The following is a 57,671-nucleotide window of genomic DNA, read 5'->3' as shown; positions in this document are numbered from 1 at the left end:
ATTTGTAGAATTACTTTTTAATGAACCTGTAGAACAATTATTGTTTTTTGCCTCAAAGAAACTGGAACGATTTGAATTACCTAAGAAAAATGAAGATAGTTTTAATTTACTGAACAAAGCAATTAAGAGCAGCAATCTTATTGGTTTTAATGAATTGAACACACCTGAATTAGCTAAATCACTATATCCGCTAGATTGGTTATCGGCTAATATTTTGGTTAAAGCACTACAAAGATATGGACAAAATGAGCGTTCTTTATTTACTTTCTTAAGCGATAACACAAAATTTTCTATTAATTTGTTGGAGGGTAAATTTTACTCTATTTCAAATGTTTTCGATTATTTAGTTAATACACTAGGAAGCGAAATTTATAGCTTTAATAATCCGCATAGAGCGCAATGGCAAACTTGCTTTAGAGCTTTAGAACGCGCAGAATTGATAGAAGATGTTGATTATAAATTAGTCACTGAATTAATCAAGACTATTTGTTTAGTTAATATTTTTACTAAAGCTGGAGGTTTATTTGATAAAAAATTCATATCAAAATATATTCACCACACTGGTGAATATAGCGATGTGTCTATTGATAAAACTATTGATAAATTAGATAAGTCTGGCATAATTAGATTTTATAAACACAGTAATAAATTAAATTTTCTTGAAGGAACCGATTTAGATATAGAACAAGAATTAGCTGATGTTTCCAAAGAAATTAATCATGATTTTTCTGTTACGGAAGCGATATCTGATTTAGTAGATTTTCCTGTAATTTTAGTTAAAAAGAATTCATTTGAAAAAGGGACTCCTCGTTTTTTTGAATTTAGAATCTTAACAAATTTAAACAATATCACAAATGCAGAAGGAGCTTTAGATGGCTATATCAATTTACTTTTTGATGATTCAATTAAGGAAAAGGAAGTTAAAAAATCTTCCTTAAATACCGGTAGTAATCTTTTTGTTATCTATAAAAACTCTAAAGATATACACAATGAAATATTTACTATTAACAAACTTAAATTCTTAATAAAGAAGCATAAAGAGGATAGAAATGCTATACAACTTTTAAATAAAGAACTTGAATACCATAAACAACAATTAGAGAAATTTGTATTAGATAATTTGTTCGTTTCTAACGACCAAAATATTTGGTTTTACAATGGTAAAGTGGAAAATATAAAGTCAAAAAGAGCATTGAATGAAACCTTATCTAAAATTTGTGATATAGAATTTAGACTTGCTCCTCATTATAAAAATGAATTGGTTAATAAGGAGTTTTTAAGTTCACAGATTAGCACAGCAAGAAAATCTTTTATTCGCCATCTATTAAATAATGAGAGTGTTGATAATTTAGGTTTTCCAAATGATAAATTCCCACCCGAAAAGTCAATTTATATTACTTTGGTAAAGGACACAGGAATACATTCAAAAAACATTAAATTAAATCATTTTACTTTTTCTAGCCCAATTGATGAATCTTTTCAGCCACTCTGGAACGAGTGTGATGCTTTTGTAAAATCAGCTAATTCCTCCCGAAGAAATTTAGGAGAATTATATGAAATTTTGAGTAAAGCTCCTTTCAAATTAAAAAAGGGATTTACTGAATTTTGGGTTCCAATGTTTTTGATTATTAACAGAGAAGATTTTGCATTATTCCATGAAGCTAATGGTTTTATCCCTTACCTAACAGATGATGTTCTAGATTTAATACATAAATCACCTACCAACTATTCTATTAAAAGTTACGATGTTTCTGGATTAAAGGTAAATCTTTTAGAAAGTTATAAGGAACTTGTGCAAGTTGGAGATAAAGAATTAGGAACAAAAAGTACCTTCTTATCCATTTTTGGTAATTTCTTAAGATTCAATAGAGGCTTAAATGAGTATACCATCAATACCAAAAGACTTTCGCCAAAGGCAATTAGTTTGAGAGAAGCTATCAAAAGTGCTAGGGATCCAGAAGATGCCTTGTTCAATCAATTTCCAAATGCTTTAGGTTTTCATACTATCTCGATAAATGATGATGAAGAAATATTAAAATCATACACCTATCATGTTCAGGATGCAATTCGAGAAATTCGTTCTGCTTATGATGCTCTTCTTGACAGAATAGAAGAAAAAATTATACAGTCATTTGTTTGTGAAAATTCTGATTTTGAAAATTACAAGCTTGAAATCCAAAGCAGATTAAGCAGTATTAATTTAAGCCTTTTAGGTACTGAACAAGCTGTTTTTTATAAAAGATTAGTTTCTCCTTTGGATGATAGAGCTTCTTGGTTAAAATCGGTTGCAGATGCAGCTCTAGGGAAATCAATCGATAAAATGATTGACGAAGAAGAAGCCTTATTGGTTACTAATCTTGAAGAGTTTCTTATTGGATTAATAAGAGCTTCAGACCTTCATGAATTTTCAATAAAAGAAAATACTAAAATGGTGTCTATTCAATTATTTGGTAGCTCTGGAAAAATGATTAATGATAAAATCATAATTTCAAATGAATATAGTAAAGAGTTTGAAAATGTTAGAATGCAATTAAAAGAAAAATTAGTTACTTTAGATGTTCATAAGCGTAAGCAAATACTTATGGAGTTATTGTCAACAGAATTGAATGAAGATTTAGTGTTATGAGTGAGATAAAACATGTATTGGGTATTTCTGGAGGGAAAGATAGTGCCGCTTTGGCTATTTATATGAGTCAAAAGCATCCTGATGTTGATGTAGAATACTACACTTGTGATACAGGAAAAGAGCTGACAGAAACTTATGACTTAATAAATAAATTAAATTCAGTTTTAGGTAAGAACATTCGTCTATATAAATCTATTGATGAATTAAATTCTCCAGAAAAAAATCCCTTTGACCATTTTTTAGCTATGTATGGTGGTTATTTACCATCTGCAACAGCTCGCTGGTGTACTGGAAAAATGAAATTAGAGCCGTTTGAAAATGAGATTGGTACAACACCAACAATTTCTTACGTTGGTATTCGAGGTGATGAAAACAGAGAAGGGTATATTTCGAAAAAAGAAAACATTCAGTCTATTTTTCCATTTAGGAAAAATATTTGGAGTGAAGATGTAATGAAAAAATTCCTTGCTAATTCAAATATTGATTTTGTAAAAAGTCATTATAAATTATTTGCACCAAAAGGAAAATTAGAAATGATCTTACAATATGTAGAGCAGCCAATTTCTTTACGTTTCACTCAGAAACAAAAAGTAAACGCCTTACTTGATACTGATGTAAAACTTTTTAATAAAGTAGTTTTTGAATTTCTAAAAACCACAGATTATCCTGTTGGTAAACTTGAAAGTTTCTCTTTGATAGAAAATGATGAAGTTTTAGGTATCGATGATATTTTTAAAATATTAGATGATTCAGGAGTAGGAATTCCTGCTTATTATTTGCCACTTAACTATCAAGTAGAAATTAATGGAGAAATAAAAACAGGAACTTACTCACGTAGTCGTTCTGGATGTTTCTTTTGCTTCTTTCAGCAAAAAATAGAATGGGTTTGGTTGTTAGAACAACACCCGACACTATATGAAAAAGCAATTGAATATGAAAAAGAAGGTTACACATGGACTATTGAGCCCCTACAAGAACTTAAAAAACCCGAGCGTGTAAATTCAATAAAAAAAGAACACTATTTACGAATGCATAAAAACAAAACTAACGCAAAAACTACTACAAGTTGGCAAGATGAAATCTTAGCAGCTGAAGGGGAAGGTTGTGCTAGTTGCTTTATTTAAATATTAAAATATGGAGGATGCTTTAAAATCTGTTAAGGAGTTTATTTGGGACATTATTGGTTACCTTATTCCGGGATTTTTATTGATAATTGTTTTTAATTTAATAATAGAGCCAACACTAAGTATTCAAAATAATTTCTTTTTTGATTGGAAATTATTTCAAAGTTATCTAATAGTAGTTGTTTCTTATATTTTAGGTTATATTATATACAGTTTGACTATTTTTAAAATCAAATTTCAAAATTTTTTCATTGATCTTTTATTAAAAGTAACAATCTACTTATCAAACACTTTTTTCAAGTTTTTTGTAAAAAATAAATTGGCTGAATATTTAATTAATGACATTAAGTCTAAACACAGTAATTATTGGAAGTTGAAATTTATTAATTCTTCAACATATAAATCTGCAAAAGATTTTTTAAAATCTAATTCTTTATCTGAAGTAGATAACATGGAATTTAATGAAGTTAGAAATATATTGATGTCAAGGAATCCTGAAATGGACCAAAAGGTATATACTTTTATGTTTCGTTCATCACTATTTGATCACATTTCCACTATATCAATATTAATTTGTCTTTTAGTTTCAACTCAACTATTCATCGATTTAAAATTTATTAAGACAGATCTAATTTTTAAAGTATTCTATTGCTTATTAATTCCAACCATACCATTATTAGGAAATTCGAAAAGAATATTTTATTCGATTGCTCAAAGACTTCCTATTTCAAATTTAAAATAATATGAAAACAAAAATATATTTAGCTGGAGGATTTAAAGGAGGTTGGCATGATGAAGTAGTGAGTAAATTAGGCAATGATTTTATTTACTTTAACCCACAAAAACATGATTTAAATGATGTTGAGAAATATACATCATGGGATTTATATCATGTAGAAAAATGTGATATATTGTTAGGTTATATGTCTAAAGATAATCCTTCTGGATATGGCTTAGCTTTGGAAATAGGTTATGCAAAGGCAATGAATAAATTAATTATTTTAGTTGATGAGCGTTCGAAAATAGATGATAGCTTCAAAAGGTACTTTTCAATATGTCATGCTTCCTCTAATATTGTTTTAAATTCATTAGAAGAAGCTATAGATTATATTAAAACTTTTGAAATTTAATTATTTAGATTTTAAAGATTCAACTAAATCACTTGTAAATTTAGAAAGTGGCCGTTTACTTAAATCACCATGATTTGTGAAATTTCCATAAATAACTCGGTCAATAAAATTTTCATCAATACGAATGTCTTTGCCTAAAATATTTTCTAATTCTTTTCTTTTTGTTTCATTGTAATAAACTGAATTAAATACAACTTCTTGTGCTACATCTTTATGAAAATTAAATAGTTCTTTTGTTTTAAATGTTTCTATTGAATTTTTAATTATTCTTTTTTCATCTTCTGTAGACTCATCAACAAAATCACAAATTATTTCAAAATCTTCTAACTTTAATAATGGAGCTATTGAAACGTTCGGTTTGTATTCTATTTTAAATATTAACTTATTAAAATTCACATTTTCAAAAGGATGTAAATGTTCATTTTTGTAAAAATTGATGGAACCTTTTAAATTTGAATTACATATATGACAACTAGGTATTAAATTATATATTGATATAGAAAGAAATGGATAAATTGATTTTGGATAAAAATGGTCTAATTCTGGTCTTGTACTTCCTTTTTCAGTACGTAATGTATGAATATAATTTCTGTTACAATATGGACAAACATTAAAACCCAATTCATTTGTATATTCATACGCATTCCATTTATTTGTTTTTTCTATGAATTTAGAATAATTAAAAGCATCTTTTAATAAACTATTCCAATCAATGAGGTTTTTCTTAAGGTTATAATGAATTTTTAAATATCTATTTTTCAGGTTTTTAAGCAATAAGCTTTCTGAAGCTACTATTTTATAAATATCTTCTAATTCTTTAAATCTGTCATTGATGATTTTTTTTCTTTCATTAATTTCAGTTTTAGTAAAAGATTTACTTGCTTCCGTATTAATTGTATTCCATATAGAATTCTTCCATCCTCCAGTTACTATAAAATCAGAATAAAAATCAAATTCAATTTTAGAAAATATTCTACCTTTATTGACTATTTCATTATTATATAGATCTATCAAATTTCTCAACTCATTTGGTTTACCTATAATTATACTTTTTAGTAATTTTTCGCTTTTTAATAATTTGTAAAAAATTACACGTTTTCTTATTGACAAAGTAACGTCTTTTGCATATTCATTAATTTTTTTATAACCTTCTGAATTAATAAAATATTCCCAATGTTTATCAGTAATATCTTTTGATATGTCTCCTAAATAAATCATTCAATTTTCGATTTTAGTGCATCAATTTGGGCTTGATGCCATTCTATTAAAATTTCATTTTCCAGAAATTGAACTTTATTTTTTAGAACTTCCTCTAAACGAATTCTAATCACAGGTTCCCCGATCATCTTAATTAAGTTAGTTGTCTTATCTACATCTATTTTTTTAGTATCACTTATTTGTTCTAAAAGCTTAGAAATTTTATACTTTGCAAATTCACCAATTGCACCATTTTTTAAGAAAAATTGATTATTATACAATTGATGAATATTTGCGCCAAAAGAGGATTTTTCATTTAATTGTCTATCTGGTTTACCCTTCTTATCTATCAAAATTACATTCTCCTTTGGTAAATCGGATATCAAAAATGGAGAATGAGAAGTTAGAATTAATTGAACATTTTTTTCCTTAAATATTAACGAAATATACCAAATTAAATCATTTAAAAAATTCTTTTGCCACTCTGGATGGAGATATAAATCACCTTCATCAATACATATTAAAACATTTTTAGATTTAATTTTTTCACTTACATCAAATAATTGTGAAAACAAGTTGATATAAGCTTTTAAACCAGAACTTAACTCAGACCAATCGTGAGAGAAAAGTCCATCTATATTAAACAAATGAATATAATCATTTATCAATTCATTAAATACATCATTAAATTCTAAAACAATATTTTTCCCATATTTATCATCTTTTTTGCCTAAATCAATTTTATTAAATGAAATTTTCTTTATGAGATCTAAATATTTACTAAGGTCATTTTCATCAATTAACGAGCTACCCAATTTATGATCAGTTAGAAATTTAATTAATTTAGGGTTTAGATCAGCTATAGGTTCTGCTATATCATCTTCTAATTCAAATTCATCAAGAAAATCACTAAAAACCTTAGAATCTTCATAAAGGAAACTGAATAAATTTATAACTAAACTATAATGAAGTCTGTTAATATTTGATCCTGACTCATCAAAAATTGCTTTTCTATATCGCTTTAAAATCCCCCTTAATTTATAATCTATATTACTTTCCTTTTCAGTTCTAAAAAACGCAACTGGATTAAACCCAAACTTTACTTTTCTTTCTGGCGAATCTTCAGTATTAAGTCTATGCCATACCTCATGAAAATAATTCGATTGAACAAATGATATTTTATTTGACTGCAACTCACTCATTCTAGAAAACGAACAATTATGAACTGAACTACCTTCAAATATATATTCTTTATTATCCGCTACATTCGAATAAAACATAGATTCCCATAACTTATCTACATCTTCATTCTGTATTTTAGAATTATTATTATTAATAACAGATTTATTTAAACTATTACCTTTCGTTTTTCCAAAGAATTTTAATTGATTTTCCTGTTTAAAAATTAATAAATAATTATTTCTTAATCTATCCCTATTACCTTTACTTATAGCAGTTAAAATAAAGTCAATTAAATTACTTTTTCCAGAAGAATTTTGACCGATTATTGCATTGATCTGACTAATATTTGAATATTTTTTTTCTTCATCTTTAAAAAAATCATCCAAATAATAATCCTTTTCTTTGAAATAATGAATTTCATTTTTAACTTCTATAGCATTATTGCCATCAAGAAAAACAACATCTATCTCATTAGAATCATTCTTATATTCAATTTTGAACTTGTTTGAAAAATTGAATCCAACATTTTTAAGATTTCTAAATTCTTCGATCCAAACAAAAAGGAGTTGGTCCATATTTATTTTCTTCTATTATTTATTATTTAAACAAAAAACACCACCAAATAAGACAAACTATTCAAGTAATAAAAAGCTCTTCCCACTTTTTTAAATTCAATTTTCCCTTCTAAACGTAAGTGCATCACTTTACAATCACTTATTTTTAGAAGGGATTTTATTTCTTTAGAGGTTAACCATTTTTTAGAGTCTTGCAATTTAATTATTTTGAAATTCTACTAATTAAATATTCTTCTACTTTATTTGCCTTAAAAAGAGTTATTAAAATATCTTCAATTACTAGATTTGAAATTTTAGATTCAAGTTCTGAAAGATTTCTAAAATCATTTATCTCTTCACTGATTTGTATTGTTAAATATCCTTTATTTACAAAAGCTTTTAAAGGCATTCCTAGCTTATTATTAGTTGTTGGAAACTCATTTTTATAGATATTCCAAACTTTTTGAAATTCATTATTTAAAGTATAGATATCTGTTGAATTACTTTTAGTAACAAAATAAATATTAGATAAAGCTATCAATAAAATTATTTGATGCGGTGCAAGATTTCCTCTTGCTTTATCTCTTTTTAGATTATTTACAAACTCTTCTATATTCATAACTAAAAATTTTAATTATCTTTTTACTACTTCCAATAAAAAATCATCTGGGCTATCAAATTTACGTTCGTAACCTGGTGTTTGTCTAATTTCAAGTATGTGCTTTGCACCCCCTTCGGCATATTCACTTATGATCGTCAATAGTTTCCGTGAATTTAAAAAATCATCAGCTTTAGATGCCTCCACTTTTCCAATTGCCATCAATAGCAAAGCATGTGCGATTGATTCTGAACCATTACTAATCATTTGGTACTGAAATGAAGATTGATTAGGTAAATCAGCTCCTAATTCTCTTTTGTCATTAATAAAACCAATTATAGCTGACCAAGCATAAACTTGCCAGTATTTCGAAAAGAATTTATCATCTTTTTTACTTAATGACTCTTGTTTACGGGCGAACATATCTCTAATTTGCTCGACGTTATTACCGTAATGTACATTTCTTTTATTAATTTCTGTAAATAGCTTTTCCATTACTTGATTATATTGATATATGTTTTTTTATTACTTCGAGAGTCAGCCCCATCTTTATCAATAAGTTCGTTTTTTAATTCATAGTATTTACTTATTTTAGCCTTAGCAATAAAATTAGCTCTTTCTTCTCCCTTAATTTTATTGTAATCTTTTGACATTATTATAATTTGACCAAATGAGCCTGATAAGTTTTGGGTCAAAAATAATGTGTTTTCATCATCAAAGTCGGAGGTTGGTGCATCTGCTAATAATGGAAATGATCTATTCATTTTCTTTTCACTTAAAGATAAAAAAGCGTTCGCAACTGCTAATTTTTGTGCTGTTAACTCAGCAGTATTTAAATTTGATAAAGTTTTTTTAGTTAACTTATCAATAATTCTTACTCCTCTATCAATTTCAATTTCACCTTGAGTATTACCACCTAAATATTTAGAATATAGAATATTACTCTCTTGTGTAATCTCTTCAATCAAATTATTTAATGCTGTTTTCTTTAGATTAACCAAGGCAGAATTAATTACATCAATATATTTTTTTGCAGTAATTTCAGTAATTTCCACGGAATCATCAACTTGAATAATTTTAGCTTTACGGTCTAATAATTCTTGTAATTTTCTATCTTCGAAACTCTTATCACTTGTGTAATTTAATACTCTTCTATCAGTACTCGTTTTGCTTGCATTTAAGCTTCTGATCTTATTAATTATCTGTTCAGCATTTGTTGATCCAATTGATATTTCCGAAGCATTTTCAATACCCGAACCTGAAAACAAATTATCTCTTTGGGTTAATAATTTTTTCCTTTGTGCAATCAATTTTTCAATATCAGAATCGTTTTTCATTACTTCTTCTGAAATACCTGGTAATTCGGTCAATAAATTTCTTCTGAAACGATTAAGCTCTGTAAAGTTATCTGATAATGTTTTTTGAACTTGGTTGTTTTTAAAATCTTCCATACGTGATTTCAAAGCGTGATATGGAGCAGTGCCTTCTTCTACAGCTCTTTCACAGATGTAACAAATATTATCATCTAACATTTTTTGCACATATTCTGGGCCAGGTAATGTGATTGGAACTGGGTTTTCAGACTTTTGAAATGATTTGATTTCTTTGCTTAAAACATCCATATTATCTGATGATTTTTTGATTAAATCGTCACATTTATTTAGCATCCATTTTGAAATAAATTTTTCTTTACTCTGAACAGATAAATAATCAATTTTATCATTAACGGCTTTAATTTCATATTCAAATTTATTTAATTTCATTTTTAAATCCGAATATCTATCGAAACCTTTTAATTTTTCCTCTTCTTTAATTATGGAGTCTTCTAAATTTGTTAATTCATTTTTAGCCTCAATTATTTTATCATCATATGATGATGATTTTCTTTTAGCCTCTTCTACCTCTACTATAATTCTCTCTTGTTCGACAGTGAATTTTTTAACTTTTTTTAATTCATTATCAATCTTGTTGCTAATACTTGATTCTGCTTTTTTAGTGATTGCTACCAAATTTTCATAAATTGGAAAATATGAAATTTCTTTAATTGCATAATTTAAGGTTGATGTATTACTGAAATCATATAACTCATCAACAGTCTCCCCCTGAAACCACATAAATTTTCTTATTGTAACAGGGAAGATTTTATCTAAAAACCATTTATGTTCTCCTTTGTCTAAATATTTAGTTTCTCCGTTAATTACATACCAAATTTGCAATTCTGGTTTAGAAGTTGGAAAAACATCATCAATTCTTTTTTTAAAGAAAATTTCTTTTTCAAAATGATATTCTACTAAATCACCTTTTATTTCTTCATTTTCATGAAACTCAGCTGTAAGTGTTATTTTTATAGAGGTCTTGAAGACATCATCTATATCTGAATTTAAAACTATATAATCAGGCAAAGTATTGACTTTATCTGCTACTTTCCATTCCTTTTTTGTTGTATCTTCTTCTTTATCAACATATATATTATTGAAAAATGTCCAATGAAAAGCATTAAACAAATGTGATTTACCACCAGAGTTTTTTGCTGACACAATATTTAGACCTTTATCAAAGTCAAATTCATTGTGTCCTACATAACAAAAAAAGTTTTCTATTTCTACTTTATTAATAATCATCTTTAATTATTTTTAGTTCTAAGATAGTTGATTAAATAGTTTTCAAATTCACCTCTAGCCTTATCCGTTAAATCCGAATCCGATTTAAATTTCAATAAAACATCAAAGGCTTTATTTAGTACATTTATATCTAATTCTTCTTTTTGAATCTTCTCTAAGAATTCTTCTTTGGTAAGAATGGTACTGAATTCTTCACGTAATGAGTCATTTAATGATTTCATTTTATTTATAATTTTCAAGTTCTTTGTTAGCTAATTCGTATATATCGATATCAAGATCATAACATATCTGTTCAAGATTTTTTAAACAAGAGTCTTTATTTTCACTTAAAACAGAAAAATTAACTAGTCTTTTTAATTCTGATAAAAATATATTCTTTTCAATCTTGGATAGTTTTTCATCGGTATCTGTATGGTCTATTATTGGTTTTACGATTAAGTCGTAAATGATTGCATATTCTTTCCCTTTAAAATTTCTTAAAACCCTACCTCGACGTTGCACATATTGTCTAGGGTTTCCTGTTGATGAACAAAAAATTGCAAATTTTGTTTGCGGGATATCAACTCCTTCATCTAAACACTTCATTGCTAATAAAGCATCTAATTTTTCATTTTTGAATTGCTCAAATATCTGATCTCTATTTTTGGTTTCTCCTGTAAATTTTGCCATTCGCAATCCAAAATTATTATATAGAGTACTAAGGTATTGATCAATTAACTTGTTATTATCCGTTTCAACATCAAAAATGGCATCTTCATTTTCAGTATAATCAACCTCTATACCTTCAGGAACGTATATAAAGGCATTGTTGAAATTTTCTTTTCCAATTCCCTTAACTATAGATATTAATTCATTTATTTTTCTTGATGCTTTATGAATTATATTTTTTCTTTTAATTAATAGATTGTTGACATAATCAGATTCTCGATACCTTCCTGTTTCTGGATCAATATACTTAGACAATTCCTTTGAAATTTTTAAATATTCCTCTTGTTCGCTTTGCTCTAAATTTACAATTTTAGGATAATAGTAATATTTACATAGCACCCCATTTTCTATTGCCGTTTTCATATTATACTCGTATGTATATTCATCTTCAGATGTAGAAAAATATTGAGCCAATATTTGATTGCCCATATCATCAAATTGTCTTTCTGGAGTAGCCGATAATCCAATGCGTCTATTAAGGTAGTTCGGTAATACTTTTATAAACCCTTGTGACCCCATAGTATGGGCTTCATCGGCAATAATTGTAATTTTATCAAAATCATTTTCAAAATTATCTTTAAATATTGTTTGAAAATTGACTCCTTTAAAAGTAGCATACGTTGTTATTATTGCGTAATCTACCTCTCGTTTAAAAACTACATTTTTACCAATAGTTTTAAGTTCCTCTTTCCATCCACTATTGGTACTACAACATATAATTGTGTTCTGAAAGTTAAACTTACGTTTCACTTCGTCAACCCATTGTTTTGCTAAAGCAGTCGTAGGAACCAATACAATGAATTTATAATATTTGTTTTCATTAAAGTCATTTAAAACACAATTCAATGATGTAATAGTCTTTCCCGTTCCTGTTGCCATCGCAAAAAGACCTTTTCTATCATTTGAAATCCATTTGCGGTATGCTTCCATTTGATATTGACGAGGACCTTCTACAAAAGGGAATTTAGGATATCCTTCTTGTTTTTCAAACTCATCTATTTGTGCTAATGCTGAAATTACAGATTTTTTAATTTTAGGATTATTAAATATTTTATCTCGTTTGTTTAATAATTCTTTTTCTTGAATTATTAAATCATTTATGCTTTTATCACCAAATTTGTCTTTAATTGCAATCTTAATGTCTTCAATTTTGAGATAATCAACTAGTTCTGATTCTTCAGAAAAAATATTTTGAAATTCAATTTCTTGTTTCTTTATTTTTTTTAAGGACCTATCGTCCTCCCATGATAAACTACAATCTAAATGCTCTAAATTTTCAACAAAGCCAAAGTAACTAAAATTACAAGTTGAATTAAAACCTACTGAATTTTCTCCATCACTAAAAACTCCAGATTTGTAATGTGATATGCCTCTTCTATTTTTTGGTTTAATAATTTTAATTTCTATCCTATCATTGGCTATCAACCAAGCAAAACACTCAAAAAAGTGTCTGCCATATTGATCTAGAGAAGACTCTAATTCTTTGATGTTATTAAAGTCATATATAGTAGAAAAGTTTTCTTTATCTTGACCTTTCTGAATTGCTTTTTTATCTTCTTCCGAAAGCACATTATTAATAATAGCTTTCATTTTACCTCCTTTATGAATAAAATTAGCAAAGCCTAAAGACAGTATGTTTATTGCTGAAGAACTAAAATAGCCTAGTAATAAGTCAAAACTTGTACTATTACATAAAGCGTCTAAATAGAACTGTAATGGTTCGTCCGTACTACCCGTATTATAATCTCTGTCTTCTGACCAATTGACATCTTTTAACATCTTAATTAATATTTAGTTCGGCTTTTATAGAATTTATTAATTCGTCAATTTGAACTGTGGTTGTTGTTTTGTCAATAGAAATTCTAATGCTTTGATTACATTGTTCATCTGTCAAACCCATTGCTTTTAAAACATGTGAACTTTTAATAATTTGAGAAGTACAAGCCGATCCGTTACTCAGAGATAAATTAGAAGCTTTTGCTATAAATATTTCGGAGTTTAATCCTGGGATCAAAGCATCATTAATATGGGGAGTTTTGTGTTTTATATTACCTATTAAGACAAACCCTTTTATTTGAGACAATTCCTGTAATAAATAGTCGTTAATTTCACTTATTACTTTTGCATCCATTTCCATTTCTTGACTTGAAATCTCACAGGCTTTTCCTAAGCCTACAATCAACGGAGTATTGTAAGTTCCGGCCCTTAATCCACTTTCTTGGCCACCGCCATGCAATAATGGTGTTAATACAATGCCGTGTTTTTTATAAAGTAAACCAACCCCTTTTGGGCCGTTTAGTTTATGTCCACTAAAGCACAGCATATCAATATTGTCTTTTACAACATCTACTAAAATTTTCCCGACTGCCTGCGTGGCATCACAGAAAAAAGTAATGTTATTCTGTTTAGCAATCTCACCAATTTCATTTATTGGTTGAACGACACCTGTTTCATTGTTAACATACATAACGCTAATTAAAAAGGTATCAGGCCTTATTGCTTTTTTTAATAAATCTAAAGAAACTAATCCTTCACTATTAACATCTAAATAAGTTACTTCAACGCCTTTTTCTTCTAAATATTCACATGTAGCGATGATTGCTTTATGTTCCGTTTTTACTGTAATGATATGGTTCCCCTTTTCAAAGTTAGATTCAATAAAACCTTTTACAGCAAAATTTATTGATTCAGTAGCCCCTGATGTAAAGATAATATCGCTTTCACTAGCATTAATTAGAGATGCAACTTGTTTTCTGGATTTTTCAATTGCTGATTTTGCTATTGTTCCAAAATAATGACTACTTGATGCATTACCATACAATTCTGTGAAAAATGGCAGCATTTCATTGAATACTCTAGAGTCAACTTTGGTTGTTGACGCATTGTCAAGGTAAATAGGCAGATTTTTATTATTCATACAGGAAATAATATATTATGCGATTTGGATGTTCATTATATAATTCTTTAATTTTTGAAAGTGAAAATGATCTGTAAACTTATTAATTTTAAAAGAAATAACCTATATAAAATATGAAGAGGTTTTGAATGCTATTTATGGCCGTAACTCTCTAATAACTGCAAAATTATAGTTTTGATTCTGAATAATATTACGGTTTTCCACATTTGAAAAAAAACATCAGATTTTTTTAAATTCTTTTTCGATTGCGTTATCTTTATATCTAAAGAAATTGCTAATACATTTGAATATTAAATTTATAGAGTGAATAGTCAAAAAAAAACCTATGCTGTGTAAAGCATAGGTTTTTTTGTTGGAATTAAGATGTTTAATTAAGTGGTGTAGCAATAGTGTAGCAAAATTACTGTTAACCATTGTAAACAGGCTTTAAAAGTGACCACGGTGGAATGAAAAAGATTCAAATAAATTATGAAAAAATAGTTACGTGTATTGCTAAACAGAGGTAGAGATTGGTTGAAACTATTCGTACCAAATGAAAATTTACTTAAAAAATACAAACCAAGTTCTGCTTGATGCGGGATGTTAAAATTTTGTGAGGCAACTTGAACAAAGCGCTTACCGTAAGTGAAATGCAAGGATTCGTTGAGTACAGAACAAAGTGAAGTTAAAAAGACATTATAAAATTGTTATAAAGAACCAAAACGAGTTACAACGACTACTTTAAGAATTGTTAGGGATACTGAGTTATCGATAAAAATAAAAGATTTTTATAATTATTCTTTTCAAGTTTGCGCTATTGATATTTCAGTTCGTGGAGTTAAATATGCAGAAGCTGCACATATTAAACCATTAGGGAAACGCTCATAATGGAAAAGATCATCTAGAAAAATAATTTGTTTATATCCAAATCATCACGTGATGCTTGATAAAGGTGTTTTTTGCAATACAAAATGATCTTACTTTAAATGGTATAGAAGGTGTTTTGACAATTTGTAAGGGTCATGAACTTGATAAAGAGAACTTAGAATATAATAAAGAACATATTTTTATAAATGGTAAGAGGAAATTACCACAAGATATTTTCCACTTTACGGCTTCCCTCATTCCCACTAATTAAATATTCGATACTTTAGCAAATGAATTTTTAGAATTTAATTCTAAAATATAATTTAGTAAAAAATTTATGAACATTGCTGAAAAAAAAGAAAATCTTCAAAACCTAATACAAAATTATACACAATAGGCCCTCATTTATGAATTTTTATTGGCATATAGTTTACCCAAAGCATCCATTACCATATTACAAAAAGGGAATTTAAACCTTTCCAAAGTAGAAGGCGAAATATCATGAAAGAAAAAACTGTTTTTTTAGCTTGTTTTTAATGAAAATTTGCACAAGCAATTACTAATTATGAGGACCTCTTAAAGCAAGAGTAACATTTTGTTATCGTTACTGATTTCAAAACGTTCTTGGTGATAGACTGGAGGTAAAAGTCACTTAATCAAGTTTTTTGCGGAGACTTTTTGTGAGTGGGGGTTACGAAATTATATTAGTTTTTTTGAATTAATTCAATTAAAAAAATAGTGGAAATGGAAAAGAAAATAATTCGCAGACCTTTAGGTCCAAAAGATCCTTAGCTGTTAAGGTTAAACACCTACAGATTTGCTAATTTCTATACAGTAGACTTCTGCTTTTTAGCAGTTTTTGCATTTGTATATTTAGGTGGCGAGTTTAATTCATTTAATTTATACGGTAAAATTATTGGTTTATATCTACTTATTAGCATATGTCCATTTTGTTGTTACAAATAGTCAAATTATAAATAAAAAAAAATGATTGACTCTAATAACAAAGAATTTATTAAGTATCAAATAGAACTTAAAGAGTATATAAGGTATGAAAAAGAAAGATTCAGGCTTACGGGTAAAAATGATTTTTTGGAATTAATTGACTATAATCACAGAAAACTTGAAAGATTAAAAAGTGACCAAAAAGCATACAAAATTGAAAAAGATAGACATATTAATCCTCATCAAAGTAATAATAATAATAATAATAATAATAATAATAAAAGTAGTGGTTTAGACAGTGAAATAAATAACACAGTTAGGAATTATAGCGGAATTTGTACAGTTCTTGTAAAACAACCTATTCCATTTGCAGATATATTTATACTTAACCCAACACAAATTTTCATGGGTAAAAAAATAGCTTAATTACGAGGCTATAAAATTAAAGAAAATACAATTGAAAGTATTTTAAAAGAAATTAGCGGGATAATTGGTATGGGGATAATTGCTCAACAATTGGTAGCTGGAGCATATAAAATATTTCTTCCCTTTATTGGAAGAATTAATACCATACCAGCAATCTATGGCTTAACCTTTGGTATTGGTAAGATTATGGATTATTATATTTTAGCAAAAATAAATGACACCAAAATAAACAAGAGTGATATCGAAAAGATCTTTAAGACTTCAAGAGAAATAGGTCCACATGAAGGAAAATCTTAAGAAAAAGAAATCAAGGCAAATGCGAAAAAATAATCCAAGCAATTTATTTTTTTAATTAAATGGAAGACAAATTAAGCAAAAGAAAATAGGTGACTGGATCTTGAGGAAGTTTTTTTTTGGGTTTGTGGAGACTTTTCTGTGTATGTTTGCTAAGGCGAAGTAAATGAATAATATTATAGGTTATAAATGATAATTAATTAGTAGTTGTAATATTTTAGAAATGAAATTAATAAATGAAATATCCAATAAGTTATTCAGCATTTTCTATGTTGATGATAAAAAGTTTGGTAGGCAACAAAAAGATGGAAGTTATAAATTAGTAAAAGAAACTATCACAGTAGTTACAATTGATGATATGTTACTGCATCAGAAAAGTCTTTTAACATATCAAGAACTCCATGTTGTAAACAATGCGAGAATAAAATGGATATGTATCGATTTAGATATATCAAAAAAGGATATTGACACTAATTTAGTAAATCCAGATAATTTAAAGAAAGTTAAAGAAGCTGCCAATTTTGTTTGTGAATTTTTACAAGTTAAAAACATACCTTTTCTTTTAGAATTTTCAGGTAGAAGGGGTTTTCATATTTGGATAATTTTTGACAAACTAACTTCGAAAGAGAAAGGTTATAAACTTATAGAATATATACATGAAAATGTAAAAAATAAATTTGATCCCATCATTATTGCAGATAAATTCCCTAAAACTCCTAATGTTTCTCCTAATACAAAAGGTATAGGTTTTGGTATAAAATTGCCTTTATCTCAAAATAAAGGAAATGGAAAACTATCTTTCTTTCTAAGAAAAGGCGATGATTTTGATTATAATGAAGATAATTGGTTAAGTAAACCTAACCACGACTTTTTGGAAAATCAATTAGCTATTTTAAACTCCTTAGAAATGGTATCAATAGATAACATTGAACCATTCCTTGTTGAATTTGACTTATCTCGCGGAACCGAATCAAAAAGTGAAAACTTTTTGAAATCAAAAAAAGCAGATTCCTCTTTTTTACCTCAAAACAGTAATTTAGATAGCATAATAAAATCGTTAAGTAAATGTGAACATATAGGGAGAATTCTGTTTGAATATGAAAAAGGTTTAGGAGGAAAAGAAAGAAGTATTCTTGTTGGTTTGTTAATTCATCTTAAAACTGATGAAGATGAAAAATTCGGATATAATATTTTAATGGAGCTCTTTTCTAATATTCAGGGATTTGATAAAGAGAAAACAGAAAGAAATTTGGAAAACTTAAATTATTTCCAACCTATAACATGTAAAAATCTTGAAAATTGCAGCGCTTGTATGAAGTGTGAATTATTTTCACCGATTGAACTAATCGCCGGTGTTAATCTAATTGATCAACCAGCTTATTCCATTAAAAATGTCGATGAGAAGCTTTTTAATAAACTCAAAGATTCTTTATATCAGTATTCTTTAAAAAATGATGAAGTTGCCCTATATCCTCAGCTAAAAAAATTAGAAAACTTAGATTTTATAAATATTCAAGAAATCATTCACGATATATATAAAGGTATTAATCCTATTGTTTTTGAATCCTATAAATTTGAGAGAAATGAAATTAGTAAGACCAGAGAACTATATAATTTAGATCCCATTAATAATATAATTTCAACTTATTTTGCTTTTATCTTAAACACAATCTATTATTCTGAAATTTCAAATAACTCATACGGATATCAATTTTCACATAGTCTATTTCAAAATAATTTATTTAATAATTGGTTTGCAAATTGGGCAAGATACACCCGTAGAATAGAGAGTGTATTGTTTAATGAAGAGTATGAAGGATATTTTTTACTTAAAATTGATATAAAGAGTTTCTATGATAAAATTGATACAAAGCGTTTAAAAATAAAATTATTTGAAGAAGCACCTCTAAAAATAAGAGAAAAACTAAATGAATTTTCACCTGAAGATAGTATTAAGTATAAAAACATAGTAAACTATCTTATTGATTTATCTTCAAAGACGAATGGTAATTCAGAAACAGGTTTACCTCAAGGTCCAGCTTATGCAAGATATCTTGCAGAACTGTATTTGAATGGGTTAGATTATTTAATAGAGAGTTTTATTCTTGAAAATGAAGGAAGAGGGTTTTACAATCGATTTGTTGATGACGTCTTCATTTTTGTAGAATCTAAAGAAAGAGCAGAGGATTTGTTTATAAAAATAAAAGATTGGCTTTCAGTCAATAGTTTATCACTAAATCTCAAAAAAACAAAATTGATTAATGTAAAAGAATATGCAAGCTCAGGTGAATACAATAAATTCAAAAATGATGTCAAGTATGATATCAATCGTGTAAATAAAAATAAAAATATTTTATCTGAGGAAGAAATACAACAAGTATTGTCAAAATTAGATACTTTAACTGACCAGGCAAAATTTGGACTAAAAGACAATTTACGTTTTTTTTATTACCAATTTAAAGATGATGATAGATTAGATTTCATTCGAAAAAAACTTTCTGAAAAATTACCATATTCTAATGATGGACGTGGCACGCTCTACATGCTTTTCTATGCGGATTTAATTATTAATAGTTCAGAAGTTTTTTGGGGGTTAGTAGATGATATCGAAAAGATAGAAGGTCTTTCTTTTACACACTATTTGAATACTATTTTAATAAATTATGATTCAGTTACCGAATATATTGAATCAATAAAACAACTAATACATCAAACATATTTACGAGGTAGTTTATCTAATGCTGACAAATTATTATTGACTTCACTTTGGATGAAAACTAAGACAAACATAAATTTAAACTTTCCATTGGAAATTATGAATTCAGCACTTGAAATCCCTAATACAGCATTCGATATTGAGCAATGGGAATTAATTGAAAAAAAATTACAAGGAATCGACAATAAATATACTTTTTTGAAAGAATTAGATAGACTTATTAAAGATAATACATACACAATTTCATTTTTACATGAACTTTCTTCTTATTCTTTTATACGTTTCTCTGAATGGAGCAAGTCTGCAGAATCGCAATTTATTGATAATCACGAAATATTAAACTTGTATTATCATTGTTTATGTTTTCTGACTTTGTTTGAAAAATCAAGCGATTATGATAATGTAAAATATTCTTGGGAATTACTTTTAGAAAAATCTGTAATAATTGGAGAAAACAGCAATAAAGACTATGAATTTATTTGGATAAATAAATTAGAGGATTTCGATTTTGAAGATTTTTCAAATGGAAGCTATACTTTTATGCTAAGTAATTTTCTTGGAGCTAGTTATAGTAAAAGCAAATGTAAAAACGAATTTTTAGAACAATATAAAAATGTGTTATTAATGCTGCTGTTTACTAAAGATAGAGATAATAATTTTAAAGATTTTAGAAAACATATTTCTAAATTTATTGACAAGACAGGTTCATTATTCTTTAGCTGGGTAAATAAACCAAATGTGTCATTATACCCTAATAATGATGAGGTTTGTTTAAAAAATATAGCCCTTAACGGATTGATAGTTTTAAAAAATAGCGATAAGGTATTTGTTAAAAGTATAAATAAGAAACTAGACTTTAGTAAATATGATTATTTAGGTATTACAGAAAAAGCTAATTTGAGTCAAGAATCTGAATACCTGCTTAAAAAAGATTTTTTAAGTGATCAATTGAAAGGAGACTTTTTAGTCGATGTGATATGTAACTTATCAAAAGTCATTAATAACCATAAAGAATTAATGGATAGATTTAAAATGAATTATCCTGTTTTTTATAATCCATCGTATTCGAATGGGCCAAGCCCTTTAATACCTTTTTATTCAGATTCTGTATTTGAATCCATAATTAATATTAATGGTAATATTGAAATAAATTCAATCAAAAGTTATTGGGATAATCTAAATGAAATTTTGAATCAACTTGGTGAAATAGCATTAGTAAAAGAAAGTAATAACTACAATTTTTTAATAACAGATTTAGAAGAACGATTCTTCCCTAAATCAAGTTTTTTAATTAATACTGTTAATGATAAAATTGAATTTATTTCTCAATTTGCCAAATTAGTTAATAATGAGAATATTAAAACAATTTTCGAGTATCAATATTATTGGAGTTGCAGCGTTCATGAAATGGCTGTTAAACTAAAAAATGGCAACAAAGATTTAATAAACTATCTTAAAATTCATTTTGATACTTTTGATACCAAATATGATTACATAGATATATTTTTCTCAATTGATGAAAAAATAAGAATAAGTGATAAAACGTTGTATTGTTTTTTTCAAACGATTAAAGATTCAATTACGATTTTTCAAGCAGAAAATGCGAATATAAATATTGATTTAGTAAATGTTGTTATAGATTTTATTCCAGATCTTATTTATGAAAATAGAGAAGGTAAATATACTTTTGAACTTGAAGATTTTTCTTTAAGCACTCTTGACTTTTCTAAATCTCGTGATCACTCTTCAGGTAATAAAGATATCGTTTATAAATACGTTGTGAAGTTAGATGGAAAAGATATAGATATTAATAATTTATATCTATTTAATAATTATACTAATCAATTTGAAATAGTGGATGTAAAGGAAATTGAAATCAAAATTAAGAATCATAAGACATATTGTTTAATAAATAGGCATGGTTCATTTTTATATATCCTTCAAGATGAGTTAATAAAAGCTTATGATAGAATAAATGTAAGAAAGAATATTTATACAGATTGCCATGATTCTTTAACGCAAGGTAATGTAGCTTTTAAAAAATTATTCCCCATCAGTATTAAAAGTGAAATCGCATCAGATATTTACGATTCATTTCCTGAAAAAATTGCATTAGAGAAAAAATTGGCACTCCAGTATTCCGACAAATCAAATATAAAAGAAAGAGTTGTAAATTGGATATCGCTTTTTAATGATGAGAGTATTGCAGGAAGTAACTTAAAGAAATATATGGATGAAATGAAATTAAACATTGATTCCTTGTATAGTTCCATCTTATTTATGCTAAACTCTCATTATTCTATGGATAATGGAGATTTAGATTTTTTTAAGAAAAAAATAATTGAATATAAAGATAGTTCAAGCCACATTTTGTTTCCTATAAAAAATCCATATAGTGACGTAAATGGCTTAAATAGGTTAATTAATAAATGTGGTTTCACAGAAAGAGAAATCGATTATGAAAAATACAAGAATATTTTATATACTTCGGACTGCGGATTAAAAGAACTAGTTATAGTTACTGATATTTCTATTTCTGGTTCTCAACTAATAAAAGCATTTAGATATTATAATCATCCGTTCACAACTGATGAGGAAATTATAAGTTTTAATAGAACAAAATCACATCCAAAAAGCAAATCACCTTCAGATGAAAGATATTTCACTTTCAATGATATTAACGAGTCTGATCAATTTAAGAAAAATATAGCAAATATTCAAAGCGTAATTCTACTTTCACCAATTATTACCGAAGAATTTAAAAGAGCTATTACTGCTTTGTTTGCAGGTAAGTCAGTAAGTTTTATTTGTTTAAATGATTACTTAAAGGAAGATAGTTATTCATTTGAACATATATCATTTGACAACACTTTGTACAATTTATTTCTTACTTTAATTAATGATGTTGAATTACTAAAATCAATTTTTGAAGTGGAAGTTGGTAGTTATAAAGAACATTTAAAACCCAAATACTTAAATAAAAGACATCTGTTATTTAGATTAGGATCTTTACCGGATCATCACTTATTATTATTATCGTTAATGTCGAAAAAGGGGGTAAGGTTATTAGATTATATTAATAACTGGGAGAATGATTGAGTTGAAAAAGGGTAAGGATACAATTGATATTAATAAAAATTGCTACAAGAGTCATCTCCAATCGGTATTTAGAAAATCAAGGTAAACAAATATTAAATAAGGAAGAGGGAATCGATAATAATAAAAAAGGATGAAAATTACAGTATAAAATCCAAAACAAAATATTCTAATACTTAAAGTATTATCATTTATAATATAATAATTAATACAACATATGAAACCAAGCTGGGCAGACGAAAAAGTATATTCATTGTTTACTGAATTCATTCAGAAAACTGTTCTTACAAATGATAGTTTTTTAACTGATGAAAAAGTCGTTATCACCTTAACCGCAATTGATGATTGCATCGAGAGATTTATTGTGAAGTTGATGGATGGTAAAGAATCATTTGACGAAAAAATTAAACAACAATTTGCAAATGCACCTTATGAAACAGTTCTAACATTTGCACATATGAATTGGCTTTGGTGCATGTCTCCAAGTGATTTTTTAACTTCGACAAAAAAGAGTGTACCAGCTAACATTCTGGGGACAAGTAAGAGAGTTGAACTTCGTGATGATATTTACCCCAGTGGAGGATTCGGTGATGCAGGTCCTTCAATAAAATTCCGTAAACATGGAGAAATTTCATTTTTATTATTGCTAGTAAAACAACTAAAGGTGAAAGTTGAAGAAGGGATAATTACAGATTTGAACTCAGCTAATGATTGGGTAGAAAAAATATGTTTGGAATGTAGATATAATATTGATAGTCAAAAAAGTAATGTTATTCAACAAGATATTTGGGATTTAGTTGAAAGAGGGAAAAAAGGGATGTATAATATTATGCTACATTTATGTAAACCAGATCTATACGAGCCAATTGCTTCAGATGGACATAAAGATAAAATTAGAGGGGCTTTTAGAGAATTTATAGATGAAGCAACTCAAGACGTAAAGGAAGCCAACCGTGACCAACAAATATTTTACATTCGAGGAAAAGTAACTGAAATAATAAAGGATAAGCAGTTTACTTTTTATGATGGAAGAATTGGGAATATATGGGGATATAATGGGACTGCAAATAAGTATGAATATGATTTTGATCCACTTTCAGCATTGCAATATAAAAAAGCCGTCGTACTATATGGACCTCCTGGGACAAGTAAAACTCATTCAGCAAAGTCTATTGCAATAAATGCAATTATGCGTCATCATTTACCAAAATGTTCGTTAAAAGAATATTTAAAAATTATAATTGACGACAGTAAAATAAATGAAATTGTTGAGAATAGAATTCATCGTTTACAACTACATACAAATTACAATTATGAGGATTTTGTTGCAGGTATGAGAATAGTAGAAGGTAAAACTATTTTTGAAAAGGGTGATTTACTGAGGCTAATTGAAGATATCGTGGAGAAAGATGAATATCCAAATGTTTTAATTTTAGATGAAATTAATAGAGTTGATTTATCGCGTCTTTTTGGTGAATTTTTCTCTGCAATTGAGAATAGAAATGATGTAATAAAAACTGCAGTTGGTGGATTTACAATGAAAGTACCTGAAAATCTGTTGGTGATTGGTACAATGAACGAAATTGATTTTTCATTAGAAAGAGTTGATTTCGCTTTGCGTAGAAGGTTTGTTTGGTTTCCGTTTGGTTTTAACGCAGATACTCTAAAAGAAATGATTAGAGAAAAGCAAGGATCTATGATTTTTAAGGTCAATGCTGATGATTTGTCTAGATTTATTCATAATTGCGATGTATTAAACATGGAAATTGAAAAGACAGACGAATTAGGAAGTCAATATCATATTGGTCATACTTTTTTTGCTGAAATAGTAGAAATTTTTAATCAATTCTCAGCTATACAAGGAATAGTAACAAAATCAATTTTTATTAAAAATGGTCCAGTAAAAGTACTTTGGGATATTTCCATAAAACCAATGTTAGAAGCATTTTTAGGTAATATGGATAAACAAGGAAGACAAGAAAAAATTAACGGGTTAGAAAATATTTTCGTTCATGGTTAACGAAGTAATCCATATATCCGCTCTAGATTGCCTGCCTTTTTATAATGAAGAAGCTAAAGCTGGTGTATTACAAAGTTTTATTGAATCACAGCAGGGTAATATCTGTTACTTAACAACTAACAAAAAAGTTGACGATGATTCAAAACTTGCTGAATTTGATTATTTTAATAAAAAATGGAATGCAGGTAGATTTATTGGAGAAGCTTTTTTTTTACATGAGGGACAGCATTATAAAGTTACTATAAAACCTCGATTTGGGGAGAATGTTTTACTTCGTATGTTGGAAGAAATTTTCAACATACGTATTACAAAATCTGCTAGTATTCAAACAAAAACAGATGATTGGCAACATTACATAAAAAGAATAATTGCTTTTATTTGGATTCAAAAGTTAGCAAATGCTAATTTACACGGATTACCAAAAATTAATATTACAAAAGAGCATAAAGGTCAATCTATTAAGGGTAGAATTAGTGTTAGACAATCTATTAAACCATATTATTCAAGTGGGGAAATAATATCAATATATCGAGAAAAACAGTTTGACGAGACAATATCGCAGATTTTATTCCAAGCATACCAAATTATTAGATCTGATTTTGGAATCGGTAAAGGTTTGAATTTACCTGATGCAGCTCAAGATGCAATAAATCAAATAAACACGAGTGTAAAACATAAAAAAATAATTACCGAAAGTGATTATAAAAATATAAAATATAAAGAAATTTATTTAAGTTGGAAACCGATAATCGACTTTTCGTGGGATATTTTAAAAAGAAAACAATTAAGTATTAAGCAAAAAAAATCAAAAAACGGTTTTGGTTTTTTTCTTGATATGGCAGAAATATGGGAGCAATATATTAGATCGCTTTTAAAGAAAAAATTAATTCCGTTGGGGTGGAATTATAATGTAGATAGACATATCGCATACAAAGGATATTTTTTTCAAAGAGAGTTAATCCCTGATATTGTTTTCCAAAAGGGAAATGATCTTTTAGTTTGGGATGCAAAATACAAAAGGATGATTGGTGATTTTAGAGATGTTGATCGGTCAGATTTTTTTCAAATTCATACTTATATTCAAAATTTTTTAAACCATAAAAATGTTAAGTCGGGTGGTTTACTGTATCCAATATCAATTGATCAGCCCAATTTTAAAAAATATAAAAGTGATTATTTAATAAATGAGGATGGTAACAGATTAAACTTCATTATTGATGGTATTGAATTTAACGAAAATAATGAAAATAAAGATTACCAAATAAAAGAACGTCAATTTATAGATCGTATTCTTGTAAATATAAAATAAAGATGTAATTATTAAAATATAAGCTTCACAAAGAACAAGTTTTGTTTGATAGGGCTTACGAGTACATCAAGGAGTATTATTAATTTTTATGACATTTTATTTAAATTAATTTAACTTTTTAAAAGCGGTTAATATGAAAAGTGTAGAATTTACTCGGAAAAAACTGTATGATTTAGTTTGGAAAAGCACTTTTGAAAAAATCACCAAGAAATATGGTATTTCAGGATCCGGTATTAGACTAGCTTGTGAACAAATGCAGATACCATTACCTACTAATTCTCATTGGGTGTGTGTAAGGTATAATCGCCCATTGCACATAAAGAAACTCCCTGAAAATTGCACGGGTAATGATACAATTGAGATTATTAAAAAGAAATTTGAAATTAACTCTAAACTTGCAACTGAAGCTTCCCCTTTAATACGATTAACGAAAGAAATCGAAAATGATCCAAAAGCACCGTTAGTAGTCCCAATTACTCTTGTTAAACCTGAAAAAATAATTCTTTACACAAAAAAATATCTATCTAAAAAAGATAATTACAGCTCTTACCAAGATGATGTTTATATTTTGTCTATTAATGTTGAAAAACAAAGTTTAGATCGTGCACTACGATTTATGGATACTCTAATAAAATTATTAAAATATAGAGGGCATTCTATTAAAGAAGGATCCTATGGCAGACGAACTGTTGCATTTGTTAATGGAATTGAAATAAGATTATATCTTAGAGAAGCCACCAGAAAAATTGTTTCAAAGAAGCAAAATTATGATTTTGAATATGTTCCTACTGGAGAACTTATTCTTCAAATAGGAGAGAGTTACAGGCACAAAGAGTGGAGAGATAATAAATCGAATCATTTAGAAGATATTTTAGCAAGAATTGTTGCAAAACTAGAACTTGATGCAGCATCAGAAAAAGAAAGGCAAGAGAAGTATCTAATAAACAAAATTGCAAGAGATAAAGAGGAGGTAATTAAAAAGGAATTTTTGGTACACCAACAAAAAGAATTGTCAAATTTCAAAAAATTACTTTCTAATGCTGAAAGATTAGATAAAACTGCTAAACTTCGAAATTATATCAAAACTGTTGAAGAAAATGCTTTCCTAACAAATTCACTAAATGAAGAACTTAAAAATTGGATTGTATGGGCAAATGATAAAGTGGATTGGTATGATCCATTAAATGGAAAAAAGGATGATTATTTAAGTGATTATAATCTCGAAGATTTAGTATGATAAGCTACGTGAGATTATTAAAATAATATATGTTCCATTAATTTAATTATCTATATACTTACTTTATCAAAAAAATCAAAGTGAATAACTAAAAAATTAATTATGGACTAATTGTGGACTAAGTATAGAAATAAAAAATCCCTAATCCTTGATAATCAAGTGTTTAGGGATTTTTTTAGTGACCTTGACTGGATTCAAACCAGTAACCTCTTGAGCCGTAATCAAGTGCGCTATTCAGTTGCGCCACAAGGCCTTATTGCGGGTGCAAATATAGGAATAAATATGTAAATTGCAAGACTAATTTTAGATAAAAATAAAAAAATATGCCACTAGAAAAGTATATACGTGATATTCAAGGATTTCCCAAAGAAGGAATTTTGTTTAAAGACATTACTCCCTTGTTAATTGACCCCGAAGCAAGGAAAAAATGCTTGAATATATTGGTTTCTTCACTTGCTGATAAAAAAATTGACAAGGTGATAGGAGTGGAAAGTCGAGGATTTTTCTTTGGAATGCTCATTGCACAAGAATTAAATGTTGGTTTTATTCCCGTCCGAAAACCGAATAAGTTGCCTTACGAAACCATTTCTGCAACGTATGATTTGGAATATGGAACAGATACTTTGGAAATTCATACCGATGCGATTCAAAAAGGAGACCGAATTCTGATTCACGATGATGTTTTGGCAACTGGAGGAACGGCGAAAGCAGTTTGTGAATTGGTAGAACGATTGGGTGGCGAAATCGTGCAATGCAATTTCCTGATGGAATTAGCTTTCTTGAATGGAAGGGCGAAAATCAAAGGGAATGAAATTTTTGCCGCAATTACGTATTAATCCAGCGCACGCGTGGTTACGTAATACCTAAAACCAATAATTGCCATTTGCCATTTCTTGGCTTTCGCCAAATCCAATCGCTGTTTGGTAAAACTAGGTAAAATGACTTTGTTGATTTGTGCCAGGATTTTATACATACCGTTTTGTTTTAGACAAAGATATAAAAAAAGACGGTCTTGATTAGGACCGTCTTTTTTGGTTTTATGAGGATATTATTTTTTTCTTTCGCGTTCCAAGTTAGAATGGTATTCTTCCATTTGTTGTTCGTACACTTTCATTTTTTTCTCAAAAGCTTCCATTTCTTTATTGAATGGTTCCATTTTTTTATCAAATTCTCCCATTTGCTTATCGAAAGCTTCCATTTGAGGCTCCAATTTTTTCATTTTAGCCTCGTAGTCTTCCATTTTCTTTTCAAACTCTTTCCAAGCTTTTTTATCTCCTTTAATTGGGTCACCTTTTGGTGCTTTTGGCGCTTTTGGAAATACAGGAGGAGCTGGAGTTTTAATATTAAAAACTGGCGGTGTTGGAGGTGTTGGAGGAACTGGTAAATTTTTCTCTTGAGAATATTGGATTCCATTTTTGGTTATAATTCGGATTGTTTTACCATCTTTATTAACATCCATTCTCTCAATTGTACTTTGATCTAAACGGTCTAATTCATTTTGAGACACTTTTTCGTCGTTGATGTAAATGTCATTTTCGTTAATCATTTTCCTATGATTATTAGTAATGATTCGGATTTCCTGTTTGTCATCATTCTTATTGACATTCATGGTCGCAATTTCTTTAGGATCAATTTTATCTAAATCATCTTGACTTACTTTTTTGCCGTTGATAAAAATTTCTTTTTCAGTTAGTGACGGTGCATTTGGAGCAATAACAATACTTTCTTGATTAATAATTATTTCATCCGAACCAAAATTCACAGTAAGTATTCCATTATCGTCTTTAGATACTATAATTCCAAATTCATTTATTGCCTCAGTTCCTTTTGTTTCCATTTTCTGTGCAATTTCTTTTCCCTTTTTCAAATCAACTTTTATTGCGGTCAATTCGTTTTTAGAATTTCTTTTGATTCCGGAAAAAGTAGCGATTATGGCATAGTTTTCTTTTAAATTGCTAGATTTTTCTTTTAATTCCTCATCAGTAGTATTTTTATTTATTTTGTATACATCCACTGATTTTTCATTTGCCTTTATGATTTCTGTTGTTGCTTGGACAGCTGTTTTCTCCTGTGCAATTACATTTACTTGGAAAAGTATCACAAATGCTACTAAAGCGGGAATTATTAATACATACTTCCAAGAATTCGATTTTTTTGATTGATTTTTGTTTAACATAACGATTCGTTTTTTGATTAATGATTGATAAAAATGATTGGTAATGGCAACACAATTCTCGTGTGTTGTTATTTTTAAAAGCATAAACTGATACGCTTTTTTGTCGGATATCTTTTTTGTAGCTTCTTTATCGGCAATGAATTCCAGGTTTTGTAAAATCGCCTTTTTGTACAGCCAAATTAAAGGATTGAACCAAAAAAGAATACAAAATAGTCTTGAAATCAATACGTCTACAGTATGATTTTGATCGCTATGCACTTTTTCGTGTTCCAAAATATTCTCTAATTCGGAGCTGCTGTATAAGGAGGAGTTGTAAACGATAGTATTAAAATAAGAAAATGGAGCAACGTTTTCTGTGGTATCGATAAATTTAAAATCAGCTTGATTTTGGATGGTTTTTCCTTTCAAAACGGTATTTAAACTATAAAAATCGAACACAAATTTTCCCAGAAATAAAATTATTCCAATTGCGTAAACAATTCCAGATATTAAATACCAATTTATTTCAAAAGCTTCGTTTTCGATACTATTTGTTATTGGAATTCTTGACCAATCAATATTCTTGGAGCTTGATTCTACCATTATTATTTTGGTATAAACCACTAACGGCAAAACCGCAGAAGTGAATAAACCCAATAAGAGAAACCAACGATTACTGGTAAAAAAGGTTTCTTTTCGCAACATAAGATAATAAGCAAAATAAAACAGTGCGATCAACCCACTGGATTTGATAAGGTAAATGTATAATGCTTCCATAAATACTGTTGTTACTATAAAGTTTATATTTCCTCTTTTTGACTTTCAATCATTGCCAAAATCTCCCGCAATTCGGCAGCAGAAATTTTCTCTTCTTTGGCAAAATGGGAGACCATATTTTTATAGGAACTGTTAAAGTAATTATCGATAGCCGTGTTCATGAAGCGTTTTCTATAGTCTTCTAAACTCACGATAGGATAGTATTGGTGCGTGTTCCCAAAGGCATTGTGCGATACAAAACCTTTTTCTTCCAGATTCCGCACAATAGTAGAAAGCGTGTTGTAATGGGGTTGCTCTTCTGTGATTTCTGCCATGACTTCTTTTACGAATGCTTTTTTGAGCTTCCATAAAATGTGCATGATTTCTTCTTCTTTGTTCGTCAGTTTTTGCATGATTTTTTTATTTGAATCAAACTTACAACTATATTTTTAGTTACGCAACTAAAAATATAGTTAATTAACTAAAAAAACAGGTTTCATGCCAAAATCAAATTTGTTTTAGCATAAAATCATCAAAATCATACCTGTAAATAGGAAACTATTTGTTTTCCTGTTGGATTAATTTTTGCAACCAAATGCAACCGACAACCGAAAGAATTCCTAAACTTCCCATGACAAACCAATTGGTTTGGTAGCCAAATACTGCAATGATTTCCAGTCCGGTTTTGGAACTCGCAATATGCGCTAAGCTGAAACTCATTGTAAACAAAGCCATGTAGCGACCTTCGTGACCTTTTGGTGCTCGGCTTAAAGCGAAAGAATTGGAAAAAGGGAAGATGAACATTTCTCCAAAAGTGATAAAAAGAATACTCACAATTAATATTCCCGCCCAAATATTAATCATTAAAACATAGAAACTAATAGACATTAGCAGCGAACCCCAAAGAATAATTTTGAGTTTATCGATGTTTTTTCTTTGGCTGATACTCACAATTGGCATTTCCAGAAAGAAAATCAACAGTCCGTTTAATGATAATAAAAGTCCGCTTTGAAATTCAGTCAGCCCAAATTTTTCATTGTGATACAATGGCAAAGTGGTGAAAAGTTGAAAGAAAAGTATGGCCGTTATAAAACAGATAAAGAGAAAAATCCAGAATATCTTGTCTTTGAAAACGGAAGCGGGTATTTCGGTTTCGCTATCTGCCGTATTCAAATCAGCTGGTTTTTTGCGTTCTTTTACTAATAAGGTAAAAATCAAAATAGATACAATGCAAGAACTTCCATCTACCCAAAATAATCCGCTGTAGCCTAAATTCATAATAATCAAACCTCCTAAAGCCGGTCCCGCAGTAAATCCTAAATTCACCGCTAATCGAACTAAAGTCAATGCTCTGGTACGGTTTTCAGGTTTTGCATACGTCCCTAGAGAAACAAACATAGCAGGGCGAAACATATCGGCAACGGTCATAATGAAGAACATTGCAAAACACAATCCCCAAAAAGTTCGTACGTATTGTACTAAAAACAGCAATATTCCGCTGGTGAATAAGCTGAAAACCATGATTCTGTAAAAACCTATTTTATCGGATAATTTCCCGCCAAGCCAAGATCCTAACATAGAACCAAAACCAAAAGCGACCATAATCCATCCGACTTGTGCATAGGAAAAATTTAAATCTTCTTTTAAATATTTGGATAAAAAAGGCAAAACCATCGTACCGGCACGATTGATAAATGTAATCAGTGTAAGAATCCAAACTTCTCTTGTAAATCCTCTGAAATTATTTATGTAGCGTTGAAAAGCAGTTTTGAGCATATCTAAAGTTATAATTTCACAAAGGTAGAAAACTTTGTACCGATGCGTCTTTGTGTCCTAGTAACTTTTAAACTATTTTTGCATAAAATTATTTTTTTTTAAACCATTAAGAAAGTTAAGAAAGTTAAGAAAGTTTTATCCTTAATGACATTAATTTACTTAATGGTTTAAAAGAAAGTATTTTGTTTTTTAAACCATTAAGAAAGTTAAGTTTTTTATCCTTAATGAATCTTAACTTCTTAATGATTCAAGAGAAAACAACTTTATTTTTTTAAGACCAATAAAATTTCGATTGTTATTAATATACGGATAGTCAAAAATTATAAATATGAGAACGCTATTTACTTTATTGCTTTTGGTACAATTGAATTTTGGCTTTGGCCAAGAACAATTTGACGTTTCGGCTGTGGCCAAATTTCAAAAGGAACTAAATACAGAATATACGGATGCAAAGACAAGTCCTTTGACTGCAAAAGATTTAGCGGAATTCAAAACACTTGATTTTTATCCTGTTGACGGTAAGTTTTTTGTGATAGCTAGATTTGTTAGAACAGAAAACGAGAAGCCTTTTGAAATGAAAACATCAACGGACAGGAAACCATTGTATGTGAAATATGGGGAACTTTCTTTTACAATTGATGATCGGGATTTGAAACTAAATGTGTACAAGAATATCGAGCTTTCCAAAAAAGAAGAATATAAAGACTATTTGTTTTTGCCGTTTTCTGATTTGACTTCAGGTAAGGAAAGCTACATTGGCGGGAAATATATCGATTTAAGAATCCCAAAAGGAGATACGATTGTGATTGATTTCAATACATCGTACAATCCGTATTGCGCTTATAATCATAAATATTCCTGTCCAAAAATACCATTGGAAAATGATTTAAATATCGAGATAAAAGCTGGGGTCAAAAAGTTTCACGACTAATGGAATTCTTTAATCTGCATACGCATAAATGGACCAATCAGCCCAATGTGTTGGAATTAGTGAATCAATATCCACAGGAATTTGATGCCACAATTCCGTATTATTCCATCGGGATTCATCCATGGTTTATTGTTGAAGAACGACTAGAAGCTGATTTGGCGATAATCGAAAGTAAATTGCAAGAGGCAAATTGTCTCGCTGTAGGCGAATGTGGATTGGATAAACGTATCGATATTCCAATGGAATTGCAACAAATGGTTTTCGAAAAGCAATTGCTTTTGGCACAGCAATATCAAAAACCAGTGGTGATACATTGTGTTGCGGCTTTTCAGGAATTGATTGCAATTAAGAAAAAGATGAATATTACGGTTCCAATGCTGATTCATGGGTTTTCAAAAAATGCTCAAGTTGCTAAACAATTAGTGGACAATGGATTTTATATTTCGTTTGGAAAATATTTATTGCTAAATAAAGAACTAGAAACAGTTTTTAAAAGCGTTCCTGATAATCGATTTTTTCTGGAAACGGACACAGTTGAAGAAGGAATTGAAGCTGTTTATGAATTGGCAGCAAAATACAAAGGAGTTTCTGTCAAAGAAATACAGAAACTAATGAATAGTAATTTTTTGGAAGTATTCAAAATTGAACTATAATTGATTTAAGAATGTAGATTGCTTCGCCAGTTCGAGCAAAGCTCTCGGGTAACGATTGTTGATTTCAGATTTTTGAGAGCAACAAACTATAAATAATAAATTAAAGAAAATGGCAGAGTGGACAGAAAGAGCCGAACTTTTATTCAAAAAAGAAGGTTTAGATAATTTGAAAAATGCAAATGTATTGGTTGTAGGATTGGGCGGTGTTGGTTCTTTTGCTGCCGAATTTTTGGCAAGAGCCGGAGTGGGAACGATGACTATTGTTGATGGTGACGTAGTTGATATTACCAATATAAACCGACAATTACCCGCTTTACATTCGACCGTAGGGCAACCTAAAGTTACTGTTGTAGGTGATCGATTAATGGATATCAATCCAGAATTAAAATTGACTCGCGTGCAGGAATTTCTTTCGCCGGAGCGTGCTTTCGAGATTGTTTCAGAGGAATTTGATTATGTTTTGGATTGCATAGATAGTGTGACTCCAAAGCTGAATTTGATTATTGGCGCAAAGCGAAAAAGAGTAAAAATTATCAGCAGTATGGGCGCTGGCGGAAAAATGGAAGCTTCTAAAGTGAAAGTGACGGATATTACCAATACCGTGAATTGTTACTTTGCTAAAACCATCAGAAGACGATTGAAAGAAGTAAAAATTGATAAACTAAAAGTGGTGTTCTCTTCTGAGATTCAGGACGAAACGAGTTTGAAAATGACTGATGGATCCAATTTCAAAAAATCATTTTATGGAACCAATAGTTATATGCCGGGATTATTTGGATTGTATGCTGCAGAAACCGTGATTCGTTATTTACTTAAAAAATAGGGATCAGAATTCAGTTCTAAAAAATAAACAGTCTAAAAATCTAAAAAGTTTAATAATCTAAAAAAAAAAATGATACAAACCGTAATTTTTGACATGGATGGTGTAATTGTCGACACTGAACCCGTACACCGTTATGCTTATTTCAAACAATTCGAAGAATTAAATATTACTGTTACAGAGGAAATGTATACTTCATTTACCGGTTTTTCTACTCGAAATACGTTTCAGAAATTGAAAGAGGTTTTTGTGATTGAACAGGAAGTAGAGGATTTAATTCAAAGAAAACGGAACATCTTTAATGATGCTTTTGATAGTAAAGCAGACTTGGAATTACTACAAGGTGTTGAAAATCTTATTAAAGAATTGCATCAAAATGGCATGCAGTTGATTCTGGCTTCTTCGGCATCCAAAGTTACTATTGAACGTGTGTTCAAGAGGTTTAAGTTGCATGACTATTTTACGCACGTAGTAAGCGGGGAAGATTTTCCTAAATCGAAACCACATCCTGCTATTTTTGAACATGCAGCAAGTTTATCAATTGCTCCAAAAGAAAGCTGTATCGTCATTGAAGACAGCACGAATGGGATAAAAGCGGCGAAAGCTGCCGGAATTTTGTGCGTGGGGTATAACAGTATTCACTCTGAGTCGCAAGATTTATCAGAAGCAGATTTTGTTATTAATCATTTTAACGAATTAGGTTTTGATGCTGTTAAGAATATTGCTTCTAAATTAAGGAATAATTAACATTTGAAAGCCACTGAATTTGTAAATTTGGGAATCATAAAAATTTAAAACATGAAAAAAATAATCATTGTACTTGCCATTATTATAGCAAATTTCACCATTGAGGCACAAGTAAAAACACCTCAGTCAAGTCCAAAATCGACAATCACGCAAGCCGTAGGTTTGACAGATCTTGAGATTAATTATTCAAGACCAAGCGCAAAAGGAAGAGCAGTTTTTGGTAACTTGATCCCTTTTGGAAAAGTATGGAGAACTGGAGCTAATGAAAATACAACCGTATCTTTTAGCGACGATGTTGTTATTGATGGTAAAACCTTGAAAAAAGGAAAATATTCTTTGTACACTATTCCAAAAATAGAAAGCTGGGAAATAATATTTTATAAAACTACTGATAACTGGGGGAATCCAGAAGAGTGGAAAGAAGAAAATGTGGCGCTTAGAGCTACTGTTAAACCAGAAACTTTGAATAAAAGTGTGGAAACTTTCACTATTGGAATAGGAGGTTTAGACAACAATTTTGCATTTTTAGAAATTTACTGGGAGAACTCATATGCAGCTGTAAAATTTGAAGTGCCTACACAACAAAAAGCAACGGCTAATATCGAGAAAGCATTAGCGGGACCAACTGGGGCAGATTATTTTTCTGCTGCTCAATTTTTGTTTCAATCAAATGTTGACAATGCAAAAGCATTGGTTTATGTAAACAAAGCGTTGGATATGTCTAAAGACAAACCATTTTGGTATAACAGATTGAAGTCATTGATTCAAGCTAAACTTGGAGATAAAAAAGGCGCTATCGAAACGGCTAAATTATCTCTTGCAGCAGCTGAAATTGCTAAAAACCAAGATTACGTAAAAATGAATAAAGACAGTATTGCAGAGTGGAGTAAGAACTAATACTCTGTCTTTTTTATATAAGAACATCCCGTCTCCATTTAGAGACGGGATTTTTTTTGAACTTTTAGACTTTGTAATTTATTAGATAGTTGCGTATAAAGTATTCATCGATTTATCATTGCTTAGCCAGTTCGCTATTGCTCATTTCTGAGGTAGGAGAGAAGAAGTTGCATAAAAAACATTCAGAAGCTAAAAAAATAACCGCAGATTCACAGATTATCAATATAAAAGTCTGTGAATCTGCGGTTAATAGTTTTTAAAAACTAAAATAATAATTTGTTTTACTATCCTTATTTAAGCTGTAATCGCTTTCTGTTTTCTGAAAATAGTCCATTGTAACAGCAACGAAATAACAATCGTTAACATTGCACCAATGAAATTAAGCCATAAATAACCCAGTTTTTCTTCTCCGCTTGGGAAAATATAAATGGCGTAATAGTATATGATAAAAATAGTAATCTGACTTACTACGGCACTGTAAAAAATAGCTTTGGATTGTACCTTGTGTATGTAAAAACCAACCAGAAAGATTCCCAATACAGTTCCGTAAAATATGGATCCAATGATGTTTACCAATTGAATTAAATTTTCAAACAGCGTTCCAATACACGCAAAAAGTATTGCAATAACTCCCCACAATAAGGTAAAGAATTTTGTAGCATACAGATAATGTCTTTCTGATTTTTCTTCTTTCAGATTACGTTTGTAAATATCAATTGCTGTTGTAGATGCCAGTGCATTCAGTCCAGATGCGGTAGAAGACATAGCAGCTGAAATGATAACGGCTAGCAATAAACCAATAAGTCCTTTGGGTAAATAATTAAGGATAAAGTGGAAAAACACATAATCTTTATCATTGGTTTCACTGTTGCTATCGGCTTTCAGGATTATTTCTTTAGCCCGATCTCTTAAATCTTTTTCTTTATTGGACAAAGCCACTAATTCTTTTCGAAGGATGGGATTGTCATAATCTTGATTGAGCTGATCGATGTACAACAGATTAATTACTTTTTTATCTTCGGATAAATCGTCTAATTTTTTCTCCAAAGCATTGTATTCGCCTTTGTAAGCCGATTTTTCAATCATGGCTTTGTTGTTTGGATTAAAATTTAACGGAACAGGATTGAATTGGAAAAAAACAAAAACCATAACTCCGGTCAATAAAATGAAGAACTGCATCGGTACTTTTAAAAGTCCGTTCATGATTAGCCCCATTTGACTTTCCCGAACTGATTTTCCTGATAAATAACGTCCTACCTGCGATTGATCAGTTCCAAAATAAGCCAATGCTAGGAAAAAACCTCCTGTGATTCCGCTCCAAAATGTATATTTTTCTTCTGGGTCAAAAGAGAAATTGACAATATTCATTTTATCATTTGCTCCAGCTATGTGAAGTGCACTGGTAAATGTCATATCATTAGGTAAATAATGCAATATCAGAAAAAAGGTGATTAGCATTCCCGACATAATCACAAACATTTGTTGTTTCTGAGTTACATTGACTGCTTTTGTTCCTCCCGAAAAGGTATAAATGATAACCAATACACCAATAATAATATTCATGTAGGTAAGATTCCAACCCAAAATTGCCGACAAAATAATCGCTGGCGCATAAATGGTTAATCCGGTTCCTAAACCTCTTTGGAACAAGAAAAGAATGGCAGCAAGGGAACGGGTTTTTAAATCAAATCTTTTTTCGAGGTATTCATAAGCCGTATATACTTTGTATTTGTGGTATAAAGGGATAAAGGTGACGCAAATTACCACCATAGCAATTGGCAATCCAAAGTAGAATTGTACAAATCCCATTCCGTCATGATACGCTTGTCCGGGAGTAGAAAGAAATGTAATGGCACTGGCTTGTGTTGCCATAACAGAAAGTCCCACAATGTGCCAAGGTGTTTCATTACTTCCTAGAATAAAATCTTCCACATTTTTGCTTCCTTTGGTTTTCCACGCGCCATAAATTACGATGAACAATAAAGTAACTATAAGTATAACCCAATCAAATAATTGCATAATTTAAGCGTATAATTTCATGATGAGACAAAAGATCAAGATGTAAATAGCGTTGGCTACAAGCACCCAAGTATAGTTTTTCTTCCAGGTTTTTATTTTTTTTGTTTCCATTTTAGACTGGTTTAATTTTTGATTTTTTGTGGAGGAATAGTTTCAGATGATTTTAGTGAAATGATATTGGAAATTAATTTATAAGCCCCAGTAACACCCTCAGGTAATTCTCTAAAAAAGCTTAAGCCCGTATAAATATAGTGTCCTTTTCCGTAAGGAGCAATAAGTAAAGCCCCATTTTTTGGTGTTTCCCCTATATCATTGGAGGATAAAATAGGAGTGAAGGCTTTGTCGTACTCACTTGGGTAATACAACCCTTGTTCTTGTTTCCAACCTTGAAAATCTTTAGAAGTAATTTTGTTAGGGAAATTCAAAACGGGATGGTTTGGAGCTAAAAATCGAACTTCGGCATCTTCTTCGGTTACACGGTCGCGGGATAGTTTTAATGGATAAGGTGCGATATTTTCGGTTATAAGATCACCTGCAGTATTGTACTGAACGAGCATTGTTTTTCCACCTTTTACAAAGTCAAAAAGTATCGTTTGTTTATTTGCTAATGCTGTAACGGTATTGTAGGCACGAACACCTGTCATAACTACATCAAAATTCTCTAACTTTTCAGGTGTTATTTCTTCGGGTTTGATCAGTGTAACTGTGTAACCCAATTGGGCCAGGCTGCTTGGAACTTCGTCTCCGGCGCCCATAATATATGCAATTCTTTCTTCATTGGTTTTTAAATCTGTTTTGATGCATTTGGCTTCAGCTGATTTTAAAACTTGCTGTTTAGTGATGTGGTCATAATTAATGATAATTTGTTCTTTGTCAAATCGTTTATTGTCAATTATCGCCACGCTTTTAGCTATAGCTTCTTCGGATTTATTTGGCGCAATTACTTCAAAATAAACAATTTGTTCCGTTCCCTTTTTAAGTATATTGAAAGGAATGGATTTAGGTGAAACATTCCAACTTTGAGGCAGTTCAAGTTGTAGATTTCCTTTCACGGCATCTTTACCCGCTTTGATTTTTACGCCTACATACTTGATTTTGGTGTCTTTAAAAAGCAATACTTTGTCTAGAATTGAAGTGGTTACTTCAGGAACGATGTCGAGATAATTATACACTTCTCCTTTTACATCATCATTGTATTTAAAAACTACAGTTCGCTCAAATGGGATTTCGATTCCGTTGATTTGAACGTTAAATACCACTTTTGCTTCCCGAATAATATCTGGAATTCCTATATTTTGCTGCTGATTTACGGCGTACATGCCAATGGTTCCGTTTTCTCTTAACCAATACGGTTGTGTGTAGTTAATTGATTCGGGTAACTTTAAATCTAAGTTGATGTTGTTTAGAATATTATTTTTTAATTCGCGGTTTTGAGGAGTGCTTATTTGTTCGGGTAAAGTGGTCACGCTCACTAATTGTATTGGCGCTGAACTTCTGTTAATGGCTTCAATTTTGAGTTTTATAGTGCTACCGGGAGTCGCTTCCTGATTTTGGGCTACGGCTTCAAGATACAAACCGGAACAGGCTGCTATAATTTCTTTTATGGCTGCGGATTTTAGTGGTGCCCAATGATTTTCATCCAAAGCTTTCATCATAGCATAGGCTTTCGCCAAATTTGGAATACTTGCCGAAGGATTATTGTGGTTGAACTCCGCTGCAATAGTTGTTAATAATTCTCCTATGGCTTTTCCTCCTTTTACTCGGTTCCAAGAGGTGTCAATTCCTTCAAAAAGAGATTCTTTTTCTTTTAAAGCATCTCCATTTATAAACTCTAAATATTCTGTTTCTTCACCACGCGCTCCTGTGCTTCCAAAACCTTGCGATTGATGACGGCTGCGGCTTAATGCGGCTATTTCTTGATTTGATTTTCCTAATCCGGCATAATAAACTCCAGTTTGCAGGGCAATTAAATTCTTTTTATCGGCAGCATTAAATTTTTCGATAGTTCCATAAAACCACCAAGAAGTATTAAAAAACTGGCGTTTGGCTTGCCAAGGTTTTACAAATTGCAATTGTTCCGGAAAAATAGTTGGGTTATTGGCTAGTTCAAAACTTTCTACGCTCAACATTGCCGATGAAGTGTGATGACCGTGTGTGGTTCCTGGAGAGCGATGATCAAATCGGTTTACAATTACATCGGGTTGAAATTTTCGGATGGCCCAAATTACGTCTGACAATACTTTTTCTTTATCCCAAATTGCTAATGTTTCTGTTGGGTTTTTCGAAAATCCAAAATCATTGGCACGAGAAAAAAACTGTTCTCCGCCATCAATTTTTCTAGCTTCGATAAGCTCTTGTGTTCTTATTACACCTAATAATTCCCGTAATTGTGTCCCTATTAAGTTCTGTCCACCGTCACCGCGTGTCAAAGATAAATAGCCAGTTCGGGCTTTTTGCTCATTGGACAAATAAGAAATTAATCTGGTATTTTCATCATCGGGATGTGCTGCTATATAAAGTACCGAACCTAGGAAATTAAGCTTTTGGATTTGATTGTAAATTTCAACAGAATTTGGTTTTTGGGGTTGTTGCGCATTTGTTATTTGGCAACATAAAAGAAATACTAGAATAGCTGATACGTATTTTTTTTGCATTTTTTAAAATTTGATTTGCAGTAACTTCAAATGTAGGAATTAAATAATTTCTTGTGAAATGTTTTGGGTTTTCTTTAATAATAAAAAAAAGAGAGAAAAACCCATTTAGGTTCCCTCTCTCTTTTAAATAATATTGAGATTAATCTCTATCACGTCCATTTCCGTTACCACGACCATTTCCATGTCCGTTTCCATGTCCATTTCCGTTATTTCGGTTATCATGTTTTTTATATTCTCTACGGTCATCATTATCATATCTTTTATGATTATCATTTCCTCTTTGGTTTACATATACTCTACGGTTATTGTTATACCCTATATTTCTTTGTTCTCTTCCATGATATCCTCTGTAATATTTTACTTTATGATTCTTAAAGTGGCTATATGGTCTCGAACCATGATAATCGTTTAATACTACTTTGTACCCACCATAAAGATCATAGTTTCTATATTGATTTGGTAGGTATCTTGAACGTATCCATCTTCCCCCACCAAAATAAATAAACTGTGTGGCTCTTACATCATAATAAGCTTCTACATCCGGCAAATAGTAATATTCTGCTTCTGCATATCCTGCTGGTCCCCACGATGGAGCTCTACCAATATTTACATTAACTGAAATTTGTGCTTGTGTTGTGCTTGATGCAAAAAGTATAATTCCTAAGACGATTAGTTTTAATGTTCTCATTTTTTCAAATATTTAATTAGTATTAATTTTTTTGTAATATCTCGTTTTACAATGCTTTTTAAAGAAAGCCAACAACTGTGCCAAAGTTTAAAAGTAAATATTTAATTAAGCCTTAACGTGGTAAAAAAAGAGAGCCTCATTACTGAGGCTCTCTTTATAAATTATATGAAATCAGTATTAATGTTTTCCATTTCCATTATTCCCTTTTCCACCTTTGTTCCCGTTTCCGTTCCCATTATTTCCGTTTCCGTTATTCCCTTTACTTTGGTATACTTTGTTATTATTACCACGATTAGAACCTATAGATTTTTGAGGTTTACCTTTGTATCCTTTGTAATATTTTACTTTATGGTTTTTAAAGTTATTGTATGGGCTTGCACCATGGTAATCGTTTAGAACTACCTTATAACCATTGTACAGGTTATAGTTTCGGTATTGAGTAGGCAAGTTTCTGGAACGAACCCATTTTCCTCCACCAAAATAAATAAACTGTGTAGCTCTGATATCATAATATGCTTGAATATCTGGTAAATAATAGTAATCTACAGAGGAGTAACCAACTGGACCCCATGCTGGTGGACTACCTATATTTACATTTACTGAAACCTGTGCTTGCATCGTATTTGCCGATGCAAAAAGTATAATTCCTGCGATGATTAATTTTAATGTTTTCATTTTTTCAAAATTTTAATTAGTAATTAATACTTAGTGATTTTTAGTTACTGTATTATCTCTTTTATAATAAAGCCAACAACTGTGCCAATATCAAATAATTAACAATTAATTGTGTTGTTTTACTTCATAAAAAAAGGAAACGAACATTCGTTTCCTTTTTTTACAGTTATAAATTTATTTACAATAAAAGTATCAATAAAAGGATAACTATTATAATTGCACCTACAGATAGATATACACCATTTCCCGTAGATTTTAATTCTGCTTTAATGGCACGTACTTCTTTACGTAGTTCTTTTTTTTCTGAAGAATTCAAAGAAGATTTATCCATTGCTTTTATTTCGTCAAGACGATTAAGCATCACTTTAACTTCTGCAGGAACTTCTTTTGGGTTGTTTGAAACCGAAGTTGGGTTTTTTTCAGCAGCTAACATTTGGGTTGGAACAATACTTAAGGACAATACCATCATCATTAAATAAAAGGTAACTTTTTTCATTTCTTTTAGGGTTTTAGTTATTAATTTAATTATATTATAAAATTAAGCAATATTAACAGATGTATTCTTATATAATTATAATATTAAATTATATAATTTACACTAATTGGATTATGAATACTGTTGTATTGCTTTTAAAACTAGATATTTAAAACAGTTTTGCCCAAAGTAGAGATTACTGGATGTAACATTTGTTATTTAAAAATCACAGTACGTGGCTTGCTTAATTCAAAATCCTGAAAACCAAAATCAGTGGTTTCAAAAGAGTTGGTTTTGAAAATATTTTCGCCATTACCGGGTATGGATGGATAATAGGAAAGTGAAATTTGGAAAGAACTAAATACTAAAAAATCATTATTTATTATTAATCCAATCCCAATTTTAGAATATGCTTTATTTTCCAATAATCCTTTTTCAGGATTTCCCAGCATCGCAACTGAATAGTTAAAATAGGGGTTTAATCGAAATCCCCAAAGATTCCATGGTGCATAGGCTTGAGTTTGTAAAGTCAGTATTGCTTTTTCGGTACCATAGTAAGCACTATTAAATCCTTGAATTCCGTAACTTTCATTAATATTAAGTTGATCGCCAATAACATTTACGCGATTAGAACCAATAATTAGTTGTGGTTTGATAAACTGTCGCAATTTCCATTTTCCAAGACTAATCAATTTCGTAAAGTAATTGGCTTGAAAAGAAAAAGCATTCTGTTTAGTATTTGATTTTTCTAAAAAAGTACCCAACTCAAAATTAACACTTAGAAATCCCCATTTGTAAAAATTGCCAAAAGATGCCTGAGCTCCTAAATAGTAACGCCCTTGGTTGTTTTTATGTTGATAGCCAGAAGTTATTCCAAATATTTTTCCAATGGGTACATCTTCAATAATTCCGTTCTTGAAAATATAGCTGTCTTGAACGAACTTTCTGGAGGTGATTCCAATTCCGATGAGCGAAAATTTTTCATCAGAATAAAAATCATTGGGATCGTAATCAATTATTGGACTCTCCAAATATTTCACATTTAAAAACCGACCCGCAACGACTAAATTTGTAGTTCTGTCACTCTCAGTATTACTTTTAAAAATTCTAAATGCACGACCAAACCATAAATCCTGTGAGTTATATTTGAAATTTTGGTATGCGAATACTGCATTATTATCAGGAAGTGTATCTTTTCTGAACTGTTTGTCAAAATAGATTCCGCCAGCCCATTTTGTAAATGGAGAATAAAATAATCGTTCAATATTGATGCTTTTACCATAATAATCATCTAAGTCAATACGATAATTTACAGTAGTTTTGATGAATGTATTTTTGAAGTTGGGTATAGTGTATGCAACTCGATAAGCATTTTTACCATCACTGAATCTGTTTCTGAATTCATTATTAAATTCATGACCAGAACCCAGAATATTTCTGTCGTTCAGTTCAAAACTGCTTCCAGAGCTTGATATGGAACCTTTAGGGATAATACTCCACGAATCTAAAACTCGAATGTAAATATCTACGGAATCCTTATTGTTTTTAATCAATTGCGGAGATACATCAACGCGACTGACATAGCGCTGTGTTCTTATTAAACGTTCTGATTCTTTTACTAATAAGGAGTCCAAAGGCTTATTTTTTTTGATAAGCAATAAATTCTTAATTGCAAGTCTGTTCGTTTTAATGTGAATTCTGTTTCCATTTCGCTCCGCCCAATTCCTAGCTTTTTTTGTAGTGTCAATTTCTGAATAACCAAAAGGGTCTAATGTAACAATATTGATGTTCCTGATAATTTTTCCTTCAAAGTTTTTGAATTTTTTCGGGACTACTTTTTTCTTTTGGGTTTTTACATTAACAGGTCTGAAAACTAATTTATGAAGAAGTTTGGTGAATTTATTTTTCTTGGAATAGGTCTGGATTTGTTTATACACCTCTGAAGAATCTTTTTCCTTTTTGTCTACTTGAGAAAAAGAAATCTGATAACAGCAGAAAATCAAAATTAGTAGAACCAGTCTTTGTTTTTTAAACATGATAAAAAATAATAATTTTAAACATTGTTAACGAAACAAAAGAAAAATCTTTTAAGTATTGATTCGAATTAACAAAATTCAGAATTTGAATAGTCGAAATATACTATTTTAAAAATTATTCATTGGTTCTGGCAGTGTCATTTTCCGTTGTAGTTTCAGTAAATACAGGAACTACAATATCAGTCTTGATAACTATTTTTTTTGGCGTTGATTCAGAATCAAACAAAGGTAATTTAATATTGCGCCAAGTATATGTTTTGGGTAAATGATCTCCCATAAGGTATCCCCAAGGTTCTAAAGATTCTACTCTATCAAAAATTACTTTGAGTACTGCCAGGATAGGAAGTGCTAAAAACATACCAGAAACTCCTGCAATTGCCCCACCTATGATAATTCCAATAATCGATACAAAGGCGTTTATTTCTACTTTAGAACTTACAATCAAGGGAACCAAAATGTTATTATCAATTAACTGAACTATAATAGTAATCACGATTACGCCCACAATTATCGATAAATCCGGAGAACCCGTAAGCGAAGCAACAATACTCAGCACTCCTGCAAAAAGGATTCCTATGTATGGAATCAAATTTAAAATTCCTGTAATAATTCCTAACAAAACAGCATATTTTACACCAATGACCATAAACCCAAGTGTAGTCATTGTTGAGACTAAAATCATTTCAATGATTAAACCCACGATGTAACTGTTGATGGCAACTCTTATGTTTGTCAATATATCTTTTAACTGTTTATAATTCTCTTTTTTAAATAACTTGGATAAAAACAGTAAAAAATGAGTTCTATATAAAAGAATTAAAAAAGTATAAATAGGTATTAATGTCAAATTTACCAAAGTATCCGTAAAAGACATTAAAGTAGTACCAATCAACTCTTTTCCTTTTTCCATGGAATCCTCAGTGGCGGTATCAATATATTGCTTTTGTTCCCAGGAACTTAAATGAAAATTGTCTCTGACAAATCCTTGAATATTGCGAAGATGAATGTTGATGTTTTTTTCAATTTTATCAAAATCAGCTGCAAAATCACTAATTTGAAAGGATAGGAAAACAAAAAGTCCAATGAAGATCAATACGAATAAAATTACTGCTATCATCACCGCCAAAACATGCGGAAAATAGAGTTTTGATTTGAAAAACTGAACAATTGGATACAATAAAATAGCAAATAAAAATGACATCATTATGGGAACCAAAATATCCTGACCAATATAAAAAATAAAAAACAGAGCTATTAAACCCAATAAAACAAGGGTTAGTTTGGCGTAAAATGGAAATTTTAAGGTGTCATTCATATTCAATTATTTTTAAATAACGTATTTACTATTCAAGTATGAATGGTATTGTTTTTAATTGACAAATATGAAGAATTAAAGAAATTAAAGTATTATATATTTCTCATCAATAGTTGTAAAATTATCACTTTTACTCAATTGATTTACAAAACAGAATCACTAGATAATTGAATTTTTGTAAAATGCTGATTAATCCATGAATTCTTTATCATCAAAATGGTCTTTCAGTATCGAAATCCCTTTTTGCAAGAGCAGATTATTAGGGTAAATGATTTTTTCTCCATCGATGGTTTTTAAATACACATGAAAAGCACCAATGTCCTCAATCTCTGCTTCAATGGGGAAATCTTTATCATGGATTTTTATAACGTCACCAATTTTAAACGGAAAAGAAAAAAACAAAATAACACCTGATGTTATGTTACTCAAAATAGACCATTGGGCAAACATAGCAACACCTACAACAGTTGTGATAGATGAAAGTGCAATAAAAATATCTTTGGTCTGGACTCCCCAAATGATTATTAAGGCAATAACCACTAAAATATTGATAAACAAGTGAATGTATTTAATCACTAAATTAGTTCTATGCTCCAGAGTTTGGTTTGATTTTGCATAGCTTCGAACCAATTTTGTAGAAAGAATACGGAATAGTACCAGCAAAGTCCCCAGAATTCCTGTTGCAATTAGTTCTCTTGTGTATTCTTGAAAAAAAGTCATATTCATAATTTAATTACGCTAAGTTATTCAGATATTCATGTACTTTATCCGTAGGCATTCCCATCACATTGGCATACGAACCTTCAATTTTTGAAACACCTATAAAACCAATCCATTCCTGGATACCATAGGCACCGGCTTTGTCATACGGTTTGTAGTTTTCTAAATAATAATGAATCGATTCGTCGCTTAGTTCATTGAAAGTAACTTTGGTCACTTCGTGCAATACATCCGTTTTTTCATTGGTTTTAAAACAAACGGAAGTGATTACTTCATGCGTCGCATTCGATAATGATTTCAGGATTTCAAAAGCATCTTGCTCATCTTTTGGTTTGCCCAAAGCGGTATTGTTATGCCAAACGATGGTGTCGCTGGTAACCAGAATTTCATTTGGTTTTAACTCTCCTTCAAAAGCGCTGGCTTTCAATTCAGCCAGATAATTGGTGATTTGCTCCGCTTTCAATTCTGGAGGATAAATTTCTTCAATTTCTTTCAATCGAATTTCAAAATCCAGTTCTAAATCTTTGAAAAATTGCTGGCGTCTCGGTGAACCCGAAGCCAGAATTAAAACGTATTTTTTTAATTTATTTTTAAGCATTGTATTTGATATTTAAACTTATAACAATAATAGATAGAATCCCAAATAGCAGAATCCATTTTAACAACTGAGTCAGGGTATGAAACTCTTTTTTAGATTTTGCAGTCCAAATTTTTACGGTGAAATAAATTAATGGTCCCACGACAAAAAGCAATAAATATACAGTCGTAAATACTAACTCAAGGAGGTATTTATTGATGTAATACAGCATTAAAAGAATAGGAATAAAGCTTAATCCAAAAACTATTTTTGCGGCTCTCGATTTGCCTATTGCAATAGGTAAAGTATTCATTCCTTGGTTATAATCACCATCAACATCCTCTATATCTTTAATAATTTCTCTCATAAAATTAAGAAAGAAAGTGAATAGGGCGTAATCTAAAAGAATAGAAAAAACAATTCCTAATTGCTGTTGGTTTTCTTCATGAATCGTCGGGAATAAATCAAAAACGCCAATGATAATCACACTAAAAGAAAGTAACAATGCCACAATAACATTGCCAATAATCATTATTTGTTTCAGGCTTGTCGCATACAAATAAAGCGTCGCGGCAATCAAAATAAAAATAGACGCAAAGCCAGGTTTTACTATAACATTTGACAGATAAAAGCCAATGGCGACACCGGCAACAGTAAGTCCAATGTATAGATTATAAGCATTGGTTTCAGAAATAATTTTGCCTACAATTACGTTATTCGGTTTGTTGATAGTATCCGTATTTTGGTCAAAAACATTGTTGATAACATATCCTCCAGCAGCAATTAAAATAGTTGATAGAACCAATAATCCATATTGCCAATCGGCTAATGCCAAAGGAATATCTTGGGATTTAAAAAAAATATACCGGAAAATAAGCTGCATAAAAGCAAGCATCAGTAGGTTTTGGTATCGGATTAGTTTTAAAAATGGAAACATTGATGTTATTTAAAATTTATAATTTAACATTTAAAATAGTACTAATCATGTTTCCCATCAAAATGAGCCATCCATTTCCCTTGCGCTTTCATCACTTGTTCGATAACATCACGAGCAGCTCCTTTTCCTCCGTTTTTGTGTGAAATATATCTGGAAATAGCTTTGATTTCAGGACTTGCATCTTGTGGACAAGCGGGTAATCCTACTAATTTCATCACGTGATAATCCGGAATATCATCGCCCATGTACAAAACGTGTTCTGGATTGATATTGTAAACACCAGTATATTCATCAAATGTTTCTACTTTATTTGGTATCCCTAAATGAATATCTGTAATTCCCAGATTTCGTAATCTAATGCGAACACCTTCGTTGCTTCCTCCCGAAATAATACAAACATTATAACCGCTTTCTACCGCGGCTTTCATGGCATAACCATCACGAATATTCATGGTGCGCAAAATCTCTCCTTCATTGGTTACAAAAACAGAACTGTCAGTAAGTACGCCGTCTACGTCAAATATAAACGTAGTAATATCATTCATTATTTCTTTATAACTTCTTGCCATTATGTTGTATAGATTGTGTTAGTGTTTTATAAATTGTAAGGTGATTTTCATTGGACAAAAAAGCTTCATGTGCTTCGATAGTTGCAGTATCATTGCGTTTAGCCGGTCCAGTTTGTGCTTCTGACGGCGAAAGTAACATTATTTTTTGAGCTGTTTCTGTAATTAAAGGGTTTAAAATTTCAAAAGGAACCTGATGTTCCTGACAAATTTCCTGACCTATTTGGTACAAATGATTCGTAAAATTATTGACGAAAACTGCCGCAACATGCAATGCTTTTCTCTGTTCGGAGTTAATAGCGAATATTTTATCAGAAATTGATTTGCCCACTTTATCCAATAATTGAAAATCCGTTGCATTTTCGCTTTCTAAACATATTGGAATAGTTCTCAAATCTACTGGCTTGTTTTTAGTAAAAGTCTGTAAAGGATAGAAAACACCTTTTCGGTTATTGTCATCCAAAGCATTCAAAGAAACACTTCCTGAGGTATGAACCACCAAGCGATTTTTGAAAGGAAGTTGCGAAGAAATAGCAGCAATAGCATCATCAGAAACGGCAATAATATACAAGTCAGCTTCAGCTAAAGCATCTAAATCATTTGTAATCTGACTTGAATCGAGTAGGTGAGAGACGCTTCCTATTTGTCTTGAAAAAACTTGTACCAATTCGATTTCAGCTCCCATTTTTTGGGAATTTAGAAATGCTACAGTCAGATGTTGTGCTACATTTCCGGAACCAATAATAATTACTTTAGTCATGGGACAAAATTAGCAAAAAAATATTAAGAGTTTTATTCAATTTTGGATTGGCTAATAAACTGTAACTCCAATTAAAATATACTTTTATTACAAAAAATGAAGCTACTTAATTTTGGATTAAATTAACAAATGTGCGAATATAGAAGTCAACATTTTTAAGTACTTTTGTGGCACTTTTATAAAAACATAATCCCTTAAAAATGGATAAAAAAATATTTTCTTTTTTGTTTTCTACTCGATTAATGGCTTTTTTATTTATTGTATATGCAGTTTCCATGGCTACTGGAACTTTTATCGAAAGCAAGTACAATACCGACACTGCAAAAATTTTAATTTACAATGCCTGGTGGTTTGAGGCCATACATGTATTTTTTATGATTAATTTCATTGGAAATATTAAGCGTTATCAGTTATTAAAAAAAGAAAAATGGGCTACTTTATTACTCCATTTGTCTTTTATCTTCATTATTGCTGGTGCATTTATAACCCGTTACATTAGTTACGAAGGAATGATGCCTATTCGCGAAGGCGCTGCTGAAAATCAAGTTTTTTCAGATAAAACATTCCTTACTGTTTTTGTAGATGGGGAATATAAAGGGGAAATGAAACGCCGTGTTTTTGAAAAACAAGTGCTGCTTTCTCCGGCTTTAAATAATCATTTCAGTATTTCCGAAAAGTTTGCTGATACGCCATTTGAAGTAGAATATGAAAATTTCATTATGGGAGCCAAAGAATACATTAAACCTGATCCAAAGGGAACTGTATTTTTAAAAATTGTAGAAGCTGGTGATGGCGGTCGTCACGAGCATTTCTTGAAAGAGGGCGAAGTACAAAATATTCATAATGTTTTGTTTTCTTTAAATAAATATACGGATGGTGCTATAAATATCAATACGACTGGAAAAGAATACACGATTCAAACACCTTTTGAAGGTAATTTTATGCGAATGGCGGATAAATTACAGGGCAAAGTGACTAAAGATAATGCGCAACCCTTGATGATGCGTTCGTTATACAGCATAGGAGAGATGCGATTTGTATTTCCAGATCTTGCTGTAAAAGGAATTGTTGATTATGAATCAGATAATGATTTTAAAGCTAAAAATCATGAGGATGCAGTAACAGTAAAAGTTGTTGCTGAAGGTCAAGAAAAAATTGTTACCGTTTTAGGTTCTAAAGGTAAAATAGGTGAGGCCAAAACTGTAAAAATCGGGAATATCGATTACTCCTTTTTCTATGGAAGTAAAGCGTATGTATTGCCTTTCAAGATAAAATTGAATGATTTTATTGCTCAGAAATATCCAGGAACAGAGAAAAGTTATTCTTCGTTTGAAAGTAAAGTAACCGTTGAAGATAAAGAACCATTTGAAGCCAGAATTTATATGAATAATGTTTTAGATTACGATGGATATCGCTTTTTTCAATCAGGATTTGATCCAGATGAAAAAGGGACAATTCTATCTGTAAATCATGATTTTTGGGGAACAGCGCTAACTTATGCCGGTTATTTTATGTTGTATTTTGCAATGATGGCGATTATGTTTACTAAATATTCTCGTTTTGCAGATATCAAACGCAAGCTAGAAGTGGTTAAAACTAAGAAAGCTAAATTGTTGACTATTTTAGTTTTTATGTTCAGTTTCAGCAGTTTTGCACAAGAACAGGAACACAATCACGCGGATCACGAAGGACATGCGCACACGGAAGCTGAAGCAGCACCGGCAACGCACGCTAATCATACCAAAAAAGTATTGAGCCAGGATGAACTGAATGTTCTGATTAATAAGTATAAAGTTCCTGCAGAGCATGCAGCAAAATTTGGTAGACTTGTAATTCAAGACGGAGGCGGTAGAATGAAACCGATTAATACGTTTTCATCAGAATTATTGCGTAAAGTAAGCCAGAGTGATTCGTACAATGATATGAATTCAGACCAAGTTTTCTTGTCTATCACTCAGTATGCTAGCTATTGGATTGAGATTCCAATCATTCATTTAAGAAGAGGAAATGACAGTTTAAGAAAAATAATTGGGGTTGATAAGAAAGCTAAATTTGCACCTTTTGTAGCTTTCTTTGATGCTAAAGGGAATTATAAACTTTCTAAATATTTAGAAGAATCATTTAAAGCGGCTAACCCCAATCAATTTGAAAAAGATTTTATCGAAACCGATAAAAGAGTAAACTTGATGGAATCGGCGTTAAGCGGTCGAATATTGAAAATTTTCCCTATTCCGGATGATAAAAATAACAAGTGGGTTTCTTATTTAGAACTCAACGAAGCTAGTTTCAAAGGAATGGAAGCGACGTATACTAAAAATGTATTGCCTTTGTATTTTGGTTCTTTGGCAAACGCTTCAACTTCTAATGATTACAAAACTGCAGATGAATTACTGGAAAGTATCAATGGTTTCCAAAAACGTTTTGGTAGTAAAGTGAGACCGAGTGAAGAAAGAATTACATCAGAAGTGTTGTATAATAAATATGATGTTTTCAATAAACTTTTTTATTGGTATGCTGTAGCGGCAATTTTGATGTTGTTTTTTACAATTATGCAAATCTTCAAAGAGCGAAAAGTATTAGCTATAACAGTAAATACAATGCATATTATTATTGGATTATTATTTGGATTGCATACTGTAGGCTTAATTGCCCGTTGGTATATTTCCGGTCATGCACCTTGGAGTAATGCGTATGAATCGATTATATATATTGCTTGGGCTACCATGTTTTTTGGTTTGGCTTTCGACAGAAAATCAAAACTTACTGTGGCTTCTTCAGCTTTTGTAACCGCAATGATTCTTTGGGCTGCAAATCTAAACTGGATTGATCCAGAGATTGCAAATCTGCAACCAGTTTTAAATTCCTATTGGTTGATGATTCACGTGGCGGTAATTGTGGCTAGTTATGGCCCGTTTGCATTAGGATTTATTTTAGGTTCAGTTTCTTTGTTGCTGATTTCTTTTACAAATGAAAAAAATAAAGCCAAAATGGATTTGAATATTCAGGAAATCACTTACATCAACGAATTAGCATTAACGATAGGTTTGATAATGTTGACTATTGGGAACTTCCTTGGCGGACAATGGGCCAATGAGAGTTGGGGACGTTACTGGGGATGGGATCCAAAAGAGACTTGGGCCTTAATCAGTATTATGGTCTATGCTTTTGTAATTCATGCTCGATTTGTACCTTCTTTACGTGGAAAATGGGTCTTTAATTTAATGAGTATGTTTGCTTTTATATCTATTTTATTCACCTATTATGGTGTGAATTTTCACTTGGTAGGATTGCATTCTTATGCAAGTGGAGAAGCACATTCATTGAGTTGGATTTGGTATTCTCTTGGAGCAATTACTTTGTTTGGAGCTATTTCGTATCCAAAATATAAGAAGTTTTATAAGAAATAAGAATTAATTATTTCATCATAAAAAAGGTTCAACTTAAGTTGAACCTTTTTTTATTCCTCAAATTCTGTTTTATTTATTTTGTAAAATTCTAAGGGACACATACCTGCAATTTCTTTGAAACTTGTAAAAAACGGATTGTATGAAGTAAATCCAACTTTTTTTGATAATGAATCTAAAGTATTATTTTTTAAATAATTTAACTCAATCTGTTTGATGGCATCATGAATACGAATTACTTTTTTATATTCCGAGAAAGAAATTGTTGAATGGTATTTAAATAAATATGAAATATGACTTTTAGGGATTTGTAAGCTGTTAGCTAAATCGGTTATTGTCAAATTTGCATTTCTAAATAATTCAAATTTTAATGAGATTCTCTCAATTTCCTTGATATACTCAACAATGTGCGGATCTATTTTTTCTTTAAGAATTAAATGTTGGCTATTATTTAATTCAATATCAGGAGTCATTTTCCAAATTTCATTAAATATCAAACAGTTGTTTTTATTCTCATTGATCTTTTGGTGTAATACATTATAGCCATAAAGAATTTCAGGAGAAATTAATATTTTAAATAAAATAGTTAACCAAATTAAAGCAGATATCCACTGATAGCTATGTCCTTTTATACTTTCACCGAAATAAATTTCCATGAAGATTGATGTAAAAAGTCTTAATATAGTTAGTGCAAGTGCAATAAATAAAAATAGTGTCCAGCTTTTAATTAATTTATTTTGCTTTTGAATTACTTTGACTTCGCTTTTACTAGTAAGAATTTTAGACTTCAAGAATCGAAAGCATAAAATAATATAGGTTACAGCAAAAATAAAAAACAACCCACATAAAATAATTTCTATCTGTTCAAAATCAAAATGATTGCGATTAATTGTAAAGATAAAAAACGATACCGGAAAGATAAAATGTAGTAGCTCCTTTGAATTGATCTTTTTTCTATTTTCAGATAAATTTTTAAAGTACAGATAGCAAATGGGGATCGCGATTATCGATAAGTTTGAATATTTAAAATAAGTATTTTTAAAGGATGGGTCGAAAATAAAATAGGTCAAACTAGATAAGAAAAAACGCAATGAAATTATAAATATCAATAGAATGATGTATAAGTTCATAATTCTATTGGATTTATAGTTTATAAAGATCAACAAAGTAGTTATAAAACCAATTATACCAATAATAAAACAGAGTAAATTTATTACCATTTAATTCAATGTATTAAAGTGAATGAACGTCTTTTTACTTTATTGACAAAATACTATTCAGATATATTTCTTTAAAATGATATCAAATATATTCTTTTTGAATGATTATTTGATTAATAAAATGGGGAAAATATTTATTTATTACCTATAAAATCTTACATAAAGAAGTTAGCCCTTTTCTTTAAGTTATTTTTTAGCCACTTTTATAAGCTGAAATTATTTTTTAGTTACTAATAATTGAAAAGTTATTACTGATTAGCTTTTTTTTTTGTTTTATCGATAAACGGTAAATAAACATGATTAAATTCGATAAAATTAATTCATATGAGGTATTTACTTATTTTTTTTACAGTAACATTTCATGGGCAAGTTTTGCATCATCAAATGCTGTCATCACAAGGAATGACAAAAAAAATATCTGATGGTTCAGTTATATCACAGTCTATTGGACAACAAAGTCTTATTGGTTTGTCTAGTAATAAGATTGTAGTTATGCAGGGATTCCAACAAAGTATTTGGGGTAAATACATTTCATCTAATTTAATTGATGAGTTGAAAACTACAACTTTCCCAAATCCATTTACACAAACTATTAATTTTCAATTTTCTAAAATCATTGCTGAAGTTGTCAATGTAAATATTTTCGACATAAGCGGTCGTTTAGTTTTTTTTAAAGATATAAAGCCCAATAATACTATTTTAACTATTGACTTGTCTTCGTTACCAAGCTCAGAATATTTAGTTCGACTTAGTTCATCCAACTTTAATTATTATACCAAAATCATTAAAATATGAAAAAAAACTACTTTTTTTTTATTGTTTTCCTTTTGTCATATCAGGCTTTTTCTCAAGAAATTTATTTCAAAACAGGAAAGAACTTTACAAAATATGATTATAGAGATTCTTCTGGTCAATCAAATTCGTATCTACAAAGTGGAGTAGGTAATTTTTTTGAAGTAGGCATTTCTAATCCGTTGCACAACAAATTCTCTTATGCAGTTGGATTTTCTTTAGATGACTACAATGCTATAGGTGACTATTCTAACATTTCTTACAGTTGGGATACAAAATATTTAGGTATAAATAGCGAACTAAATTATTCGGTTTTACCATCCTCAATTAAAAATATTAATTTTTTTCTACAAATAGGATTAAAAGGGTCAACAATTATTTATGGTAAACAGGGAATCGATGGGGTTTATTACGATTTAGTAAAGCATAAAGAATTTTCAGGACTTGTGCTTGTTCCCCACATAGGATTTCTCGCTAAATATAATATACCCTCTTTTGGATCTTTAAGTGTTGGTTATAATTACAGCAAAAGTTTATATAATTCGAATGTCAATGGTGAGAAATTATCATTTGAAACAAATCATATTCAATTAGGAATTCACTTTAATATTAACGGAAAATAATTATGAAAAATTTAATCATACTTTTTATACTTTTATTAAGTGCAAAAAATTTTGGACAAACCAAAGGAATTAGCTATCAAGCTGTAATTCTTAATGCTAAAGGGGAACAATTACCAGGAGTAAATAACGTCAATGCACCGCTTGCCAATAGGAATGTTTGCATGTTGTTTAAATTTTTTGATGAGTATTCTAAACTGGAATATCAAGAAGTTGTCCAGATTAAGACAGATCAATTTGGGATGGTTAATTTAATAATTGGTGAAGGATTACAAACAGGAGGATACGCTCTATCTTTTGATACTGTAATTTGGGATAGCTTAAAGAAAACTTTGGTAGTTTCTATTAATACCGATGGAAGTTGTTCTGCTTTTTCAGAAATTAGTAATCAGCCACTAAATTATGTCCCTTTTGCCTATTCGGCTACAAATGCAACAAATGTAACTGGTGTAGTAGCTATTACTAATGGAGGAACAAATGCTACCTCGCTATTGGGTGCGAAAATAAATTTTGGTATTGATAAAGTTGATAATACTAGTGATTTAGATAAACCCCTAAGTATAGCTGCGGTAAATGAATTTAGTTTTAAGGAAAATTTATCTAATAAGAGTACGAGCATCATAACTGATGGCGCATCAGATGTGAAATATCCAAGTGTAAAATCAGTTAAAGATTATGTAGATGCATTGGCTACACCGAGTTCAACAGCATTAGCTTTAGAAATATCTCGAGCTACGACTGCTGAAGCTACATTGACAACAAATTTAGCATCAGAAGTATCGCGTGCTACGACTGCTGAGGCTACTTTGACTAGAGATTTAGCCACTGAAATATCTCGTGCTACTACAGCAGAAGCAAGTAAAGAAGCTTTGGCAAACAAAAGTACAAGTGTAAGCACAGATGGAACTTCTGACACGAAATACCCAAGTGTAAAATCGGTTAAGGATTATGTTGATGCTTCGACTACATCAGGTTCAACGGCTTTAGCATCAGAAATATCTCGTGCTACGACTGCTGAAGCTACATTGACTACAGATTTAGCAACTGAAACAACTCGTGCTACAACCGCTGAAGCAAGTAAAGAAGCTTTGGCAAACAAAAGTACCAGTGTAAGTACGGATGGAACTTCTGACACGAAATACCCAAGTGTAAAATCGGTTAAGGATTATGTTGATGCTTCGGCTACATCAGGTTCAACTGCTTTAGCTTCAGAAATATCTCGTGCTACTTCTGCTGAAGCTACATTGACTACAGATTTAGCATCAGAAGTATCTCGTGCTACTACAGCTGAGGCAAGTAAAGAAGCTTTGGCAAACAAAAGTACAAGTGTAAGTACGGATGGAACTTCTGACACGAAATACCCAAGTGTTAAATCGATTAAGGATTATGTTGACGCTTCGACTACATCAGGTTCAACTGCTTTAGCTTCAGAAATATCTCGAGCTTCAACAGCTGAGGCTGCTTTGACAACAAATTTAGCTTCAGAAATATCTCGTGCTACGAGTGCTGAAGGAACATTGACTTCGAATTTAGCAACTGAAACAACTCGTGCTACTACTGCTGAAGCTACATTGACTACAGATTTAGCATCAGAAACATCTCGTGCCACGACTGCAGAAGCAAGCAAAGAAGCTTTAGCAAACAAAAGTACCAGTGTAAGTACGGACGGAACTTCTGACACGAAATACCCAAGTGTAAAATCGGTTAAGGATTATGTTGACGCTTCGACTACATCAGGTTCAACTGCTTTAGCTTCAGAAATATCTCGTGCTACGAGTGCTGAAGCTACATTGACAACAAATTTAGCAACTGAAGTATCTCGTGCTACGACTGCTGAAGCTACATTGACTACAGATTTAGCATCAGAAGTATCTCGTGCTACTACAGCTGAAGCAAGCAAAGAAGCTTTGTCAAACAAAAGTACAAGTGTAA

At 30.2% G+C, this 57,671-nt stretch carries 45 protein-coding genes and 1 tRNA gene (1 of these 46 running past the window's edge); 20 read left to right on the top strand and 26 right to left on the bottom strand.

Annotated features, from left to right (window positions below):
• The 4 genes in view from ACNQF6_RS14150 to ACNQF6_RS14135 are tightly spaced (at most 10 nt apart) and all read left to right on the top strand, a layout consistent with a single transcriptional unit that may run on beyond the window.
• Positions 1-2,626, top strand: the 3' portion of a protein-coding gene (locus tag ACNQF6_RS14150) for a hypothetical protein (protein WP_417966563.1). Its footprint begins 605 nt before the window's first position; 2,626 of the gene's 3,231 nt are visible here — the last part of the coding sequence; the start codon falls outside the window, past its left edge; the stop codon is at positions 2,624-2,626.
• Entirely contained in the window at positions 2,623-3,750 is a 1,128-nt protein-coding gene (locus ACNQF6_RS14145) for a phosphoadenosine phosphosulfate reductase domain-containing protein (protein WP_417966562.1), read from the top strand. Before ACNQF6_RS14150 ends, ACNQF6_RS14145 begins: the two co-directional genes overlap by 4 nt.
• 10 nt (positions 3,751-3,760) lie before the next feature.
• Positions 3,761-4,492 carry a hypothetical protein gene (locus ACNQF6_RS14140; RefSeq protein WP_417966561.1) on the top strand — a complete coding sequence of 244 codons (732 nt, stop codon included), beginning with the start codon at positions 3,761-3,763 and terminating at the stop codon, positions 4,490-4,492.
• A gap of 1 nt (position 4,493) precedes the next feature.
• Positions 4,494-4,880, top strand: a complete 387-nt coding sequence (locus ACNQF6_RS14135; RefSeq protein WP_417966560.1) for a nucleoside 2-deoxyribosyltransferase domain-containing protein — start codon at positions 4,494-4,496, stop codon at positions 4,878-4,880.
• Here ACNQF6_RS14135 and ACNQF6_RS14130 read toward each other — a convergent pair whose 3' ends face one another.
• The 8 genes from ACNQF6_RS14130 to ACNQF6_RS14095 all read right to left on the bottom strand — a co-directional run bounded on the left by ACNQF6_RS14130 (position 4,881) and on the right by ACNQF6_RS14095 (position 14,657).
• Positions 4,881-6,098 (bottom strand): hypothetical protein, encoded by a 1,218-nt coding sequence (locus ACNQF6_RS14130; RefSeq protein ID WP_417966559.1) that lies wholly within the window; start codon positions 6,096-6,098, stop codon positions 4,881-4,883.
• Positions 6,095-7,834: an AAA family ATPase gene (locus ACNQF6_RS14125; protein WP_417966558.1), complete on the bottom strand. Its 1,740-nt coding sequence runs from the start codon at positions 7,832-7,834 to the stop codon at positions 6,095-6,097. Before ACNQF6_RS14125 ends, ACNQF6_RS14130 begins: the two co-directional genes overlap by 4 nt.
• A 202-nt stretch (positions 7,835-8,036) precedes the next feature.
• Positions 8,037-8,432, bottom strand: a complete 396-nt coding sequence (locus ACNQF6_RS14120; protein WP_417966556.1) for a hypothetical protein — start codon at positions 8,430-8,432, stop codon at positions 8,037-8,039.
• A gap of 15 nt (positions 8,433-8,447) precedes the next feature.
• Positions 8,448-8,906: a hypothetical protein gene (locus tag ACNQF6_RS14115; RefSeq protein ID WP_417966555.1), complete on the bottom strand. Its 459-nt coding sequence runs from the start codon at positions 8,904-8,906 to the stop codon at positions 8,448-8,450.
• Positions 8,906-11,032 (bottom strand): AAA family ATPase, encoded by a 2,127-nt coding sequence (locus ACNQF6_RS14110; RefSeq protein ID WP_417966554.1) that lies wholly within the window; start codon positions 11,030-11,032, stop codon positions 8,906-8,908. The genes ACNQF6_RS14115 and ACNQF6_RS14110 overlap by 1 nt, the downstream gene beginning before the upstream one ends.
• A 2-nt stretch (positions 11,033-11,034) precedes the next feature.
• Entirely contained in the window at positions 11,035-11,253 is a 219-nt protein-coding gene (locus tag ACNQF6_RS14105; protein ID WP_417966553.1) for a hypothetical protein, read from the bottom strand.
• A gap of 1 nt (position 11,254) precedes the next feature.
• Positions 11,255-13,519, bottom strand: coding sequence for a DEAD/DEAH box helicase family protein (locus ACNQF6_RS14100; RefSeq protein ID WP_417966552.1), 2,265 nt, complete (start codon positions 13,517-13,519; stop codon positions 11,255-11,257).
• A 1-nt stretch (position 13,520) separates the two neighbouring features.
• On the bottom strand, positions 13,521-14,657 hold the full coding sequence (locus ACNQF6_RS14095) for a cysteine desulfurase family protein (RefSeq protein WP_417966551.1): 1,137 nt from the start codon (positions 14,655-14,657) through the stop codon (positions 13,521-13,523).
• Between the two features lie 1,833 nt (positions 14,658-16,490).
• On the opposite strand from ACNQF6_RS14095, the gene ACNQF6_RS14090 reads away from it, so the two are divergent.
• From ACNQF6_RS14090 to ACNQF6_RS14065, 6 genes are all read left to right on the top strand, one after another.
• Complete coding sequence (locus ACNQF6_RS14090) at positions 16,491-16,874, top strand: hypothetical protein (RefSeq protein ID WP_417966550.1); 384 nt, start codon at positions 16,491-16,493, stop codon at positions 16,872-16,874.
• A gap of 69 nt (positions 16,875-16,943) precedes the next feature.
• Positions 16,944-17,171, top strand: coding sequence for a hypothetical protein (locus ACNQF6_RS14085; RefSeq protein WP_417966549.1), 228 nt, complete (start codon positions 16,944-16,946; stop codon positions 17,169-17,171).
• Between the two features lie 220 nt (positions 17,172-17,391).
• Entirely contained in the window at positions 17,392-22,983 is a 5,592-nt protein-coding gene (locus tag ACNQF6_RS14080; RefSeq protein WP_417966548.1) for a reverse transcriptase domain-containing protein, read from the top strand.
• Positions 22,984-23,197: 214 nt separating this feature from the next.
• Positions 23,198-25,000: an AAA family ATPase gene (locus tag ACNQF6_RS14075; RefSeq protein ID WP_417966547.1), complete on the top strand. Its 1,803-nt coding sequence runs from the start codon at positions 23,198-23,200 to the stop codon at positions 24,998-25,000.
• Positions 24,993-26,309, top strand: a complete 1,317-nt coding sequence (locus tag ACNQF6_RS14070; protein ID WP_417966546.1) for a 5-methylcytosine restriction system specificity protein McrC — start codon at positions 24,993-24,995, stop codon at positions 26,307-26,309. The genes ACNQF6_RS14075 and ACNQF6_RS14070 overlap by 8 nt, the downstream gene beginning before the upstream one ends.
• Before the next feature lie 133 nt (positions 26,310-26,442).
• A complete protein-coding gene (locus ACNQF6_RS14065; protein WP_417966545.1) occupies positions 26,443-27,546 on the top strand; it encodes a hypothetical protein in 1,104 nt (367 codons plus the stop codon).
• A 179-nt stretch (positions 27,547-27,725) separates the two neighbouring features.
• Here the strand turns inward: ACNQF6_RS14065 and ACNQF6_RS14060 are convergent.
• Positions 27,726-27,799 (bottom strand) — tRNA-Arg (locus tag ACNQF6_RS14060).
• Between the two features lie 70 nt (positions 27,800-27,869).
• Here ACNQF6_RS14060 and ACNQF6_RS14055 point away from each other — a divergent pair.
• Positions 27,870-28,382 carry an adenine phosphoribosyltransferase gene (locus tag ACNQF6_RS14055; RefSeq protein WP_282716710.1) on the top strand — a complete coding sequence of 171 codons (513 nt, stop codon included), beginning with the start codon at positions 27,870-27,872 and terminating at the stop codon, positions 28,380-28,382.
• Here the strand turns inward: ACNQF6_RS14055 and ACNQF6_RS14050 are convergent.
• From ACNQF6_RS14050 to ACNQF6_RS14035, 4 genes are all read right to left on the bottom strand, one after another.
• Positions 28,379-28,519, bottom strand: coding sequence for an SsrA-binding protein (locus tag ACNQF6_RS14050; protein ID WP_091170625.1), 141 nt, complete (start codon positions 28,517-28,519; stop codon positions 28,379-28,381). The two genes, ACNQF6_RS14055 and ACNQF6_RS14050, sit on opposite strands and share 4 nt — an antisense overlap.
• 75 nt (positions 28,520-28,594) lie before the next feature.
• The gene (locus tag ACNQF6_RS14045) at positions 28,595-30,478 is read right to left on the bottom strand and encodes a M56 family metallopeptidase (protein WP_417966544.1); all 1,884 of its coding nucleotides are present in this window, start codon (positions 30,476-30,478) and stop codon (positions 28,595-28,597) included.
• A gap of 23 nt (positions 30,479-30,501) precedes the next feature.
• Positions 30,502-30,870: a BlaI/MecI/CopY family transcriptional regulator gene (locus ACNQF6_RS14040; RefSeq protein ID WP_282716707.1), complete on the bottom strand. Its 369-nt coding sequence runs from the start codon at positions 30,868-30,870 to the stop codon at positions 30,502-30,504.
• Positions 30,871-31,015: 145 nt separating this feature from the next.
• Positions 31,016-32,233 carry an MDR family MFS transporter gene (locus ACNQF6_RS14035; RefSeq protein WP_417966542.1) on the bottom strand — a complete coding sequence of 406 codons (1,218 nt, stop codon included), beginning with the start codon at positions 32,231-32,233 and terminating at the stop codon, positions 31,016-31,018.
• 328 nt (positions 32,234-32,561) lie between these two features.
• Here ACNQF6_RS14035 and ACNQF6_RS14030 point away from each other — a divergent pair, with 328 nt between their 5' ends.
• From ACNQF6_RS14030 to ACNQF6_RS14010, 5 genes are all read left to right on the top strand, one after another.
• Positions 32,562-33,164, top strand: a complete 603-nt coding sequence (locus ACNQF6_RS14030; protein ID WP_417966540.1) for a DUF1684 domain-containing protein — start codon at positions 32,562-32,564, stop codon at positions 33,162-33,164.
• Positions 33,164-33,817 (top strand): TatD family hydrolase, encoded by a 654-nt coding sequence (locus tag ACNQF6_RS14025; protein ID WP_417966539.1) that lies wholly within the window; start codon positions 33,164-33,166, stop codon positions 33,815-33,817. The genes ACNQF6_RS14030 and ACNQF6_RS14025 overlap by 1 nt, the downstream gene beginning before the upstream one ends.
• A gap of 109 nt (positions 33,818-33,926) precedes the next feature.
• Positions 33,927-34,640: a tRNA threonylcarbamoyladenosine dehydratase gene (locus ACNQF6_RS14020; protein ID WP_417966538.1), complete on the top strand. Its 714-nt coding sequence runs from the start codon at positions 33,927-33,929 to the stop codon at positions 34,638-34,640.
• A 69-nt stretch (positions 34,641-34,709) separates the two neighbouring features.
• Complete coding sequence (locus ACNQF6_RS14015; protein WP_417966537.1) at positions 34,710-35,384, top strand: HAD family hydrolase; 675 nt, start codon at positions 34,710-34,712, stop codon at positions 35,382-35,384.
• 51 nt (positions 35,385-35,435) lie between these two features.
• Entirely contained in the window at positions 35,436-36,281 is an 846-nt protein-coding gene (locus tag ACNQF6_RS14010) for a DUF2911 domain-containing protein (RefSeq protein ID WP_417966536.1), read from the top strand.
• Positions 36,282-36,575: 294 nt separating this feature from the next.
• Here the strand turns inward: ACNQF6_RS14010 and ACNQF6_RS14005 are convergent, their stop codons facing one another.
• The 12 genes from ACNQF6_RS14005 to ACNQF6_RS13950 form a co-directional block, all read right to left on the bottom strand.
• Positions 36,576-38,300: a sodium:solute symporter family protein gene (locus tag ACNQF6_RS14005; RefSeq protein WP_417966535.1), complete on the bottom strand. Its 1,725-nt coding sequence runs from the start codon at positions 38,298-38,300 to the stop codon at positions 36,576-36,578.
• Between the two features lie 122 nt (positions 38,301-38,422).
• Entirely contained in the window at positions 38,423-40,954 is a 2,532-nt protein-coding gene (locus ACNQF6_RS14000) for a PIG-L family deacetylase (protein ID WP_417966533.1), read from the bottom strand.
• A gap of 139 nt (positions 40,955-41,093) precedes the next feature.
• Positions 41,094-41,642, bottom strand: a complete 549-nt coding sequence (locus tag ACNQF6_RS13995; RefSeq protein WP_417966532.1) for a hypothetical protein — start codon at positions 41,640-41,642, stop codon at positions 41,094-41,096.
• A 177-nt stretch (positions 41,643-41,819) separates the two neighbouring features.
• Entirely contained in the window at positions 41,820-42,317 is a 498-nt protein-coding gene (locus tag ACNQF6_RS13990; protein WP_417966530.1) for a hypothetical protein, read from the bottom strand.
• Positions 42,318-42,495: 178 nt separating this feature from the next.
• Positions 42,496-42,813 carry a hypothetical protein gene (locus tag ACNQF6_RS13985; protein ID WP_417966529.1) on the bottom strand — a complete coding sequence of 106 codons (318 nt, stop codon included), beginning with the start codon at positions 42,811-42,813 and terminating at the stop codon, positions 42,496-42,498.
• 194 nt (positions 42,814-43,007) lie between these two features.
• The gene (locus ACNQF6_RS13980) at positions 43,008-44,828 is read right to left on the bottom strand and encodes a hypothetical protein (RefSeq protein WP_417966528.1); all 1,821 of its coding nucleotides are present in this window, start codon (positions 44,826-44,828) and stop codon (positions 43,008-43,010) included.
• A gap of 115 nt (positions 44,829-44,943) precedes the next feature.
• The gene (locus tag ACNQF6_RS13975; protein WP_417966527.1) at positions 44,944-46,143 is read right to left on the bottom strand and encodes an AI-2E family transporter; all 1,200 of its coding nucleotides are present in this window, start codon (positions 46,141-46,143) and stop codon (positions 44,944-44,946) included.
• Positions 46,144-46,332: 189 nt separating this feature from the next.
• The gene (locus tag ACNQF6_RS13970; RefSeq protein ID WP_417966526.1) at positions 46,333-46,863 is read right to left on the bottom strand and encodes a mechanosensitive ion channel domain-containing protein; all 531 of its coding nucleotides are present in this window, start codon (positions 46,861-46,863) and stop codon (positions 46,333-46,335) included.
• Positions 46,864-46,876: 13 nt separating this feature from the next.
• Positions 46,877-47,461 carry a Maf-like protein gene (locus ACNQF6_RS13965; protein ID WP_417966525.1) on the bottom strand — a complete coding sequence of 195 codons (585 nt, stop codon included), beginning with the start codon at positions 47,459-47,461 and terminating at the stop codon, positions 46,877-46,879.
• A complete protein-coding gene (locus ACNQF6_RS13960) occupies positions 47,454-48,377 on the bottom strand; it encodes a geranylgeranylglycerol-phosphate geranylgeranyltransferase (RefSeq protein WP_417966524.1) in 924 nt (307 codons plus the stop codon). The genes ACNQF6_RS13965 and ACNQF6_RS13960 overlap by 8 nt, the downstream gene beginning before the upstream one ends.
• A gap of 41 nt (positions 48,378-48,418) precedes the next feature.
• Positions 48,419-48,946 carry a KdsC family phosphatase gene (locus ACNQF6_RS13955; protein WP_417966523.1) on the bottom strand — a complete coding sequence of 176 codons (528 nt, stop codon included), beginning with the start codon at positions 48,944-48,946 and terminating at the stop codon, positions 48,419-48,421.
• Entirely contained in the window at positions 48,930-49,703 is a 774-nt protein-coding gene (locus ACNQF6_RS13950; RefSeq protein ID WP_417966522.1) for a Rossmann-like and DUF2520 domain-containing protein, read from the bottom strand. The genes ACNQF6_RS13955 and ACNQF6_RS13950 overlap by 17 nt, the downstream gene beginning before the upstream one ends.
• Before the next feature lie 200 nt (positions 49,704-49,903).
• Between ACNQF6_RS13950 and ACNQF6_RS13945 the strand changes: the two genes are divergently transcribed.
• Entirely contained in the window at positions 49,904-53,110 is a 3,207-nt protein-coding gene (locus tag ACNQF6_RS13945) for a cytochrome c biogenesis protein (protein WP_417966521.1), read from the top strand.
• Between the two features lie 50 nt (positions 53,111-53,160).
• On the opposite strand, the gene ACNQF6_RS13940 is transcribed toward ACNQF6_RS13945, so the two are convergent.
• Entirely contained in the window at positions 53,161-53,763 is a 603-nt protein-coding gene (locus ACNQF6_RS13940) for a helix-turn-helix domain-containing protein (RefSeq protein WP_417966520.1), read from the bottom strand.
• A gap of 888 nt (positions 53,764-54,651) precedes the next feature.
• Between ACNQF6_RS13940 and ACNQF6_RS13935 the strand changes: the two genes are divergently transcribed.
• The 3 genes from ACNQF6_RS13935 to ACNQF6_RS13925 form a co-directional block, all read left to right on the top strand.
• Positions 54,652-55,122: a T9SS type A sorting domain-containing protein gene (locus ACNQF6_RS13935; protein ID WP_417966519.1), complete on the top strand. Its 471-nt coding sequence runs from the start codon at positions 54,652-54,654 to the stop codon at positions 55,120-55,122.
• Positions 55,119-55,742: a hypothetical protein gene (locus ACNQF6_RS13930; RefSeq protein ID WP_417966518.1), complete on the top strand. Its 624-nt coding sequence runs from the start codon at positions 55,119-55,121 to the stop codon at positions 55,740-55,742. Before ACNQF6_RS13935 ends, ACNQF6_RS13930 begins: the two co-directional genes overlap by 4 nt.
• Before the next feature lie 2 nt (positions 55,743-55,744).
• Positions 55,745-57,671 (top strand): hypothetical protein (locus ACNQF6_RS13925; protein WP_417966517.1); only part of this gene is annotated, 1,927 nt, incomplete at its 3' end.

Origin of the sequence: Flavobacterium pasteuri (assembly GCF_048286615.1) — a bacterium.
Lineage (GTDB): Bacteria > Bacteroidota > Bacteroidia > Flavobacteriales > Flavobacteriaceae > Flavobacterium.
Note: the sequence above shows the minus strand (reverse complement) of the source record. Positions and strands in the feature narration are given on the sequence as shown.

Coding starts and splice junctions, on each gene's coding strand:
- ACNQF6_RS14145 (WP_417966562.1), top strand. CDS start 2,623: ATGAGTGAGATAAAACATGTATTGGGTATTTCTGGAGGGAAAGATAGT.
- ACNQF6_RS14140 (WP_417966561.1), top strand. CDS start 3,761: ATGGAGGATGCTTTAAAATCTGTTAAGGAGTTTATTTGGGACATTATT.
- ACNQF6_RS14135 (WP_417966560.1), top strand. CDS start 4,494: ATGAAAACAAAAATATATTTAGCTGGAGGATTTAAAGGAGGTTGGCAT.
- ACNQF6_RS14130 (WP_417966559.1), bottom strand. CDS start 6,098: ATGATTTATTTAGGAGACATATCAAAAGATATTACTGATAAACATTGG.
- ACNQF6_RS14125 (WP_417966558.1), bottom strand. CDS start 7,834: ATGGACCAACTCCTTTTTGTTTGGATCGAAGAATTTAGAAATCTTAAA.
- ACNQF6_RS14120 (WP_417966556.1), bottom strand. CDS start 8,432: ATGAATATAGAAGAGTTTGTAAATAATCTAAAAAGAGATAAAGCAAGA.
- ACNQF6_RS14115 (WP_417966555.1), bottom strand. CDS start 8,906: ATGGAAAAGCTATTTACAGAAATTAATAAAAGAAATGTACATTACGGT.
- ACNQF6_RS14110 (WP_417966554.1), bottom strand. CDS start 11,032: ATGATTATTAATAAAGTAGAAATAGAAAACTTTTTTTGTTATGTAGGA.
- ACNQF6_RS14105 (WP_417966553.1), bottom strand. CDS start 11,253: ATGAAATCATTAAATGACTCATTACGTGAAGAATTCAGTACCATTCTT.
- ACNQF6_RS14100 (WP_417966552.1), bottom strand. CDS start 13,519: ATGTTAAAAGATGTCAATTGGTCAGAAGACAGAGATTATAATACGGGT.
- ACNQF6_RS14095 (WP_417966551.1), bottom strand. CDS start 14,657: ATGAATAATAAAAATCTGCCTATTTACCTTGACAATGCGTCAACAACC.
- ACNQF6_RS14090 (WP_417966550.1), top strand. CDS start 16,491: ATGATTGACTCTAATAACAAAGAATTTATTAAGTATCAAATAGAACTT.
- ACNQF6_RS14085 (WP_417966549.1), top strand. CDS start 16,944: ATGGGGATAATTGCTCAACAATTGGTAGCTGGAGCATATAAAATATTT.
- ACNQF6_RS14080 (WP_417966548.1), top strand. CDS start 17,392: ATGAAATTAATAAATGAAATATCCAATAAGTTATTCAGCATTTTCTAT.
- ACNQF6_RS14075 (WP_417966547.1), top strand. CDS start 23,198: ATGAAACCAAGCTGGGCAGACGAAAAAGTATATTCATTGTTTACTGAA.
- ACNQF6_RS14070 (WP_417966546.1), top strand. CDS start 24,993: ATGGTTAACGAAGTAATCCATATATCCGCTCTAGATTGCCTGCCTTTT.
- ACNQF6_RS14065 (WP_417966545.1), top strand. CDS start 26,443: ATGAAAAGTGTAGAATTTACTCGGAAAAAACTGTATGATTTAGTTTGG.
- ACNQF6_RS14055 (WP_282716710.1), top strand. CDS start 27,870: ATGCCACTAGAAAAGTATATACGTGATATTCAAGGATTTCCCAAAGAA.
- ACNQF6_RS14050 (WP_091170625.1), bottom strand. CDS start 28,519: ATGTATAAAATCCTGGCACAAATCAACAAAGTCATTTTACCTAGTTTT.
- ACNQF6_RS14045 (WP_417966544.1), bottom strand. CDS start 30,478: ATGGAAGCATTATACATTTACCTTATCAAATCCAGTGGGTTGATCGCA.
- ACNQF6_RS14040 (WP_282716707.1), bottom strand. CDS start 30,870: ATGCAAAAACTGACGAACAAAGAAGAAGAAATCATGCACATTTTATGG.
- ACNQF6_RS14035 (WP_417966542.1), bottom strand. CDS start 32,233: ATGCTCAAAACTGCTTTTCAACGCTACATAAATAATTTCAGAGGATTT.
- ACNQF6_RS14030 (WP_417966540.1), top strand. CDS start 32,562: ATGAGAACGCTATTTACTTTATTGCTTTTGGTACAATTGAATTTTGGC.
- ACNQF6_RS14025 (WP_417966539.1), top strand. CDS start 33,164: ATGGAATTCTTTAATCTGCATACGCATAAATGGACCAATCAGCCCAAT.
- ACNQF6_RS14020 (WP_417966538.1), top strand. CDS start 33,927: ATGGCAGAGTGGACAGAAAGAGCCGAACTTTTATTCAAAAAAGAAGGT.
- ACNQF6_RS14015 (WP_417966537.1), top strand. CDS start 34,710: ATGATACAAACCGTAATTTTTGACATGGATGGTGTAATTGTCGACACT.
- ACNQF6_RS14010 (WP_417966536.1), top strand. CDS start 35,436: ATGAAAAAAATAATCATTGTACTTGCCATTATTATAGCAAATTTCACC.
- ACNQF6_RS14005 (WP_417966535.1), bottom strand. CDS start 38,300: ATGCAATTATTTGATTGGGTTATACTTATAGTTACTTTATTGTTCATC.
- ACNQF6_RS14000 (WP_417966533.1), bottom strand. CDS start 40,954: ATGCAAAAAAAATACGTATCAGCTATTCTAGTATTTCTTTTATGTTGC.
- ACNQF6_RS13995 (WP_417966532.1), bottom strand. CDS start 41,642: ATGAGAACATTAAAACTAATCGTCTTAGGAATTATACTTTTTGCATCA.
- ACNQF6_RS13990 (WP_417966530.1), bottom strand. CDS start 42,317: ATGAAAACATTAAAATTAATCATCGCAGGAATTATACTTTTTGCATCG.
- ACNQF6_RS13985 (WP_417966529.1), bottom strand. CDS start 42,813: ATGAAAAAAGTTACCTTTTATTTAATGATGATGGTATTGTCCTTAAGT.
- ACNQF6_RS13980 (WP_417966528.1), bottom strand. CDS start 44,828: ATGTTTAAAAAACAAAGACTGGTTCTACTAATTTTGATTTTCTGCTGT.
- ACNQF6_RS13975 (WP_417966527.1), bottom strand. CDS start 46,143: ATGAATGACACCTTAAAATTTCCATTTTACGCCAAACTAACCCTTGTT.
- ACNQF6_RS13970 (WP_417966526.1), bottom strand. CDS start 46,863: ATGACTTTTTTTCAAGAATACACAAGAGAACTAATTGCAACAGGAATT.
- ACNQF6_RS13965 (WP_417966525.1), bottom strand. CDS start 47,461: ATGCTTAAAAATAAATTAAAAAAATACGTTTTAATTCTGGCTTCGGGT.
- ACNQF6_RS13960 (WP_417966524.1), bottom strand. CDS start 48,377: ATGTTTCCATTTTTAAAACTAATCCGATACCAAAACCTACTGATGCTT.
- ACNQF6_RS13955 (WP_417966523.1), bottom strand. CDS start 48,946: ATGGCAAGAAGTTATAAAGAAATAATGAATGATATTACTACGTTTATA.
- ACNQF6_RS13950 (WP_417966522.1), bottom strand. CDS start 49,703: ATGACTAAAGTAATTATTATTGGTTCCGGAAATGTAGCACAACATCTG.
- ACNQF6_RS13945 (WP_417966521.1), top strand. CDS start 49,904: ATGGATAAAAAAATATTTTCTTTTTTGTTTTCTACTCGATTAATGGCT.
- ACNQF6_RS13940 (WP_417966520.1), bottom strand. CDS start 53,763: ATGGAAATTTATTTCGGTGAAAGTATAAAAGGACATAGCTATCAGTGG.
- ACNQF6_RS13935 (WP_417966519.1), top strand. CDS start 54,652: ATGAGGTATTTACTTATTTTTTTTACAGTAACATTTCATGGGCAAGTT.
- ACNQF6_RS13930 (WP_417966518.1), top strand. CDS start 55,119: ATGAAAAAAAACTACTTTTTTTTTATTGTTTTCCTTTTGTCATATCAG.